Origin of the sequence: Alteromonas gracilis (genome assembly GCF_043642145.1) — a bacterium.
Taxonomy (GTDB): domain Bacteria; phylum Pseudomonadota; class Gammaproteobacteria; order Enterobacterales; family Alteromonadaceae; genus Alteromonas; species Alteromonas gracilis_B.
This window is the reverse complement of the sequence record NZ_JBHZRZ010000003.1, coordinates 444,777-502,447: the sequence shown is the minus strand read 5'-3', so window position 1 is coordinate 502,447 and position 57,671 is coordinate 444,777. Positions and strand designations below refer to the sequence as shown.

46 protein-coding genes, 1 tRNA gene, 1 other RNA gene, 1 pseudogene and 1 riboswitch (1 of these 50 only partly in view) are annotated in these 57,671 nt (G+C 43.5%); of the genes and pseudogenes, 11 read left to right on the top strand and 38 right to left on the bottom strand.

Annotated elements, in window-relative coordinates:
• The 6 genes from ACHUFN_RS09160 to prfC all read right to left on the bottom strand — a co-directional run.
• Positions 1-74 carry the 5' end (the start) of a hypothetical protein gene (locus ACHUFN_RS09160; protein WP_394222046.1) on the bottom strand. Its footprint begins 82 nt before the window's first position, so the window shows 74 of its 156 coding nt (coding positions 1-74); the start codon lies at positions 72-74; its stop codon lies off the left edge, out of view.
• Positions 75-85: 11 nt separating this feature from the next.
• Entirely contained in the window at positions 86-256 is a 171-nt protein-coding gene (locus ACHUFN_RS09155; RefSeq protein WP_394222045.1) for a hypothetical protein, read from the bottom strand.
• A gap of 318 nt (positions 257-574) precedes the next feature.
• Positions 575-5,116: an EAL domain-containing protein gene (locus ACHUFN_RS09150; RefSeq protein WP_394222043.1), complete on the bottom strand. Its 4,542-nt coding sequence runs from the start codon at positions 5,114-5,116 to the stop codon at positions 575-577.
• A gap of 288 nt (positions 5,117-5,404) precedes the next feature.
• The gene (locus tag ACHUFN_RS09145) at positions 5,405-5,971 is read right to left on the bottom strand and encodes an NADPH-dependent FMN reductase (RefSeq protein WP_394222042.1); all 567 of its coding nucleotides are present in this window, start codon (positions 5,969-5,971) and stop codon (positions 5,405-5,407) included.
• Positions 5,972-6,173: 202 nt separating this feature from the next.
• The gene (gene argS, locus ACHUFN_RS09140; RefSeq protein ID WP_394222041.1) at positions 6,174-7,904 is read right to left on the bottom strand and encodes an arginine--tRNA ligase; all 1,731 of its coding nucleotides are present in this window, start codon (positions 7,902-7,904) and stop codon (positions 6,174-6,176) included.
• Between the two features lie 65 nt (positions 7,905-7,969).
• Positions 7,970-9,559 carry a peptide chain release factor 3 gene (gene prfC / locus ACHUFN_RS09135; RefSeq protein ID WP_394222040.1) on the bottom strand — a complete coding sequence of 530 codons (1,590 nt, stop codon included), beginning with the start codon at positions 9,557-9,559 and terminating at the stop codon, positions 7,970-7,972.
• Positions 9,560-9,850: 291 nt separating this feature from the next.
• Between prfC and ACHUFN_RS09130 the strand changes: the two genes are divergently transcribed.
• On the top strand, positions 9,851-11,647 hold the full coding sequence (locus ACHUFN_RS09130) for a diguanylate cyclase (RefSeq protein WP_394222039.1): 1,797 nt from the start codon (positions 9,851-9,853) through the stop codon (positions 11,645-11,647).
• On the opposite strand, the pseudogene dkgB reads toward ACHUFN_RS09130, so the two are convergent.
• Positions 11,611-12,434 (bottom strand): annotated as a pseudogene (gene dkgB, locus ACHUFN_RS09125) (2,5-didehydrogluconate reductase DkgB). The gene ACHUFN_RS09130 and the pseudogene dkgB sit on opposite strands and share 37 nt — an antisense overlap.
• 224 nt (positions 12,435-12,658) lie before the next feature.
• Entirely contained in the window at positions 12,659-13,825 is a 1,167-nt protein-coding gene (locus tag ACHUFN_RS09120; RefSeq protein ID WP_394222038.1) for an MFS transporter, read from the bottom strand.
• Between the two features lie 186 nt (positions 13,826-14,011).
• On the opposite strand from ACHUFN_RS09120, the gene ACHUFN_RS09115 reads away from it, so the two are divergent.
• A complete protein-coding gene (locus ACHUFN_RS09115; protein WP_394222037.1) occupies positions 14,012-14,899 on the top strand; it encodes a LysR substrate-binding domain-containing protein in 888 nt (295 codons plus the stop codon).
• A gap of 45 nt (positions 14,900-14,944) precedes the next feature.
• On the opposite strand, the gene ACHUFN_RS09110 is transcribed toward ACHUFN_RS09115, so the two are convergent.
• From ACHUFN_RS09110 to ACHUFN_RS09070, 9 genes are all read right to left on the bottom strand, one after another.
• A complete protein-coding gene (locus tag ACHUFN_RS09110) occupies positions 14,945-15,880 on the bottom strand; it encodes a DMT family transporter (RefSeq protein ID WP_394222036.1) in 936 nt (311 codons plus the stop codon).
• Between the two features lie 362 nt (positions 15,881-16,242).
• Positions 16,243-16,737, bottom strand: coding sequence for a ribosomal protein S18-alanine N-acetyltransferase (gene rimI, locus ACHUFN_RS09105; protein ID WP_394222035.1), 495 nt, complete (start codon positions 16,735-16,737; stop codon positions 16,243-16,245).
• Positions 16,737-17,354, bottom strand: coding sequence for an alanine acetyltransferase (locus tag ACHUFN_RS09100; protein ID WP_394222034.1), 618 nt, complete (start codon positions 17,352-17,354; stop codon positions 16,737-16,739). The genes rimI and ACHUFN_RS09100 overlap by 1 nt, the downstream gene beginning before the upstream one ends.
• 255 nt (positions 17,355-17,609) lie before the next feature.
• Positions 17,610-17,686 (bottom strand) — tRNA-Trp (locus ACHUFN_RS09095).
• Positions 17,687-17,783: 97 nt separating this feature from the next.
• Positions 17,784-18,620, bottom strand: a complete 837-nt coding sequence (locus tag ACHUFN_RS09090; protein ID WP_394222033.1) for a phosphotransferase — start codon at positions 18,618-18,620, stop codon at positions 17,784-17,786.
• A complete protein-coding gene (pnuC, locus tag ACHUFN_RS09085) occupies positions 18,586-19,230 on the bottom strand; it encodes a nicotinamide riboside transporter PnuC (RefSeq protein ID WP_394222032.1) in 645 nt (214 codons plus the stop codon). Before pnuC ends, ACHUFN_RS09090 begins: the two co-directional genes overlap by 35 nt.
• Positions 19,230-19,493, bottom strand: coding sequence for a YkoF family thiamine/hydroxymethylpyrimidine-binding protein (locus ACHUFN_RS09080; RefSeq protein WP_394222031.1), 264 nt, complete (start codon positions 19,491-19,493; stop codon positions 19,230-19,232). Before ACHUFN_RS09080 ends, pnuC begins: the two co-directional genes overlap by 1 nt.
• 17 nt (positions 19,494-19,510) lie before the next feature.
• Positions 19,511-21,601 carry a TonB-dependent receptor gene (locus tag ACHUFN_RS09075; RefSeq protein ID WP_394222030.1) on the bottom strand — a complete coding sequence of 697 codons (2,091 nt, stop codon included), beginning with the start codon at positions 21,599-21,601 and terminating at the stop codon, positions 19,511-19,513.
• A 55-nt stretch (positions 21,602-21,656) separates the two neighbouring features.
• Positions 21,657-21,760: riboswitch (TPP riboswitch) on the bottom strand.
• Between the two features lie 125 nt (positions 21,761-21,885).
• A complete protein-coding gene (locus ACHUFN_RS09070) occupies positions 21,886-22,311 on the bottom strand; it encodes an acyl-CoA thioesterase (protein ID WP_394222028.1) in 426 nt (141 codons plus the stop codon).
• A gap of 59 nt (positions 22,312-22,370) precedes the next feature.
• On the opposite strand from ACHUFN_RS09070, the gene ACHUFN_RS09065 reads away from it, so the two are divergent.
• Positions 22,371-24,596 (top strand): tRNA(Met) cytidine acetyltransferase TmcA domain-containing protein, encoded by a 2,226-nt coding sequence (locus ACHUFN_RS09065; protein ID WP_394222027.1) that lies wholly within the window; start codon positions 22,371-22,373, stop codon positions 24,594-24,596.
• A gap of 131 nt (positions 24,597-24,727) precedes the next feature.
• On the opposite strand, the gene ACHUFN_RS09060 is transcribed toward ACHUFN_RS09065, so the two are convergent.
• The 9 genes from ACHUFN_RS09060 to ACHUFN_RS09020 all read right to left on the bottom strand — a co-directional run bounded on the left by ACHUFN_RS09060 (position 24,728) and on the right by ACHUFN_RS09020 (position 38,026).
• The gene (locus ACHUFN_RS09060) at positions 24,728-25,993 is read right to left on the bottom strand and encodes a hypothetical protein (protein ID WP_394222026.1); all 1,266 of its coding nucleotides are present in this window, start codon (positions 25,991-25,993) and stop codon (positions 24,728-24,730) included.
• A 2-nt stretch (positions 25,994-25,995) separates the two neighbouring features.
• Positions 25,996-26,607: an energy transducer TonB gene (locus ACHUFN_RS09055; RefSeq protein ID WP_014948704.1), complete on the bottom strand. Its 612-nt coding sequence runs from the start codon at positions 26,605-26,607 to the stop codon at positions 25,996-25,998.
• Between the two features lies 1 nt (position 26,608).
• Positions 26,609-27,007: an ExbD/TolR family protein gene (locus ACHUFN_RS09050; protein ID WP_394222025.1), complete on the bottom strand. Its 399-nt coding sequence runs from the start codon at positions 27,005-27,007 to the stop codon at positions 26,609-26,611.
• 11 nt (positions 27,008-27,018) lie between these two features.
• On the bottom strand, positions 27,019-27,543 hold the full coding sequence (locus ACHUFN_RS09045) for a MotA/TolQ/ExbB proton channel family protein (protein WP_394222024.1): 525 nt from the start codon (positions 27,541-27,543) through the stop codon (positions 27,019-27,021).
• A gap of 1 nt (position 27,544) precedes the next feature.
• A complete protein-coding gene (locus ACHUFN_RS09040) occupies positions 27,545-28,903 on the bottom strand; it encodes a MotA/TolQ/ExbB proton channel family protein (RefSeq protein WP_394222023.1) in 1,359 nt (452 codons plus the stop codon).
• Positions 28,904-28,909: 6 nt separating this feature from the next.
• Positions 28,910-29,671, bottom strand: coding sequence for a DUF3450 domain-containing protein (locus ACHUFN_RS09035; RefSeq protein WP_394222021.1), 762 nt, complete (start codon positions 29,669-29,671; stop codon positions 28,910-28,912).
• A gap of 632 nt (positions 29,672-30,303) precedes the next feature.
• A complete protein-coding gene (locus tag ACHUFN_RS09030; protein ID WP_394222020.1) occupies positions 30,304-33,321 on the bottom strand; it encodes a TonB-dependent receptor domain-containing protein in 3,018 nt (1,005 codons plus the stop codon).
• A gap of 385 nt (positions 33,322-33,706) precedes the next feature.
• Complete coding sequence (locus ACHUFN_RS09025) at positions 33,707-36,544, bottom strand: TonB-dependent receptor plug domain-containing protein (protein ID WP_394222018.1); 2,838 nt, start codon at positions 36,542-36,544, stop codon at positions 33,707-33,709.
• 393 nt (positions 36,545-36,937) lie between these two features.
• Positions 36,938-38,026 (bottom strand): tryptophan 2,3-dioxygenase family protein, encoded by a 1,089-nt coding sequence (locus ACHUFN_RS09020; protein WP_394222017.1) that lies wholly within the window; start codon positions 38,024-38,026, stop codon positions 36,938-36,940.
• A gap of 345 nt (positions 38,027-38,371) precedes the next feature.
• Here ACHUFN_RS09020 and ACHUFN_RS09015 point away from each other — a divergent pair, with 345 nt between their 5' ends.
• A complete protein-coding gene (locus tag ACHUFN_RS09015; RefSeq protein WP_394222016.1) occupies positions 38,372-38,650 on the top strand; it encodes a late competence development ComFB family protein in 279 nt (92 codons plus the stop codon).
• 18 nt (positions 38,651-38,668) lie between these two features.
• Here the strand turns inward: ACHUFN_RS09015 and ffs are convergent.
• Positions 38,669-38,765, bottom strand: an RNA gene (gene ffs / locus ACHUFN_RS09010) — signal recognition particle sRNA small type.
• An 86-nt stretch (positions 38,766-38,851) separates the two neighbouring features.
• A complete protein-coding gene (locus ACHUFN_RS09005) occupies positions 38,852-39,910 on the bottom strand; it encodes a Glu/Leu/Phe/Val dehydrogenase dimerization domain-containing protein (RefSeq protein ID WP_394222015.1) in 1,059 nt (352 codons plus the stop codon).
• Between the two features lie 309 nt (positions 39,911-40,219).
• On the opposite strand from ACHUFN_RS09005, the gene ACHUFN_RS09000 reads away from it, so the two are divergent.
• Positions 40,220-40,687, top strand: a complete 468-nt coding sequence (locus tag ACHUFN_RS09000; RefSeq protein WP_014948689.1) for an Lrp/AsnC family transcriptional regulator — start codon at positions 40,220-40,222, stop codon at positions 40,685-40,687.
• An 83-nt stretch (positions 40,688-40,770) separates the two neighbouring features.
• Here the strand turns inward: ACHUFN_RS09000 and maiA are convergent, their stop codons facing one another.
• The 7 genes from maiA to pspA form a co-directional block, all read right to left on the bottom strand.
• The gene (gene maiA / locus ACHUFN_RS08995; protein ID WP_394222014.1) at positions 40,771-41,424 is read right to left on the bottom strand and encodes a maleylacetoacetate isomerase; all 654 of its coding nucleotides are present in this window, start codon (positions 41,422-41,424) and stop codon (positions 40,771-40,773) included.
• A 43-nt stretch (positions 41,425-41,467) separates the two neighbouring features.
• Complete coding sequence (locus ACHUFN_RS08990; RefSeq protein WP_394222013.1) at positions 41,468-42,478, bottom strand: fumarylacetoacetate hydrolase family protein; 1,011 nt, start codon at positions 42,476-42,478, stop codon at positions 41,468-41,470.
• A gap of 376 nt (positions 42,479-42,854) precedes the next feature.
• Entirely contained in the window at positions 42,855-44,411 is a 1,557-nt protein-coding gene (tyrR, locus tag ACHUFN_RS08985; protein ID WP_394222011.1) for a transcriptional regulator TyrR, read from the bottom strand.
• Between the two features lie 214 nt (positions 44,412-44,625).
• Complete coding sequence (phhA, locus tag ACHUFN_RS08980) at positions 44,626-45,426, bottom strand: phenylalanine 4-monooxygenase (RefSeq protein ID WP_394222009.1); 801 nt, start codon at positions 45,424-45,426, stop codon at positions 44,626-44,628.
• Between the two features lie 201 nt (positions 45,427-45,627).
• Positions 45,628-46,074, bottom strand: a complete 447-nt coding sequence (gene pspC, locus ACHUFN_RS08975; RefSeq protein ID WP_394222008.1) for an envelope stress response membrane protein PspC — start codon at positions 46,072-46,074, stop codon at positions 45,628-45,630.
• Entirely contained in the window at positions 46,071-46,310 is a 240-nt protein-coding gene (gene pspB, locus ACHUFN_RS08970) for an envelope stress response membrane protein PspB (RefSeq protein ID WP_394222006.1), read from the bottom strand. Before pspB ends, pspC begins: the two co-directional genes overlap by 4 nt.
• Positions 46,311-46,385: 75 nt before the next feature.
• A complete protein-coding gene (gene pspA, locus ACHUFN_RS08965) occupies positions 46,386-47,069 on the bottom strand; it encodes a phage shock protein PspA (protein ID WP_394222005.1) in 684 nt (227 codons plus the stop codon).
• 221 nt (positions 47,070-47,290) lie between these two features.
• On the opposite strand from pspA, the gene pspF reads away from it, so the two are divergent.
• From pspF to ACHUFN_RS08935, 6 genes are read left to right on the top strand one after another with little or no spacing between them, the layout of a single operon-like run.
• Positions 47,291-48,412 carry a phage shock protein operon transcriptional activator gene (gene pspF, locus ACHUFN_RS08960; RefSeq protein ID WP_394222004.1) on the top strand — a complete coding sequence of 374 codons (1,122 nt, stop codon included), beginning with the start codon at positions 47,291-47,293 and terminating at the stop codon, positions 48,410-48,412.
• Positions 48,413-48,415: 3 nt separating this feature from the next.
• On the top strand, positions 48,416-50,116 hold the full coding sequence (locus ACHUFN_RS08955; RefSeq protein WP_394222003.1) for an ABC transporter substrate-binding protein: 1,701 nt from the start codon (positions 48,416-48,418) through the stop codon (positions 50,114-50,116).
• A complete protein-coding gene (locus ACHUFN_RS08950) occupies positions 50,113-51,144 on the top strand; it encodes an ABC transporter permease subunit (RefSeq protein WP_394222001.1) in 1,032 nt (343 codons plus the stop codon). Before ACHUFN_RS08955 ends, ACHUFN_RS08950 begins: the two co-directional genes overlap by 4 nt.
• Positions 51,131-52,024 carry an ABC transporter permease subunit gene (locus tag ACHUFN_RS08945; RefSeq protein WP_394222000.1) on the top strand — a complete coding sequence of 298 codons (894 nt, stop codon included), beginning with the start codon at positions 51,131-51,133 and terminating at the stop codon, positions 52,022-52,024. Before ACHUFN_RS08950 ends, ACHUFN_RS08945 begins: the two co-directional genes overlap by 14 nt.
• Position 52,025: 1 nt before the next feature.
• Positions 52,026-53,021: a peptide ABC transporter ATP-binding protein gene (locus ACHUFN_RS08940; RefSeq protein ID WP_394221999.1), complete on the top strand. Its 996-nt coding sequence runs from the start codon at positions 52,026-52,028 to the stop codon at positions 53,019-53,021.
• Complete coding sequence (locus ACHUFN_RS08935) at positions 53,021-53,824, top strand: ATP-binding cassette domain-containing protein (RefSeq protein ID WP_394221998.1); 804 nt, start codon at positions 53,021-53,023, stop codon at positions 53,822-53,824. The genes ACHUFN_RS08940 and ACHUFN_RS08935 overlap by 1 nt, the downstream gene beginning before the upstream one ends.
• A 249-nt stretch (positions 53,825-54,073) precedes the next feature.
• Here the strand turns inward: ACHUFN_RS08935 and ACHUFN_RS08930 are convergent, their stop codons facing one another.
• Genes ACHUFN_RS08930 through ACHUFN_RS08920 form a run of 3 tightly spaced genes read right to left on the bottom strand, consistent with a single transcriptional unit; the run spans position 54,074 to position 57,331 of the window.
• Positions 54,074-55,204: a sodium ion-translocating decarboxylase subunit beta gene (locus ACHUFN_RS08930; protein WP_394221996.1), complete on the bottom strand. Its 1,131-nt coding sequence runs from the start codon at positions 55,202-55,204 to the stop codon at positions 54,074-54,076.
• Between the two features lie 3 nt (positions 55,205-55,207).
• A complete protein-coding gene (gene oadA, locus ACHUFN_RS08925) occupies positions 55,208-57,046 on the bottom strand; it encodes a sodium-extruding oxaloacetate decarboxylase subunit alpha (protein WP_394221995.1) in 1,839 nt (612 codons plus the stop codon).
• Between the two features lie 18 nt (positions 57,047-57,064).
• Positions 57,065-57,331, bottom strand: a complete 267-nt coding sequence (locus tag ACHUFN_RS08920; RefSeq protein ID WP_394221993.1) for an OadG family protein — start codon at positions 57,329-57,331, stop codon at positions 57,065-57,067.
• Positions 57,332-57,671: the final 340 nt, after the last annotated feature.

Genomic DNA, 57,671 nt, shown 5'->3' with positions numbered 1-57,671 from the left:
GTCATGTAGGTAAATACGTGGTTCCAATAACCACCACTGCACTCGCTAAGTTCAGTCTGACTTAATACTGTCATCTTCGCTGTCCTTAATATGCTACGTGTCTCGCGACGTCATCAAGCCATCGGTTCGATGTCATCACATTGCTGTAGAAATAGCCGGCCGCATAGCCAGCTCCATAGCCGATGCTGGTCACGATATCGCCTACTACTCCGCCACCTGCAACTGCATCTAACTCTTTTGAACTAAGTACTTCCATAATCAAACTCCTTTTAAAATAAGACTGTGTGCAAATGCACATTGCTAGGTTATGCCATAACACTCTTTATCGCGACTGTACTTATGGTGTGTTTTAGAGCATTGCTATGATTGTTAAAAAGGCTCTCAGAAATCCACAGACATCGATAATTTGGAAAGGTAAACTGCTAATGCCTTAAAAGGTTGAAAACATGCAGAGTTTTTTTCACCAGAGGTGAAAATTTTACGAAATGAATTCAACAGATGGGCGAAAAAGTTTAGTGCCTAACATGTTCAGCATTTTAACTGTCGAATTTAGCCAACGTTCAAGAAGAAAGGTTTAGCATCTCAGTAAAGCCAGACAGTTATCTTCTGCCACTGGTTTAGAGAAATAGTAGCCCTGTAAATAACTACATCCATTCATTTGGAAAAACTTAACCTGTTCTATCGTTTCAATGCCTTCAGCGACACACTCAAGTCCTAAGCTCTCAGCCATACGCAACGTCGCAAGAATAATTGCTTCATTTCCACTATCTAGCCCAATTCCTTCAACAAAACTCTTGTCTATTTTAAGAACATCAATTGGAAAATCTTTCAAATATTTCAAAGAGGAATATCCAGTGCCAAAATCGTCCAGCGCTATCATGAACCCCATCGCTTTTAATTCACCAATGACGCTCATAGCGACATCGTAATTCGACATTAACGCGCTTTCCGTAATCTCAAACCGAATATTACTTGTCGAAACGTTGTTTACTTTTAAAAGTTCAACGACCTCCATTAAGGCTTCTTCATTGGTAAAATGTTTGGCACTCAAATTTATTGAAAGGTAAAGTTCGCTGTCGCGAATGCTAAACTCTTTGTACACGGGTAAAACGCGTTCAATGAGCTGAACCGTCATCTCAGCTATTAGGCCTATGTTTTCAGCCACCGGTATAAAAATATCGGGTGACACCATAAACTCACCATCTTCCCAACGCATCAAAACCTCAAAACCTTTAATAGCGCCCGTTGTGCAACAAACTATTGGTTGATAGTAGTTTAAGAAAGATTTCTCGATACAGGCTCGTTTTATTTTATTTTCAAGCTGAAGCTTTGAACGCGCTCGCTCATTCATATGTTCGGTGAAGTACTGAAAGTTGTCACTGCCAGCCTCTTTAGCATGATACATGGCAATATCAGCGTTCTTAAGTAAATCGACTGGGGCTTTCGCATCGTCTGGAAAAAGTGAGATACCGACACTCGCGGATACGCTTACCTCTTGATTCGAAAGTGTTATTGTTTGTCCTAACGCTTGTATCATAGTATGCGCAACGTGACCCAGTTCATCTATTTGTTCAACGCCTTCAAATAGCACCACAAATTCATCGCCGCCAAGCCTAGCTACCGTGTCAGTTTTGTTTACTAGCCTTTCCAGGCGTCTAGCTACTGTGATCAGAAGTTCATCGCCTGCCTCGTGACCAAGGCTATCATTGACTTGTTTGAAGCGATCAAGATCAATAAAGAATAAACCTACGCGACTGTCTTTCTGTGCGGCTAAGTGTAACGCATGCTGTAACCGATCGAGCAAGAGCGTCCGGTTAGGTAATCCGGTTAAATTGTCGTAATTAGCTAGCTGTACTAATGCATTTTGAGCATCTTTTTGTTCGGTAATGTCAGAAACAATGACTAAATAACGGTCTATATGTATGCTATTTCTTTCGCTAGTAACTGCGGTAACTCTGATGTTTACGACATACCGACGTTCATTAAAGCTATCAACAAAAGTTTCTCCACTCCAGTGTTCATTTGGCCCTAATTTACGCATAGCATGTAACACTTTTCTAAGTTGACGACTTTGTTCTAAATAAAGCCGAGTGAGGTCGTCAATTAAATTGGTATTTTTCGCGACACCTAATGCATCTTTGATCGATTGATTTGCCACTATGGCTTGGAAGTTAGAATCAAAGACTATTACCCAATCGCGAGTGTGCTGGAATGCTTCACCAAATAGCCTCGCTTTAAATTCGGCATTAACTGATTCGGTGATGTTTGAATACGTACCTACTAATCTTTGAGTATATTTACCGTCGTTAACAGCGATCATCGAGCCTACATCTCGATACCACTTATAATCACCGTCTTTAGCTTTTAGGCGGTAACTGATATCAATTCCTTTAACTAGCCCGTTTATTGCTCTGTTCCATTGCTCTAGAAACGAGGCCACGTCATGTTTATGAATGAGGGATACATGTTCATCGAACGACAATAATGTGCCTAAATCTGTATACCCTAAATCCTCTACAATTCGATTCTGTGAAATATTGTTCGAATCTTCATACCACTCCCAGACCCTTGAATTACTTGCCGTCAGCGCCATTGACAGCCTATTTTTGTGCCTTAAAGCTTCCGAGTGAGCAGCACGAAGTTTTTCATTGTTACTTTTACGACGCCTTAGAATGATTGAAGCGATAGAAACGAGAAAAAGGAGATAAATCAAGTAAGCTATCGGGGATGCGTATACTGGGTATTTCACATTTATTTTTAAATTCGCACTAGAGCCTGACATTTTGCTAACAGGATCAATTCTGGCAACACTAAACTCGTAATCACCTGGTTCTAATTGAGGAAATGTTACTTTTGTAGACTTTGTAGGTGGGTAAACAATCTCGACATCACCGTTCAATTCGTACTGATAGTAGGCAGTCGACGTTCTTCCAAACTTTAAATCTGAATAATGGATGGTGAGTCCAACATCATCATGCTCCAATTGCAGAAAGCTTCCGTTTTTAGTTCCTATACCTAATTCTAGTGTGTGGCTTAAAAGGTCAATATCTGTAATAAAGGTTGGAGCGTTAAAGTCGTCAAGTTTGCTAAATTTATCGGGAGAAAAAATCGTAAAGCCTTTTTGTGAGCCAAATACTAGTTTTCCATCCTTTAAGCCTAATTTTGATCCCCAAGTAAATTCATTCGAAGCTAAGCCTTCTCTTGTACTAAATTGCCATAGTTTATTTTTTTTGGGGTCAAACTTAAGCAATCCTTGATGACTTCCAATCCAAATATTTCCTTCTGGATCTTTGTCTAAGCTCACAATTAAATTTGTAGGTAGTAAATTGCTCGTATCGAAGAAGTATTTTTGTCGATAGGTCGCTGCGTCTATACCGTAAAGCCCGTGACCTGGATAGGCTATCCACAATACTCCATTATTGTCTAAAACTGTGTCGGTTGGATGAATTGCATATTCAGATTGAGATTTTCTTGCCTGATGCAGCTTTTCTACTACTCCAGTTTCAGTGTTGAAACGCCACAATTCTCCCATCATTGCCAGTAAAATAGTGCCGTCACGAGCCTCGTAATCGGGCAGAAAAGTGTATAGCTGGTCGTAATCAATATTTGAAGAAAGTGCCTCTGCGTTAGACAATAGTTCTTTCTTTTCATCAAGTAACCAAAATTTACCGTCAGCAGCAATCAAATATTTGTTTTGCGAAGTGCGAATTAAATCGTATGCTTTTGCTGAATTAAAAAGCTGCTCTAATTTGCTTCCGAATTCATAAGGTACTATGCGTTTGCTTGAAATATCGAATTTCCTAATTCCCTCGGCAGTGAGCAGCCAGACCATGTTATGTTCAGCGGGCCTAATCGTGTATATAGTACCTAAAGAAGCAACAGCTTTTTCATCCTGAGAGACCAAAAAATGTTCAACTTTATTTGTTTTTAAGTTGTAGAGATTAAGGCCATTGTTTGTCCCTATCCAAAGATTCTGATCGTCAGCCTCGTAAAAGCCATAAACAATGTTATCACTTAGTTTGTCATGACTTTTTCCATCCCCCATGACATTTTTGAATAATGCCGCCTCAGGTGACCAAAGGAGTGCACCTGATGTTCCGGTTGATAACCAAACTTGACCATCTGCTGTTAGTGCAACTTCGTATAAGTCATCATCAGTGATTTGTAAACGAGAATCTGATGGCCTAAATAAGTGATTTAACTCATGCGTCGTCACGTCGAATGTAAAAAGGCCTTGATCCGTCGACATGTAATAAAGAGAGCCTTCGTTCTGCTTCAAATCCCATATGTTCAAAGACTCAACTATTCTCCTCGCGTCAGGGTTAACTCCGCCTTTTTTAACAAATTGTACCAGTTCATTTAGTTCGAATTGATAAAGTCCTTCGACGGTTCCTAACCAAAATTTTTGTGCCTTATCAACAACAATTAGCTTAGCGTTACGATTATCAATATTGGATTCGTTTTCCCTCGTATGCTCGATTCGCTTGATTTCACCCGATGGCAAAAGGTTGGCATAAAGGCCTGCTGACGTTGCAATGAAGAGAATATCGTTGAAAAGATACATATGCCGTATAACGTCATCACTCGATAAACCTAGGTCAGAAGAGAGTAAATCAAAGACTGTTTCTTTTTTCTTTGTAACTAGATCAAACTTTATTACTAAGTGATCAAGTGCAATGTAAATTTTTTTATCTGGCGCAGATAGAAAGTGAGAAGCGTACTGATACCAAGAAGGCTGATCTTTATAAGTTTCATAAACTAGGCGTTCAGATTTGCCTGTATCTCGGTCAACCCTATAAACACCACCGCTGTATGTACTTACCCATAGATTTCCTCCTTGGTCTTCAAACAATGTGTAAATTCCATCGTCTGCAAATTCGTTATTTTTGCCAAGGTATTGAACGTTCTGATTTCCATCGAAACGGTTTAGTCCTGCTTCTGTCGCAATCCATAACATGCCGTCCTTATCAATTAGCATGTCGTTTACTGTATCTTGACTCAAACCGTTTTCAGTAGATAGCGACGTAAATGAAGGGGTAGACAACAATGGTTCTGCACTCACGCAGATATTAAAGACTGAGAAAATTGAAACGATAAAGATTAATTTAAATAACAAAACAATTCTTGATGAATAGGAAGGCCTACATTGTCGCGACAACATATATTAATAAAACCTTAGTTATAAATTACGTCAATAACTGTGTTTGAGCTTAACAGAATGATAGCCGCTAATATATGAATAACAATTCAATCTTTAGGATAGTTTTGCATGTTTAATACAACTGACTGGGGGACTCCTTATTACAATAACTGCGCTCTGCAAACAACACATGAGCGCATAATCCGCGCTACAAGCTTGTCAGCTAGAGAACCCATGGGGTTACTCTAGCAACTTTACTCATAACTAAGACAGTTTACCCGCCAACTCAACGGTTTCCTTACCTAAACTTTTTAGCTGCTTAATGGTTTTTTCGTCAGTAATGACGCCATCAGTCATTAGCGTATCTACCTTCGCGATAGCTTTCTGGTTTGGTTGCACCATAGTGCCAATGTTTTCAAGAAGCATTCTAAGTACAACCAGCACGCGCATACCGCCTAGCCCACCAGCCGAAGCTGCCATGATACCCGCCACTTTTCCGCGAAATGCTTGTAATGGCTTTTCGCCTTCACCCATGCGCGACGCCCAGTCTATGGCGTTTTTAAGCAGCGCTGGGTAGCTTGAGTTGTATTCTGGTGAAGCAATAAGAAATCCATCATGGCTCATCAATAGCTCTTTGAATGCTTGAGCCCTTTCAGGCATACCGAACTCTGCTTCTTCATCTTCATTAAATATCGGCATTTGATAGTCGGCTAGGTCAATAACGGTGACTTCTGCCCCCGCTTCACGCGCGCCTTCGACAGCTACTTTCATGATAGCTTGATTAAATGAGCCCTTTCGGGTGCTGCCTGCAAATGCAAGGATCTTAGTCATAGAGGTTTCCTGTCTTTACTTTGAAATGTGTTTGTAATGTCTGTTTTATAAGGCGCTACCAGCCTATTGGTTCTACTCTAATTACAAGTAGTAATAATTGGCTCTAACCGACAACATATCTTTGTTTTTATTTTGAGCATAAAAAAAGGCTGACAATTAATGTCAGCCTTTCGATATCACAATAGTAGTTGTACCGCGAACGCTACATTTTTTCTAGTGTTTCGATACCAAGTAGTGTTAATCCCTGCTCTAGCGTTTTGGCAACAAGCGCTGACAATGCCATACGGCTATCACGTACAGCTGGCTCAATACCGTCTTTCAACATTGGGCACGCCTCGTAAAATGTCATAAACGCTGACGCCACGTCGTATAGATAGGTACACAATACGTGAGGGGTAGCTTCACGAGACACCATGCCGATGACTTCTTCAAACTGCATAAGCAACACAGCTAGCGCGTGCTCTTGTTTCTCAGCAATATTGATGTCTACTGGCATGGTGGCCATATCAACACCGGCTTTTCTGAATAGGCTTTTCACACGGGTATACGCATATTGAAGGTAAGGAGCGGTATTCCCTTCAAAGCTTAGCATTGAATCCCAGTTGAACATGTAATCGGTTGTGCGGTTTTTAGAAAGGTCAGCGTATTTCACGGCGCCAATACCTACCTTGCGTGCAACTTCTTTAAGCTCACCTTCGCTTAAATCGTTATCACGCTCAGCAATTAATTTCCCTGCACGTTCTACGGCTTCATCTAGCAACTCAACCAGTTTAACCGTACCGCCAGTACGCGTTTTAAATGGCTTACCGTCACTGCCTAGCATCATACCAAACGGGCAATGCTCGTAAGACTGCTCTTCTTTCATGAAGCCCGCTTTACGGCCCACAATTTCAGTTTGCTTAAAGTGCAGTGCCTGACGAGCGTCAGTAAGAATTAGCGTACGGTCGGCGTTTAACTTACCGCTGCGATATCGCATTGCCGCAAGGTCTGTCGTAGCGTACAAATAGCCGCCACCCGATTTTTGAACAATGTAAACCGCAGGGTTACCTTCTTTGTCGGCTAGCTCAGGGATAAACACCACCTGCGCACCTTGGTCTTCTACCGCAATACCTTTCGCTTTAAGCTCGCTAATAACGTTGGCCAAGTCGTCGTTGTACGCCGATTCACCCATGATATCTTTACGGGTAAGGCTTACGTTTAGCTTGTCGTATACTTCTTCAGAGTGGGCAATAGACACGTCGATGAACTTTTCCCACAGCGCTAAACACTGCGCGTCGCCACCTTGCAGCTTAACTACGTATTCACGGGCGCGGTCGGCAAAACCTTCTTCTTCGTCAAAGCGTACTTTGGCTTCGCGGTAAAAGTCTTCAAGATCTGACAGCGCTGTTTCAGCCACTTCGTCTTGAAGCTTGTCTGAAAGGTGCGCTAGCAACATGCCGAACTGCGTACCCCAGTCGCCCATGTGATTTTGACGAATAACGTTGTGGCCCAAGAACTCAAGCACTTTAACTACGGCGTCGCCAATGATGGTAGTACGCAAGTGACCTACGTGCATTTCTTTGGCCAAATTAGGCGATGAGTAGTCTACAACAATGTTTTGTTCGTCTGACTTAGCAATGCCTAAACGCGGGTCGGTCAATGATAGTTCACACTGGTTAGATAGCCATTCGTCATTAAGGTGAACGTTAATAAAGCCGGGGCCAGCTACTTCTAGCTTGCTGGCAATATCGTCTAGTTTTACAGTCTCAACAATTTTCTCTGCAATATCGCGCGGCTTTTGCTTTAGCTGCTTGGCTAGCGCCATAGCGCCGTTAAACTGATATTCACCAAACTCAGGTCGAGCGCTGCGCGAAACAGGTACTGGCGCATTTTCTACGCCCATTTCTTGAAGTGCTTCAGTAAAACGGTTAACTAATAGTGCATGTATATTCATAATGTATTTTGTCTATCTTAATTTTTTACTAGCTTTGATCTTCACCAGCATTAATTTCTACTAGCTTAATTTTCGCGCGTGTTCTTGAACTGAATATCCGGATAACGCTCTTGCGCTAGCTGTAAATTCACCATAGTCGGAGCGATGTATGTCAGATTATCACCCCCATCAAGCGCAAGGTTTTGCTCGCCTTTACGGCGGAATTCATCAAGCTTTTTCTCGTTGTCAGAGTAAACCCAGCGAGCCGTACTTACGTTAATATGCTCATACAACGCGTCGACGTTGTATTCAGCTTTCAATCGGGCTACAACCACGTCAAACTGAAGTACACCAACCGCGCCCACGATTAGATCGTTATTCGCAAGAGGACGGAAAACCTGAACAGCCCCTTCCTCAGAAAGCTGAATAAGGCCTTTAAGCAGCTGCTTCTGCTTAAGCGGATCTTTCAAGCGAATACGCTTAAATAGCTCTGGCGCAAAGTTTGGAATGCCTGTAAAGCGATAGTTATCGCCTGACGTAAAGGTGTCGCCGATACGAATTGTGCCGTGGTTATGTAAGCCAATAATATCACCGGCATAAGCTTCTTCTAACAGTGAGCGGTCACCGGCTAAAAAGGTCAAGGCATCAGAAATACGCACGTCTTTACCTAAACGGCTGTTGCGCATTTTCATGCCTTTTTCGTATTTGCCCGATACGATGCGGCAGAACGCGATACGGTCACGGTGTTTCGGGTCCATGTTGGCCTGAATCTTAAATACGAAACCGCTGAACTTGCCATCGGTGCTCTCAATTGTGCCTTCTTCGGTGTCACGACCAAGAGGCTCAGGCGCCCACTCAACCAATCCATCAAGCATGTGGTCAACACCAAAATTACCTAGTGCTGTACCAAAGAATACTGGCGTTAACTGACCTTCTAAGAAAAGCTCTTGTTCAAATTCGTTTGATGCACCGCGCACAAGTTCAAGCTCGTCACGTAACGTTTCAGCAAGATCGCTGCCTACTGCGGTATCAAGTTCAGGGTTTTCTAACCCTTTAATAATACGTACATCTTGAATGGTGTGACCCTGACCGCTTTGGTACAAAATTGTTTCGTCGCGGTGCAAGTGATAAACACCTTTAAAGCTCTTACCACAGCCAATGGGCCAAGTGATTGGCGCACACAGAATATCAAGCTCGGTTTCTACTTCGTCAAGTAGCTCCATTGGATCGCGAATATCGCGGTCAAGCTTGTTCATGAAAGTTACAATTGGCGTATCGCGCAAACGGGTAACTTCCATAAGTTTACGAGTTCTGTCTTCTACACCTTTTGCGGCATCGATAACCATCAAGCATGAATCAACCGCAGTAAGCGTACGATAAGTATCTTCAGAAAAGTCTTCGTGCCCAGGGGTATCTAACAGGTTTACCAAATGATCACTGTACGGAAACTGCATAACAGACGTTGTAACCGAGATACCACGTTCTTTTTCCATTTCCATCCAGTCAGACTTAGCATGCTGCCCCGACTTTTTACCTTTTACGGTACCGGCAGTTTGCAGAGCGCGTCCGAACAACAATACTTTTTCCGTAATGGTGGTTTTACCCGCATCCGGGTGCGATATGATTGCGAACGTACGTCGCTTTTTAATCTCTTCTAGAAGCTTTTTATCTGACATCAATACTTATCTTCGTTATCTATTATCCCTGTAAACCAATTACTTACAGGCGCGTTTTATAACGGATAAGCAATGCCTTTCCGCGCAAATTTGGTATTGCGGTAAAACGCTTGATACGGCTTGGTAATTAATTGCGCGGATTTTAGCATTTTACGGCGCTTAACAGTAGAGTGAATTCGCGGTTTTGTTTTCTGTTTCGATTCAGCGCTTAAATCACTTTTGTACTTTATTTACAAAGTCCTGTGATATATTTTGGTCCTTGAAATGCGAAGATAAGAACAAGGAAGCAGTATGGGAAGAATTTTGATGACACTATTCATTTTTCTCATTTTCAATTACCCCGTCTTTGCCTCTGTAACGTTTAGCAACGTCAACTCTGAACTAGCGTTAAACCAAGCCGTTTTGTTTACTGTCAGTGACAACTCGAAGCTCGCTGGTGATGAATCATGGGTGAGCGACCCCAAACTGCTCAACAGAGCGCCTGAACAATACTTACACTTTAAAGTGACAGTAGACAATCAATTCAGTCGTCAAATACCGGTTTGGTTTTCTATTACTTTTCCAGCAATGAAGACCCTTTTAGTCTCTGATGGTACGACTTCATGGGAAACAGGTGACAGCTTTCCCTATAGCTCACGCCCTATAATGACACCCAATTATCACTTCCCGTCAATTTTACCCGCGTCTCGAACAACGGTTTTTAGCGGTTACATGACAGGTGAAATTCTTAGATATAATTTTTCCATCGCAACACCTGAGTATTTTAATAATGGTTATATGAAAGTGTTGCAACGGGACATGGCTTTCTTTGGTGCCATGGTCTTACTGACCGCGTTATGCCTTTTGGGATACTTCGCCAGTCGTAATTTGGTCTTTTTGAGTTTTGCCACCTTTATTTTTGCTACAACCTTTTGGTTTTTCCGCGTCTTCGGCTATGCGTTTGAAATACTGTGGCCAAATACACCAAATATGAACGATATCACCTATGCTATCAGCGTTTATGCGGTTTTGATCAGTGCCTTTTGGGTGATTTTTCAGACCTTGGCCCGAGAAAACCACAAAGTATTTGGCGCGACGACAATAAAAGTTTTTTGCGCGGCATTGCCTTTATTTGGCATTTTACTTTGGCAAACTCTAGGGTTAGACATTGCGTTAAAACTGCCACTTATTATCTTTTTCCCTTACATCCTGATTACGTGCACCGTGATTTATGTCGAGCATAAACGCGGTTCTGACAGAGCGAAGTGGCTGGCAGCCGCTATGTTACCAGTCACGTTTTGTGCACTTGTGCTTATTATTTCTGCACTTTTTACCGTCGATTTGTATCTTGACCCCATCACTACATTTATGACTGGCATAGTGATGACCTGCTTCTTTATGGTAGCTTTGACAGCAAAGTATGTTGTAAAAGTTATGCAACGAGAAAGGGATGCGCAAAAGCAAACGGCCTTTTTGAAAAGTGAACAAGCATCAAAGTTAGAAGCTCTAGTGAGGGAGCGTACACTAGCTCTTGAGGAAACTAACAAAACACTTGCTGAGTTGGCATCTAAAGACAGTTTGACCGCGCTTCCTAACCGTCGATTTCTCGACTTATTTATAGACAACTCCTTTGATAGCAACCTACATGACTTTGACACCCTTACTATCGCAATGTTTGACTTGGATCACTTTAAAAATATCAACGATACGCTTGGTCATGACGCAGGAGATGAGGTACTGAAAGCGGTTGGTTCAGTGCTTGCGCCACTCAACAGCAATAACCAAGTTGCTGCGCGCTACGGCGGTGAAGAATTTGCTGTGGTAAGGCGTATTAACGCGCTTGACGGCATTTTATCAAATAGCGTGGATGAATTTGCCCAGTTACTTAGGGAAGTTCACGCAGCCATAAACAGTCTTGCCATAGACGCTATGGGTAAGAGACAGCTCGGTGCCTGTATTGGTTGGACAGTATGTGAAGGCTCCGGCGATATTGCTGAAGCCTTCAGACGCGCTGATAAAGCACTTTACGAAGCCAAGCACAAAGGGCGTAACTTAATTGTTAGCGCCGTACCTCAGTCCCACGCAGGTGAAAAATCAGGGTTTGCTTGACGATCGCCGCAGTCTAGTGCATCAATTTTTGCAACGTCTTCAGCATCCAGTTTAAGCTCGAGCCTTTGAAATTAGTTTCAAGGTTTTTGCGCTTTGTTGACGAAGGAATGGTAACTAGGCCGTGTGCCAATTCCCATGCCACAACCACTTCGGCAGCACTTACGCCATGCTTTTCAGCAATAGCAATAATAGTATCGTCTTTTAATACCTTACCGACTGCAAATGGCATATAGCCAGTTACGGTAATACCGTGCTTGTCACACGCTTCACGTACTTTTTCATTAGTAAGGTAAGGATGCACTTCCACTTGGTTTGTGGCGATAACACCTTCACCTAGAATGCTTACCGCTTCTTCAATTTGCGCAACAGTAAAGTTTGAGATACCAATGTCTTTGGTTAGCCCCATTTCTTTAACGCGCAGTAGCTCGCCCAGATACTCTTCCATGCTTTCACCATTTTCTGGCGACGGCCAGTGGATGAGTAAAAGGTCAACATACGACAGCTGAAGCTTGGCTAAGCTCTCTTTTACACTATCTACAAAGCCCGCTTTGTTCAGCTTGTCGTTCCATACTTTAGTGGTTACGAACAACGCTTCGCGCTCAACTTCGCTATCTTTGATAGCGCGACCTACCGCTTCTTCGTTTCCATAGATTTGCGCTGTATCTATATGACGAAAACCTACCTCAAGTGCCATGGTCACACTGTTGTATGCTTCATCGTCTTGTAAACGAAATGTGCCTACACCTAATGAAGGTATTTTAGACGGTGACTGATTTACGTTTGGCATGTTGCCTCCTTGTCGATTTTCGTTAATCATGAAATTGCGGTAACACGTACTCTGCTATTCGTTGCATTGCAGTTTCAACAGATTGTGTATTACGCCTGAAATGCAGACCGATGTGATTTACACCCGCTTCTTTTATTGCAAATTTTTGTGTTAGCTTTCTTTGATAAGCCCGTTTACGCCAGTTTCAACCCAAAAACGGTGGCGTTTTATTGGCGCTTCGTCGCTTAAGCAGCCGCACGTTTATCAAGGTGACCACTGAAGCGCGTTACCAGTAATGCTGCAACAGAGATGAGTGCGCCAATCCAAGCAGTATCAGATAGCTGCATTCCGTCGACAATTGCCCCGCCTAAAATAGAGCCAACAGCAATACCTATGTTAAATGCCGCAATATTAAGACCAGAGGCAACATCGACCGCATTTGGCGTGAACTTTTCGGCAAGCTGGACCACATAAACTTGAAGCCCAGGCACGTTTCCAAAAGCAAAAGCGCCCCACACGAGTACTGTAATCACTGCGGCCACTTTACTTCCCATGGTAAATGTCAGCGCAAACAAAATAAGCGCTAATGCAGAGAAGATAATACTTAGTGCGCGAATAGGCCCTTTTTTGTCGGCCAGCTTTCCACCGTAGATATTTCCCACAGCCACAGAAACGCCATACACCAACATAATGAGGCTAATAGCCGAAGGTGCGAAGCCAGCTTCTTGCTGTAAAATTGGCGCAAGATACGTGAAGGCTGTGAAGGTGCCGCCATAGCCAAGAATGGTCATTAAATACACCAACACCAAACGAGGCTGAACTAGCATTTTCATTTGCTCACTTAACGTAGCTGGCTTACTTTGCTTTAAATTATTAGGCACCAACAGCGCGCTGCCAATTAAAGCTATAGTACCAAGCGCTGACACCACCAAGAATGTTGCTCGCCAGCCGAAGCTTTGACCAATCCAAGTGCCAAGCGGCACGCCAGTTACCAAAGCTACAGTCAGTCCAGTGAACATGATGGCAATAGCACTGGCTTCTTTCTCTTTCGCTACTAGGCCCGTAGCAATGGTAGAGCCAATAGAGAAGAATACACCGTGGGCCAAACCAGTAAGAATGCGAGCCACAATCAAACTCTCGTAGCTAGGCGCCTGCCATGCAAGCAAGTTGCCCGCTACAAACAGCGCCATAAGGCTTAACAGCACATGTTTTCTGTTCCACTTTCCGGTTAACGCTGTTAGCACGGGTGCCCCCACTGCCACCCCAACGGCGTAAAGACTTACTAGTAAGCCTGCGCTGGGCAGTGTTACGCCGAGATCAGCGGCGATGGTAGGTACCAAACCAACAATAACGAACTCGGTCGTGCCAATAGCGAACGCACTCAACGTTAGTGCAAATAATGCAATAGGCATTTTGTTTATCCTCACAAAAGTAACTTATGTTATGGGTGTCGTTAATGACCGCCCTTTAAGCCCAATGAAAAATACGGTTCATATGAGCCACGCTTAAAGTGCGCACAGTTTGACGATAAATTTATTTGCAAAAAACAGCACTAATGACAAAATACTTTTGTTAAATATGAAAATATTGGGTGCGACATGCCAGTTTCATCAAAAACAGAAGATTTAGAAGCATTTCTAACGGTTGTAGATACGGGGAGCTTCTCGAGCGCCGCCAATTTACTTAACCAACAAGTTGCAAAGATTAGCCGCGCGGTAACGCGACTTGAAGATACATTAAAAGTCACTTTGTTAAATCGAACCACCCGCAGACTTGAGCTAACCGAAGAGGGCGAGCTTTTCTTGCACTACGCAAGAGATGGCTTGAACGTGTTGGAAAAAGGTGAAGAGGCCCTGCGCTTGTTGCACCACTTACCATCAGGGAAGCTGAGAGTTGATGCCGCTAGTCCGTTTGTCTTTCATCAGCTAGCACCTTTGGTGGGTGAGTTTTGCCAAGCCTTTCCCGACATCACCTTAGATATTACGAGCCACGACAGTATTATTGATTTGTTAGAGCACAAAACCGACATTGCCATACGCATTGGTGATTTAAGCGATTCTAATTTGCACGCCAGGCGCTTAGGTAAAAGTAAACTGCACATTGTGGCTAGCCCACAGTATCTAGCGCAGTCTCCTATATCAGGCGATGCGAGTTCGCTAAACAACCACAGACTGATTGGTTTTAGTGACTCGCCAGCGTTGAACAAATGGCCAATTACGCAAGAGATCAATTTGCGCTACAGCCTTCGCGCGTCAAGCGGTGAAACGATTAGGCAGCTTTGCCTTGCGGGGCAAGGTATAGCATTACTTTCTAATTTTATGGTACATAAAGATATTAGCGATGGCGCATTAGTTCCCATATTTTGCGACGATATAATTAGCCCTAATCGCCGAGAATCAGTACAAGCGGTTTATTACAAAAACAGCGCGGTGTCGTCGCGAATATCGGCTTTTTTAGACTTCATACAGCCCAGGCTCACGCTTTAAGCCGAGTTTACCTGTAATGTAAAGTGCCGTTCGTTACGAAGTTGGTTAGGGCCGATTAGCGCGGCCTTTCCCTAGAATCTTTTTTAGCGTGCTGTCTGGCAGGCCATTAACGATAAGTGCAGCAATCATAAGAATTGCGCCGGCCATTACCATAGGAAGCAACGTTTCGTTTAATATCACCACTGAACTCACATAGCCAACAATAGGCGTAAGTGTACTTATTAATACAATTCTATCGGGCGGAAGTTTTGGACCCGCAGCCACCATTAAACCGAACCCAAGCCCAGTTGCAACGGGCCCAATGTATGCCAGTAACAACCAGTCACCGATGTCGTACGCGCCAAAGTTCGGTGTAGGCTCTACCATTAACGCAATGGCTAGCATGGCGAAACCTGCAATGGTGAATTGCCAGAACACAGCCTCAATCACGCTACCTTTCCACTTGTGAAAGGATACGCGTCTAATTGCCACTGCCCACAATGCCGATGCGAGCAACATACCAAATAAAGGTAACCAAGCGCCTGGCTGACCCGAGGCAAATAAAATCATCGCGCAACCAATGGTTGAAATGCCAGTAAGAATAAGTCGCTTCGAGGGTGGCTTTTGCTTATACCACAGCGTATCTATCAACAGCATCCACAGCGGCGTGGTGTAAATGAGTATACTGGCAGTCCCTGCGGGTATAAATTGAAGAGATACCGTTATTAGTCCCATCGACAAAATAAACTGAAAAAATGCGACGACGAAAACCACAGAGCGATCTTTGCGGTTTAGTACTGGCAAACGCTTTTTGGTGATAAGGACGAATAACGCAAGGACGGGAAGGCTCAAAAGAAAACGTAAACAGACCATCCAAACTGGACCAACGATTTCAAGCCCGACTTTCATGCCAGGCCAATTTAGCCCTAAGCACAGTACTGCAACTAAAAGCATTTTTATACCTTTAGACTGCTCTTTTCCTGCCACCAATGATGAAGACATGTGATAAAAAATCCAATTACAAGAAATGCGTTGAGGGAAAACTCCGCCGCCTGCTCTGATGAATGTAGACAGGGAAATTTACGGGCGCAAATATAAGTGAATTTACGTGGGATTGAAACCTCACCTACCCGTTTTCGAGTAAATTTATCGACCAAATGGTCAAGTTTTTCATTTAGCTTGGAAACAATAGTATACGGGGCAATCGTTACTATCAATGTGGGTGTGAGATACCGAATATAACTGTAGGTCTTCGAGGTATTAATGTGTTCTACAAGTAAAGGGCAACAGAGAGCAGTTTACGTTGGCCTTTCTCTATTTTGCTTACACTTTGCATGTACTTATCTAGACGGAAAAAGAAGAGTTTATAGAGCAGCGGACTTTGTCCACTTCATAATTTTTGCGTTTTCTTTCCCCGTACCGTTAGAGCCACCTTCTGTAGGCTGTGTAGTGTAATAATTTTTGCGCGTCTCTATATGTTCAAACCCTGAACTCTCGTACAGCTTTATAGCATTGTGGTTACTCTCGCGTACCTCTAACCACATTTCGTTCATACCATTTAGCGAGGACTGATTTTTTACGAACTCTACCAACGAGCGGCCTATTCCCTTTCCTCTACAACTGCCATCAACAGCAATATCCATTAGGGTTGCTTCATCTACCACTTCAAGCACAATGGCATAGCCAATAACTTCTTGCCCGTGAAACGCGAAAACACCGTAGTAAGGTTTGGTGAAACAGTCTGCAAATGTAGTTGGCTTCCAAGGTACTACTTGTGCCCGTTCGTGAATGCCATGCGCAAGCGCGATCTGCGCTTCAAAACCTTCTGAAGGTACAATTTTTAATTTTACAGTCACCACTATTGCTCGCTGCTGGTAATATCATCACTATTAACACGACGTCCAGCACTTATCAGCTGAGCCCATAGCTCACGCTTTTGTGTGGAAGTTAGTTTAAGCGGTGCTGCAGGCAATACAATAGCTGCCTCGCTTACCGATATAACTCGGCCGATCATAATCGTATTTGCCCAGCTTGACGGTATACCCAACTGCACGCAGGCAAGCTGCAAGTCTTTCAACCATTGTTGAGACTTCGCTTTTTGTTCGGCACTTAACACAATACCTTCTGGCGATGCTGGCAGTGAAGACGACGCACTGGCTGGGGCGGATGTTGATGCTTTATCAACCTTTGGCTTCTCATTAACTTTTGAACTGCTGCCCATATTTGCACGAAGTTGAGCGAGTCGAGACTGCTTTTCTTCTTTTGAAATAGGTGTAGACGTAGGTTGAGGGCTCGGTGCCTGCGAGAAACCGTTGCTCTGGTTATTTGCTCCACCAGTTTGTGACGACAAACTCTGAGATGAAGGCGTAGCTGAACCCGCATTTTCTTTTAACTTCGCGTCATACGCTTCTTTTGAAATCCAGACAGGTATTCCAATTTCTTGAAGCACAGCCTGCTGATAAGAAGTTAATGACATTTCATCTACCCTTTTCTTTTAAGGTTTATCGCAATCCCAACGTTGCTTGTGCGCAGTTTACTAGAACTACAAGCGCGATTGAATAGCCATAAACTATCTATTATCGCCGTGGTTTAGTGCGGCTACCGCAAAACTTAAAATTATGAGTAAACTCGTAGAATAATCATTAAGGCTTTTAAGCTAGGAGTAGGATAAAAAGCGATTAGGCTTTGTGTTTCTTAATTTTCGAACAAGAACGTTCGTTAGAAGAGAAAGTGGCAGGGGTGGAGGGACTCGAACCCCCAACCATCGGTTTTGGAGACCGCTGTTCTACCAATTCGAACTACACCCCTAGCGCGCTGTGCATTATACGGATGACATTAAAAAGGTAAAGCCTTTTTATTGCTCCTACACACTGCATGCTTAATTAACACGCAATGCGCTGTTTTTTCATTCGAAAACCGTACTTTTCAATTCGGTATCGTGCTTTTTACCTTTTTCAAGCGCGGCAAACCACAAGTCATTGGTTACCTCTACTATATCAACATGCAGCTCAAAGTTTTTTACTGCATAGTTTTCATCTATGTTCATCACACTGGCATAGTGCTTCACTAGGTCAAGGCTTGACGCCTTGCTTAACTTATTTATCAAACCACAACTTGCTAAGTCGAAATAGCGGTTCCCCATGGCCGCATATTCCCAATCAATAACCTTTAGTTCATTGTTGGGAGTAAGCATCAAATGGTTAATAAGCAAGTCGTTATGGCAAAGCACGTAATCTTGGTCATTTTGCTCGCTTTGGATAACATTACTTCTAAGCGCTTGAGCTTTTTTAAAAAGAAAACTGTCTTCATCTAGCGCTGCTGCTTTTATGTAGTGTTGCCACCTAGCTGCTAACTCAAGTGGTCGCGCAGTTACTGGCAACTGATGAATAAGGGCAAGGGCTGTAGCTAACTGCTTAGGCGTTAGCTCAGGATTAGACGTGTTTTCCAGCCATTGTTCAACCCAAATGGTTTCGTCATCGCTTAGCCATAAAGGCTGTGGTGCTATACCTAACTTAAATAGCTGTTGCTGTAGGGCAAATTGATGAGCTCGATTTACGCCACTAAAGTCATCGTTCCCCATCCACTTTACCGCGAAGTCGCGAGAAAATTCATCACTTAGTTGCTTGTTTACAACGTTATCTTGTACGCGATAAACATGATTTACCGCGCCAGAAGGATGCTGTGAAACTTGAATATTGTCGCTTAATCTAAGCGCTTTTTGCACCCTGGCGATGATATCCAACTTGTTCACCTTGTTTTTTGTACTGCATTAGCCACTGGTAATAACCAAAAACAGCAAAGCCTACGTAACCTAAGAACAAACAAGCAGACAGTGCATAGCCAACTTGTAAATACAAATATGCAGAAGCTAAATTGATAAAAAACCAATATACCCAATTTTGCAGAATTTTGTGTGCCACCATAAAAGTGGTAACTACACTCAATAAATTAATGCTTGCATCTAATAGTAGGTACTCACTATTAAACTGTGAGCCTGCCACTTCAGACAAACCCCATGCAAGAAGTAGCATACTGGGAACTATGACCGCATGTAGCCACAAAGGCCAGTGGCGAACAGGTTTAACATCGCCGTTCTCAGCGCCTTTCGACCACTGATAATACCCATAGCCAGCCATAACCATATAAAAAAAGTTAAGGGCAGACTGGAAAGGTAATGTCACTTGCCAAAACAACCACGTGTAAATGGCCGTACTGACAAATGCGCATAGCCAACACCAGCTATTTTGCTTAGCGGCTAACAGTACATAGGCAATGGCAAGCACTACCGCCACCCACTCTAACAGCGAGGTGGCGGCTATTTGTGACGTAAATTCAGAAAAGAAACTAGCCATTAAGACGACTTTCTAGCTTGCATGGCATCAAAGTTGAGAAATTTAGCGACAAAAATAGCCTGCCCTACTTCCTCGTGCGTTCTTTGCATTTCTTCTCCAAGCACTTTCATTACCTCAGCGTACTCGCCGGTAACTTGCGTGCTAGTTGAACTTGTTGACACCGACAGTTCACTATAGCTGTTTAGCCTATCAATAAACGTTTGAATAGGCGGAATATACTCGTTCACCAAAGGGTACAACGACAGTTCAACCATAACTTGCATGCTAGTTTCCTCTTAAATTAAAACGCGTATTTCACGGTAACGCCGAACTGGCGACCATTACCCAATTGGTAGTAAGGTTCATCAAATGCATACTCATCACGAGGGTCGTTGCTAAAACCACCAAATCCACGGGTGTAGTACTCACGATCAAACGCATTTTGAACCCAAAGCGACGTTTGCCAATCACCGTGTGAAACAACAATTTCAGAATTTACCAATGTTGTACTTGGTGACGTTACATCGTGACCGTCAGAGAAGCGATATTCACTTTTGTAATCGACATCCACACGCCACATTACCGTATCTGTAAGTGCGTACTCACTATAAAAATTAGCAGTCCATTTAGGTGACTGAGCCTGCCTTTGCTCTGAAACTTCTGTACCGTCAGCAAGCGTATATCCCTCGAAGGTCGCACTTAAGTAACCTACACTGGCATCTAATGTCCAAGCATCACTTGCGAACCAACGTAGCTCAAGTTCTGCACCTTTGTTTGTGCCTAAATCAGCATTATCAATAATGTCTATAAAACTCGAAGAGCCATCTTCACGTGTAACTACATCGAAATCACTAACTTGGGTGTCTTTTCGATCCATGTAAAAAAGGGCAGCACGTGCTATAAGCTCAGGCGTGAACAACGGGCCTTTAACCCCTATTTCGTAGTTCCAGTTGTATTCTTCATCGAAGAAACGTTGCTCGTCGTTCACACGGCTATCGGGGTTGAAGCCTGCCCCTTTAAAGCCCCGAGAAATACTGCCGTAATAGAAATGTTCACCTTGAGTGTATTGAAGTGCGACTTTCCCACCTACCATAGTCGTGTCGAATGAACGCGTTAGCAGATTGTTGTCAGCATAGTCAAAATCGTAGTTTTCTAACCTTAAGCCTGCTACTAGCACAAGGTTGTTGCTTAAGCGACTTTCAGTTTGCGTGTAAAGCGCTGTGGTCGTTGGCGCATATTCACTAGCAAAATCATTATCTAAGTAGGTGTACTGACGTAGTAGTTTTTCTTCCGTGCTTTTATAAAACACACCTACTGTCCAATCTGTCATGCCATTAAATAATGCTGCATCGTCAGATGATACAAAACGAACTTCGCCAGTTTGCGTTTCTACATCTCGATAATACGCATCGAAAGAGGTATAGCCTGAGGGATGAAAACCAGTGAATGTCCAATCTTCATCATATCCATAACCAATGTTATGAGATGCATGTGTTGCAATAACAATAAGATCGCCCGCCGATGTAGTGGTTGTAGAACGAGCGCTTACTGCGTGGGTTTGGTGCTCATCAAAACCAGGTTCATCAGATAGCGTTCTATTATTGTTATCTAATGAAAATGCATCATAACCGTTATCGATATCAAACCAACGGTAAGCTAGGGCTAATGTTGTTCTATCATCTACCCTGCCTTCTACAGCAACTCGTAACGCCGTTTCATCAATGTTGTTGGTGTCGTCTCTGCCTAAGAACGTGTTTTCAACAAAACCATCACTTCTATTGTGTACCAGCGCAACGCGGTACCCCCAGTCTGAATTAATGTCGTCTCCCGTTGCGCCTTCAACGCGGTAGCTATCTTTATTTCCAACACGGGCTTCAACATATTTAGGAGCATCGCTGCCAACATCGTTACTAGAGAGTTTTACTGCACCAGCAAGCGCCCCTGTGCCGTACAAAGTCACTTGTGGACCACGATAGACTTCCAACTGCTTTGTATCAAAGATAATACCCGCAGCAGCCAAACCAGAGAAATCAAATTCATCAACGATAAAGCTAACTGAAGGGTTAATCGGTTCTGCAAATTGACTGCGTTCACCGATACCACGAATTTGGACAAATCTGCCGCGAGAAGCGCCTGCTGCAAAGTTTACGTTGGGAATACTGTTAAGTACGCTATCGATATGACTTGGTTGGCGACTGCGAAGACGTTCTTGATCTAATATCGTTGCGCTTGCGCTTAGCTGATCAAGGGTGGTTTGTCTGAAGTCTCCCGTTACGATAACACGCTCTATATTTGAAGATACGTTATTCGAATCATTGCTTGTGTTTGACTGTTGAGCGTAAGCCGCAACTGAACTTGCTAGCAGGGAAAGCGTGAAAAGTGTTTTATACATGGGATCTCTTGTTCTTATTGAAGAAAAAAGATCCGGGTCTAACGGCAGGTGATAAGGCTATATTGTGAACCATCCCTACGCCGGTATTATCCGGATCAGGTTTAAGGGTTCCCACGAATGTGGATCTCAGACCGAAAACGGACACCCCTTGGTATTGTCGAGACTTTAACTTAAGGCCCCAACATCTGCGACGGAGTCTACCAGTTCGATACACGCCGTCAAGCAGATAACACCTTAAGCTAACTTCATATTTTTATATGCTATATAACGCTAAGCGCTTACTGCTACGCTTCGTTAGTGTTCATATTTAAACGACGCACTTCATCGTCAGTTTGTGCCTTTAGCCCTTCTAGCGTTTTACCGTGAGCGGTTGGCTGACGTGAGTCTGGGTCAACCTTTACAAATACTATATCGTCGGCGAAACAAATGGTCTTTTTAGTTGCCTTGTTGCGCACTAAACAACTCACAGTAATCGAAGTGCGGCCAACGGCCTTGGTTTCTAAACCGAACTCAACTATATCGCCCTGCATCGCTGGTGATTCAAAACTGATTTCACCAATGTGCTTAGTGACCAAGCAGTTTGTCTCTAGCTGACAAATAGCCCAAATTGCGGCTTCTTCGTCTATCCATTCTAACGCGCGGCCACCAAATAAAGAGTTGGCATAATTAAGGTCATTTGGCATTACTAAACGCCGAGAAAGAAAGCGCATTCGAATTCCTCATAATAAATCGCTACTATAGCGTTAGATTATACCGAAAAAACTGATTCATGGCGCTACCTCAATTACGTGATTGGCTTTTAGCCCCTTACAGTGAACACCACTCGCATTCAACTATCCATTTTCATCGAAGAATGCTTATTGTTTCTGGGAAAGATAAATTTTGTGACACCACTGTCATTGATATACACAAGTATGCAGCTGAGTCCTCAGATTTAACTGTTACGCTTTTCACCGGCGATAAACTAAAGGGCAAGAACAGAAAAAAGGTGCTTGGCAGCGAGAGTGATATTGCGATTCTAGACTGCCGCGGCTTGTTTAAACCCGGTGATGTAATGGCGGTTTCGGGTACCGTGAAACAAGGTGGTTGTTTAGTATTAATTTGCCCTACGCTTGATACGTGGCCACAAAACGTACCCGTATCGTTCGTTTCTCACGGGTTTACACTAGACTATAGCCGCTATCTTAATCGGTTTATCAAGCGTTTACGTAACGACACAAACGTTGCATTTCTCTCTGAAATGTTAAATCGGCTACCCAGCATACAACACTATAAAGTTGACAATAAATCACAAGAAACGTATCGAGGCTCGCTATTCCAATCACAAGAGCAGGAACACGCATACAGTCAGCTATGCCAAGCTTACTCTCTTCAAAAACTTAATGCGGTAGTCACAGCACCTCGAGGTCGCGGCAAATCTTCTTTATTAGGCTTGTTTATTCAAAAACTTTTAAGGGACGGTAAACGGGTTCTATTAACAAGCGAGCTGTTTGAAAATGTGAAGAATGTTATGGCACGTATTGACGAGCATGGCTACGCAGACGGTTTGGCAACAGAAAGCTCGGGCAAGTCAAACAAGCTAAGCCACCAAGCCAGAAGCCCTCAAGAGGGCTTTGTCAAATGGGTACCACCCGATAGCGAGCTGCTTTATAACGCAGGTTCAGATGAGAAAAAATACGACATTATTATCGTGGATGAAGCCGCGTCCATTCCGCTACCCGTTGTATCAAACATTATTACTCACAATAGTCAGTGGATTTTGAGTACCACTATGCTGGGTTACGAAGGCTCCGGAAGCGGTTTTTTGCACAAACTAATGCCGAGGTTACACAATGTATCGCTTTTTCTTGAACTTACGACGCCATTAAGATGGTTTGAAAACGACCCTATCGAAACATTTTTCAACCAAACATGCTTATTTGAAACGGAAAATTCTGATAATGAAACAAGCTTACCTGCACTAAACAATGCGTTTTCTGAAAATGCAAAACCATCTAAACAATACACAAATGCGCTTGCTGAAGACTGGAGTTTTACAATTTCATCGTTTGAAGACATTAGTGAAAGCGCTCTAGTGCAAGTTATGTCACTGTTATCTCTTGCCCATTACCAAACTACCCCTGACGATTTTATGCGCTTAATGGACAGTGCTGACATTTTAATCGCTACGCTTATGAGTAACGACCGTGTAGTTTGTGCCGCGGTTATTAATATTGAAGGTGCTAAGCAACTTGAAGGCATTGCCGTCGCCATAGCGGCAGGCAAACGTCGACCAAAGGGCCATTTAGGTGCGCAAAGGCTAACATTACTCTCTGCCAACCCAAATGCTGCTACACACCAATATTGGCGAATTAATCGTATCGCGGTAAATACTGCAATTCAAAGCAGGGGCATAGGTAGCAAGCTCATTGAAAAAATAGTGTTTGAAGCCTACAAACATAACATAGACGGGCTTTGCACATCTTATGGAACGACGAGAGCGCTTGATAATTTTTGGGCGCGCAATAAATTTGAAATTGTCGACTATGGCCGTAAACCTAATAAAGCTAGCGGCGAAACAAGCGCGCTAGCCGTACTACCTCTTAAAAGCAAGGTGAAGTCACTGGTGGCTGACCTAATAGCCCTTAGAGATAGCTTTACGAGTACAATGACGATTACTCACTTACCTAACATAGTAATTGATGTCTACGACAAGAAGTTATTGGAGTTTACCAGCGCGACGCGCCCCTTAGATGATGTGTTACCCATTCTAAATAAAATAGCCTGTCAGGCTGGGTCAACTAAAATTAAAAGTAATGTCCCCAGTGCTTCAAGAGAGGCTAGAAAGAGACTATTACTCGTGGCTGAGCTATTTAATCAGCAGCTGGAACTAAAAGAAGCACTAAAATGTTCAAATAAAACTATTGAACCGCTATTTGAAGTGTTAAAGGCAAACGGCATAAAAGACGCTACGCAATTGTTACGAAACGATCTGAAGTCTGTATACAGTAATTAGGAAAGAAACACCGTTGGCATTAGGGGCGAACACATTCTCAAAATCAATATGAAAAGTGTCAACGCTGTTTAGGATGGGTCAAATGCATAAAAAAAGCCTCCTAGTGGAGGCTTTTTAGCAAAATCCGGATATTAAATGCTAATACCGCGGTTTTTCGCTTTTTCCTTAATATAAGGTTCCCACGCTGCAGCGTTGCGGCGTAGTGAGCGATCTTTCTTAGCTTCTTGTACGTGTCTGTAGGCAGACTTAAAGTTACCTGCATAGAAGTTCGCTTCCATAAGAGTGAAGTGAATCTTCTCTGGGTCTTCAGCGCCACGTTCTAGAGCATTTTCTAGAGCTTTAATTGCGCCTTTATAGTCTTCAGCTACTAGCAGAAGTGTACCTTGCTTACGATAGTGCTCAGGGTCTGAACTTTTAGCAGCAGCTTGTGCATACATATTAGCTGCAGTTTTGAAGTTCTTCGCCTGGTGATAGGCATTAGCAATACTCGCTAGCATATCAGCATCATTCTTCAACAAACCCTCTTTCATGTGCTTTTCAAGCATTTTAGCTGCTTTGTAAGGCATGCCATTGCTTTGATAAAGCTGTGCAAGGGTTTTAATCTCAGAATCTTTCTCAAGATAGCCTTGGATGTAAGCCATCTCTAGCGTAGAAAGTGCTTTCTTATAGTCTTCCACTAAGATGTAGAAAAAGCCCAAACGTGACCACCACGTTTTCTCTTGCGGGAAAGTTCTTACAAGATTTTCCGCAACAGCAACCGTTTCTGGGTACATCTTACGCTCGTAATAAGAAGTAAGCTTCAGTACATACGGGTTTTTGTTTGGCTCTTCAAACAAAGCAATAGCTCTGTCTGCTGGCTCAACCATCTTATCTAATTGCTTAGACTCATAGTAGGCCTGAGACAAACGTGTATATACGTCCGGATCTTCTTTACACGTGAAGTCCATCCACTGATTATACCATTTTACGGCATCAGTGTACTTTTCTTCCTGCATGCTCAAATCACCTAGAAGTTTAAGTGTTTGAGAGTGCTCAAGGTCGTTTAACACTTTTGGCTGTACAGATTCAACCAAGTAATTATACGCTTTACCGCCTTGACCTTCTTGCGCAGCAAGTAAGTTACCGATGAAACGACTTACGTATGCTTTATCGAAATCGTCAGATGCGTCGATTTCGTAAAGAATATTAAGTGCTTCATCAACTTGATCTTCATTGTAGAATTCAAACGCTTTTTGAACTTTCTTACCGGTACGCTCACCTACTAGCGTTGTCTTTCCCTTTTCATATCCAGGACAAACAACAGGTGATGACTGCGCTAGGGCAGCCGGTGCTGAAAGCACCGCACTTGCACCTAGCACCAAAGCAACGGCTGACATTTTGAATGAACGTTTCATCATGATCATTGCTCCAGTTTAAAGTCAAGCTGGACGAACATGCCAGGCTGTTTTACTGGCTTGCCATCTACAATCTTAGGCTTGTATTTCCACTTACGTAGAGCACGACGTGCTTCACGGTCGAATACGCGCTTAGGTTCAGCTTCAATAACTTCGATATCTTCAACACCACCAACTTCGTTGATAGTGAAAGACAGTCTAACCCAACCTTCGCGGCCGTCGCGGGCTGCATCAGGTGGATATTTCGGATCGATACGAACGATAGGTGTTGCTTCACCGTCACGTTGCATTGCACCAACACCACCAATGTTTACACCCACACCACCTGTGTCGATAGCAGGAATAGCTAAGCTAAAGCCATCTGCATCAGGTTCCGCAGTTTCCGGCTCTACTTGCTCCATTTTCGGAGGCTGTGGAGGCGGAGGCGGCGGTGGTGGTGGAACACGAGTACGCGTCTGCGTCTGGTCGTCTGGTTCCTGCATTACAATATCGATAACCGGTGCAGGCGGTACTTCGTCTGCTGGTCTAGATGAGTTTTCAATCAACTTAGCCATTAGAACGAAAAGGGCAAATGCAACACCAGCACCTAAAAGTATAGATACAATTATACGTAACATCTTATCCCCTTGCCGCTACCGAGACTCGGTTAACGCCAGCGGCTTTAACCTGATCCATAATCTCAACTACCAAACCATGCTTCGCTTTAACATCAGCTTGAATGATTACGTAGTCAGTAGGCTGCTCGGTAAGCAGTCTTTCAATATTCGCTCTTACGCTGTCCGGCGAAACTTCACGCTTGTCTAGCCATACATTTCCGTCTTCAGTTACAGCGATGAAAATGTTTGCGTTTTTGTGAAGAATTGCCTGGCTCGCATCTGGCTTGTTGACTTCGATCCCTGCTTCTTTAACGAAAACAGTGGTAACGATAAAGAAGATCAGCATGATAAACACGATATCCAACATGGGCGTCATGTCGATCTGTGCATCTTCTTCCTCGGTTCTGACTTTTCGAGCCATAATCTCTCTCTCTAATGATGTGGCAGGCTATCAACTAGCCCTTCTCTTGCCAGCTTCACTTTCGCTTCAAGACGTGAACTGATAAACAGTCCAGATAGCGCGGCTACCATTCCCGCCATTGTCGGGATAGTTGCCATAGAGATACCAGCCGCCATTAGACGAGCGTTGCTGGTGCCCTGTGTTGCCATTGTCTCGAAAACACTGATCATACCGGTTACTGTTCCAAGTAGACCGATTAGTGGACACATTGCAATAATGGTTCTAATAATCAGCATTCTAGCGTTTAGGTCGTCTGACGCTTGAGAAATCCACGCGTCACGGATTCTATGCGCATACCATGATGTGGTATCTGCTCGGGCATCCCATTTAGCGATGATGTTTTTCTTCACTTTTGGGAAGACCGAGGTTAAATACCAGTAACGCTCAATCATTAATACCCACATGAGAAAGAGCGCGGCAGCAACGAAGTAAAGTACGTCACCGCCGGTAGCGATAAAGTCCCTGACCGATTCGAATAATCCAATCAGGTAATTCATATTACGCTTTCTCCGACTCTGAGTGAGCAGCTACGATACCCGCAGTTTGCTCATCAAGAATGTGGATGATTGACTTGCTACGAGAAGCTACGATGCTGTGAGTAAGGATTAGAGGCAGTGCCGCAATAATACCCTGAGCTGTAGTTACAAGAGCCATTGAGATACTTCCTGCCATCATACGTGGGTCACCAGTACCGAATAGTGTGATGGTTTGGAACGTCTCAATCATACCAAGTACTGTACCAAGTAGACCTAGTAGAGGAGCAATCGCTGCGAAGATCTTGATTACATTGATGCCGCTTTCAATTCTTGGAAGCTCGCGAAGAATCGCTTCATCAAGTTTAAGTTCAAGGTTTTCTGCGTCAGCAGTTTTGTTCTCTTGGTAAACTTTAAGGATACGACCAAGAGGGTTACCTTCAGATGGGTTGCTCACGTTCTTAAGCTGTGAACGCATTTTTCCACCAACGATTGTTAGCGTAATCATTTTGTAGATACCAATTAGAAGGCCAACAGCAAGCATTAGCGTAATTGTGTAACCTACTGGACCACCAGCGTGGTAACGCTCAGACATAGTCGCTTTCTGCTTCAATAGACCAAGGATTGCACCTTGAGACGGGTCAGCATAGAAAGGAACGATACCTGAAGACGTGTCGATTAGTTCGTCAGCAGAAGCTACGAAGTGACCATCTGGTTGACGACCAAGAGGCTGAACAACTTCAGCTTCAGCGTCATACGCTAGGTAACCTGCTTCACCAACAAGGTTGAATGTACCAACACGAACAACTTCTTGCTGTGAAGAGCCACCGTCAAGATTTACAACTTCTGTTGTAAACTTAACTACTTCACCGCCTTCAGTCATTTCTTTTTGAAGTGCAAACCATAGGTCTTCTAGTTCTTTAATGTTTGGAAGACCTTTTGAGTCTTCAGACATTTCAGCTAGGAACTGACCACGGCCAGGGAATTGAGCACTAACGATTGACGTAGAGATACGACCGTAAGCTTCTGATGACGCTTGACGTACCACACCGAACATCTCACCAAGAGTACCAGTTGCCTGGTCTAGCTCAGCGGCTTTCTCGTTTAGCGTAACTTCGTTGTCTGAGAATTGCTTCTGTAGACGGTCACCACGAGCTTGTTCAGCTTTAAGGTCTGCTTGTGCTTTGCGAAGAAGTGCTTGTTTGTCAGCACGTGCTGATTGGAACTCAGCTTCGCGTTGCTTATCTAGGCGAGCTTCAGAAACACGGTTCTGTTGAACCTGATCTAGAAGGTCTTTCAGGCTCTTTGCTTCCTGAGCCTGCGCTCCGGTTGCTGCAACTGCAACTGTCGCAGCGGCTAAAAGAGATTTGAATACTGGTTTCATTAACAATTACTCCGCTGCGCTAATTGGTAGTTTAATCAGATCCGCAGGAATGACGTTGTTAGCCATTTTAACTGCGTCAACAACTGAAGACAGATACTCGTCACCCAGTTTTTCCCATGCGCGGCTTTCGTTGTTCCATACCCAAGCGTGAGTTTGGTCTAGAGAAAGTGCAACTAGCGCCGTACGACCTAGGTTAAAGAAGTCAACAGTAACTTCTGTACCTGCGTCGTCGATAGTACCTTGGTAAGAATTGATCTTAGTACCATACTCAACTTCTACTAGGTAAGCTTCTAGTACCTGACGAAACTGCTCAGAAACAGTAACGTTAGAGTTAGCCATAAGGTCGCGTAGACGCTCAACACGAGCTAGACGCTCATCTAAGTGAATTGGACGGTCTAGCTTGATGAACTGCTCTAGGCTGTCAATCATGCGGAACATAAGAGGAACGATGCCCTGCTTAGTTTGTTCGATGCTGTCGATTTGACGCTGCAACGAGTCGATACCGCGTTGCTGGTCAGCAACAAGGCTAGCGATGTAATCGTTGTAGATTTTAAGGTTTTCTGTCTCATCTACTGTTTGACGATACTCAACAAGTAGTTCTTGAGACTGTTCAAACAACGTATTGATTTTTTCTTGAGATTTCGCTGCAGCCGCGTGGATTTTCGCTTCTTCTTTATGAAGATCTTCAAGCGTATCTGCAGAGACTGCGCTACCTGTTAGTGCGAATGCACCCATAACAGTAGAAGCAATAAGAGTTCTCTTGCTCATTTTGGACATAGTTCCCAACCAAATTTCTTATTTGAATCCTCGCCGATAGGAAAATATTCGGGCAAGGGGCGTATAAAACTTTCACAATTTTGTTTCAGGAATGTAGTACAGACGTCAATTGCCAGTACTACGAACCTATTATAGTCACATGGAATGTTACGTTTAGTCAAGTAACACACTGTTTACACCTAATAGATTTCATACTTCCTGCTTGTTTTGTGCGCATTTTTTGTGTGCTGGCTAATTTAAATTAGAAGCAGTTAACAACAATTGTCTTCATGTTATGCCTTAATCGATTAACTTCTATTCAAGAAGGCAATTAACCAACATCAATCACTTCTTTTCGTAAAACACTTCGTTACGGCCACGCTTACTTTATTCACTACCTTAATTTAACGAATTACAAACCAAATACTAAAAAAAGTAGAGTTTCAGTAATGAATAGAAGGTAGTGTTTAGATTCATGTTAATTACCTCACCTCAATCAATGATAAAGGCTACATAAGTAAACGCGTTTAATTGGAACGTTTGTTTTTAGTGATTTTGCCTATCGCTTAGGTAGAAAAAAGCCCCTGCAACAATGTTGCAGGGGCTTTAAAGCTACACGTTTTTAGCTATGGATATCTTCGTTTTTAGAAAGCCATCGTTAGCGTGAAGCGATATGTACGACCTAATACATCATAGTGAGCAGGAAGCGTGTTACCCGCATTGTAATCAGTAGCCGCAGCCTGACCGCCTACTACTGGCGGCGCTTTGTCAAACAGGTTGTCTACACCAAACGCCAAACGCGCATAATCAGTCACCTGATAATTAGCGAATAGGTCGAAGTAGCTGTAAGAACCAATTTGTCTAAACGGTTCGAACGTAGTAGCAACAAGACTCTCTTCACGCTCGATATCGCTTAGGTAACGCCACATAAGTGACACCGAGTAGTCGTCGTAGCTCCATGTTGCACGATTAACCGAGCGAGTTTTATGTTGCGGGTTACAGTTAGGACCATAAAAGCCATTGCAATCTATGATATCTGAGGTTGGTGCACTTAGCCTTTCAGCCTCTAAATAATGGTTTACATTACCATTTAGGCTTAAGTTGCCGTATTCACCGATATCGAAGTTAAAGTTATAAGTTGCTTCAATACCACGCGTGCGCAACCAAGAAAGGTTGGTGGTAAACGTTGAAATACCCGAACCATCTAATAGCAGGCCACCACCAACACGTGTGATTTGGGCACATTGATCAAGGTTACCTAGTACATAACAGCCGTCTAAGATCTCTTGCGGGCTGTTTTCACTGATGTATCCGTCTACGTCAATGTCGTAATAATCTACAGACAATAGCGCAGAGGTTGCCCAGCTAACTTCAGGTGTAAACACGAAACCAGCAGTAAAGGTTTTCGCAGTTTCTTCATCAGGAAGTGCGGCAGGGTTAGAACCAGAGAAGGTGTTAATTTGGCCCTCGATGATGTCTTCAACCTGACCAACTTGGCTCTCAGTCATGCCTGTAGCCACACAAAGAGCACGTAAATCAGCATCACCTGCTAGTGCAGTTGCATTTGCTACCGAACAAGGGTCTAAGTCTGCGTTATCAAGTGACGTTGTTGTAGGTGCGAAAAGCTCACCTACGTTTGGAGCACGTGTTGCTTGCTGGTTCATTACACGAACAAGCAGTTCGCTGCTTGGACGCCACGCAAGACCTAGTTTCCATGCACCAACATCACCAACCGTATCAAAGTTTGAGTGACGGTAACCGAATTCTAGCTCAAGTATTTCAGCAAATGCCGCGTCTTCTACAAGCGCAAATCGACCTTCACCGTAAAGTTCGTTAACTTTGAAACTACCGCCTACTGGCAGCGAGTTACCACCTGCACCACCTAGACAGCTAGAAGGCGCCAATTTCAAACACTCGTCAGGCGTAAAGCGTGAAAGGTCTTCGCGGTACTCGTAACCGAAGCTCATTGAAAGAGGCGTGTCAGCAAATGGAGAAACGAAGTTCTCGATTGGACCGTCGATGTTCGCCATAAACACGCGCTGTTGGTACTCGGTACGAGAAAGCGCAGTCGCTGACGCATAGCCAGCCATTTCTGGCGTAATTGTGCCAAAGCCACCAAAGATGTTAAGCGGAACACAGCCGTCGCCACCTGTCAAACAACGCTCTGTATCTACTGCATTAAGTGCGTTAGCGATGTTGTCAACGTTGGTGTAGCCTGCAAAGGTATTTACACGGTTAGTCTCACCGTGCTGGAACGACACATCGTATGCCCACTCATCGGTAATAAAACCTTCCATACCTACCAAAATCTGGAATTGGTCAGTATTAAACTCTGTTGAACGTGGACCTAACTCCAGCGTACGACGGAAGAATGTGGTACGCATACGGTCTTCAGCATCTACAACGCCGTTGCCGTTCACGTCTGTCCAAGTAAGTGGAAGACCTGATTCAGCTGCAATTGCGTTTTGCTCATTAAGACCATCGATATTTTCGTTTGCCGCTGTAATAAATGCCGAACGCGCCGCGTCACTCATAAAAGGATTAGCTAGCGGAATATCAAATACGCTACCGAAAATACCAGAAGGCGCTACTTGTTGACGAACGCTGGTGTTCGTGAACGTAATGGTTGAGTAGGCTGTATGCTCGTCGCTAATATCATAGTGACCCATTGCTGTTGCAGACCAACGCTTTGCCGGCGTTTGGTAGTAGTTGAATGGGTTAAAGTTAAACGCACTACATGTATCGCCGTTCACCCATGTTCCGTCATCACGGAACTGACCGTTTGCACCTGGCACACCAGGAATTTGCATACGAGTTGGCATTGTTGTACCTGAACCACCACCTGGAGCAACAACGTTAGGCGTTTGGTCACCACAGTTAGCTGGTGGAGCCACAGGTGGAGTGCCATCTAAAAACTGCTGAAAGTTTGCACCTGAAGCTGTTGAAATACCGTAATTACCTAGGTCACGCTGGCCGAGTAGTAGCGGGTCACGGTCAAGCCAGCTAGCGGAAACAACGGCATTACCACGATCGCCGTCAAAATTACCACCTACAGTGAGTGAAATATTTTTCGTTTGCGCATCAGCTTGATCAGTACGCGAGTGTGAAATTTCTAACTCGGCACCTTCAAAGTCATCTTTAAGTATAACGTTGATTGCACCTGAGATTGCATCAGACCCGTACACCGCTGACGCACCACCAGTCACAATATCGACATTTTTAATAAGGGCTGTTGGAATAATTGAAGTATCAACTTCACCTTCATTATTGTAAGGCACAAGACGCTTACCGTTCATCAAAACAAGGTTACGGTTTTCGCCTAAACCGCGCAAGTTAACTGTTGCCGCACCGCCCGAACCGTTGTTAACGCTACTGTTATCACCTGGAATAACACCAGGTAATAAACGTAAAACACGTTCTAGTTCAGGTTGCTGCAACTGCTCAATCTGTATTTCGCCTACGGTTTGAATTGGGCTGGTTGAAACTGCATTTGGGCTACGGATACGAGAACCCGTGACTTGGATTTTTTCGACTGACTCTTCTGCTGCACTATCTGGTTCTTGGTTTTGCTGTGCCATCACAGGTGTTGCAAGTGCAAATGATGTTGCACCGACTACACCCGCTAACTTTACTGCTAAAGCCAACTTAGATGTTGTAAACATGTGTTGTCTCCCTGTGCCATTGAATTTTTCAGTGGCCCTTTTTGTCGTTATTGTCACTTTATTATGTCTGAAGTAGAAACTTCAAAAATGATAATAACCACATCCTTGTAAACTGGTCAACAAACAAACGATTTCGATTTTTCAGAGTTCAATTACTTTGAATATTTTCCTCAATATAACGTAAACATAAATTTACAAAAATTAATTAAAGGAGTTCAAATGCTGAAAAATCGTCATTTTGAAAAAGTCTCAAACTGGCCGCGAACCTGTAGCTATATTGCCAAACTGAGACTAATAGTGGCGCTAAAACTTCTGTTTACATATGCACATAATAAAAAACCCCTCTAAGTAGAAGGGTTTTTTTAAACATTCAAAGAATGGAGGCTTAGAAGGTAGCTTCGAAACCTACATACCAGTACGTTCTGATTGCATCGTAAACGTCTGCAGCAGTGTTTGTACCTGTTACATCTCCAGGAATACCTTGGCCTAGTAGTGGAGGCTCTTTGTCGAACACGTTATCCACACCAACAAACACTTCATATTGACCATCGTTAAACGCATAACGCGCTTGGATATCGTGATAGAAATATGAACCAATTGTACCAAAGTCTAGCTGATCATTTTCGATATTAACGCCATCAATATATCGAGTAGACCAGTTAACTGTTAGATCATTCCAAGCGTAAGTGATGTTTGCATTCGCTTTCCACTCAGGAGAACCAATTTCACCAAGAGAGTCAACAACTTCACCACCTTCAAATGGAGTAAACTGGTCTTTATCTACATAAGTACCTACTAAGCTAGTTACTAATGTACCAGGACCAACGTCAGTTGTGTAATCTACCGCGAAATCTACACCTGAAGTTTCTTCGATCGCAACGTTGATGTCTTGAGCGTTAATACGACGAACTAAGCCAGTGTCAGGATCACGCTGAATTAGACTACAGAATGGGTTGTTAGGGAAGCTAGCTTGTCTAACACACTGATCAACTGTAGTTTGCGCAGTGAAACTGTTAATCGCATCAGTAATCTCGATATCCCAGTAATCGATGGCAATATTCAAACCTTCGATTTGTGATGGAGAGTAAACGAAGCCAACAGTAAATGTTTCACCTTCTTCTTCTTTCAGGTCAGGATTACCCGCTGCAATACCACCTGCACTTCGAATGTTAGTTGCGAATGGATCAAGTGTTGCAGTACCTGGGATTGTGGCACAGTTAGCTTGTACCTGTGCAGATTGCTCTGTGTATACATCCTGTTCTTCACCAGAAGCACTTTGTCCACCACGGCCACCAAATGCGCACGGATCAACAAAGTTACGGAATGTTTCAGTACCTGGATCAAATAGTTCGATAATCCAAGGAGCACGCACCGCGGTCGATAGACTACTACGTACTTTCAAGTCTTCAGTAGGCTGCCAATCAAGTGCCACTGTATAGGCATCTGTACTACCAATAGTTGAGTAGTCAGACGTTCTATATGCAAGCTCTAAACCTAAATAATCAGCAAATTGCATGTCAGCTAACAATGGTACACGCGATTCAATAAAGAATTCTGATACGTCGTAGTCCCCAGCAATGTTAGGAACAGTATTACCAGTAGTTAGGCCTGATTGGGCAAGTGCATCAGAATTGAATTGAGCAACCTCTTTACGCTGCTCATAACCCAATGCAACACCAAGGTCCCCTGCAGGTAGCTCATAAGCAAATCCGTCGACAGTAACACCGAATACTTGCTGTTCTGCACGTGAAGTTGTTTGAGGGTTAACAGTAACAAAATCTAACGCTTCACCGGTCATCGCACCAGCACCGAAAACGTTTACTGGAACACAGCCTAAAGACCTAAATAGTGGGTCAGCACATTGAACAGTACCGTCTTCCAATGTTTCTGTATCTAGCGCGTTAATAAAGTTAAGTGTTTGGATTACACCACTATTAACTTGGTCACGAGAAACACTACCCCATTGATAGTAAACTTCATAGTTCCAATCATCATTGATGATACCATCAACACCAATTACGCTTCTGAACGTACGACGTTGTGCATCTAATGAACGGTTTTGAACTTCTGCAGAACGACGACGGAAAGTTACGCCGTAATTATCAGGGTCGAAATCATCATTATCTGCATTAGCCGCAATTATGGCATTTCTTAGCTCTGTTGGGAAAAACGCATTTGATAACGGCATAGTTACATCAGGGATGTTACCAACTGAAATGAACTGACCCATAATGGTTGGTTCAAGGCTAGTCGATGAACTTACGTCAGCATAAGCAGATTCACTAAATACGCGGAAATGTTCGTTGATTTCGTAGCTTAAGTTAGCGTTGAATTGAGTACGATCTGTAGGAACGCGAACCATACGGCGAGCGTTACGGTTAAATCCGTCTTCTGCATTAACAAAAGGCTTATTCCATAACCCTGTAGATTCATCCTGCGTAATAAAGCCGCCATCGTCTCCAGGAACAAAGAACGAGCCTTTAGGACCGAAAGAGCTGTTCACAACATCAGCTGCAGAGATATCTCGATCAGTTGCTCGAACGGTATCAGTTGTGCTGTAACCGCCATAAACCAAGGCATGACCTTTGTCCTCAGCAAATGCACTACCAATTGTGAAGTTGATGTCACGCTCAGCACCACCACCTTCAACTGAATCACCATAACGAGCGTTTACTTCAACTCCTTCAAAGTCATCTTTCATAATGAAGTTGATTACACCAGCCATTGCCTCTGAACCGTATACCGCAGACGCACCACCAGTTACAACTTCAACACGCTCGACCATGTTGAATGGGATCATGCCGGTGTCTACGCTTTGCTCACGAGCAGACGCACCGATGTGACGACGACCATTCACTAGAACCAAAGTACGGTTTGAACCCAAGTTTCTCAAGTTAACCGTGTTGATACCAGCATTGAACAAGCTAAAGTTTGTATTTGTATCGACTGACTCTGATACACCCATTGCAGGAAGTTCATTTAGGAACGATGCAATGTCGTTAAAACCAGAAACTTCAAGGTTTTCTTCATCGAAAACGTTAACAGGTGAAGTTGCAACTAAGTCGGTTCTCGCGATACGTGAACCTGTAACCTGAATTTTTTCAACAGCTTCTTCTGCTGATTGTTGCTCTTGAGCATATACATTGGTTGCAAATGAACCTGAGACCAAGCCAGCAGCTAGCGCTAACTTGACGCACTTGGTCAATTTTGTATTTGTAAACATTCTTTGTGTCTCCCTGGACCACTAAAAACTTTTTTAGTGTGTTTCTAAATCGTCTTTATGACGAATTGTTATTAGTAAGGTCATAGCCTCACTTTGATAATAACCACATCGCTAGCTAAGGGTCAATTGCGATCTGGCAGGTGTTTCGCAAAAGTTCAATTTTTTTTTGTCTTTTTCTGAACTTTTGTAAATTTTAACTTACATTTTACAATTAAATTACGTTTCCGATCGTTAAGCGTCTGTTTTTTAGACAATCATTTTAAAAACTTATTTTCAGTATTTCATTCTACTTTGTGAAAAAACTACGTTGTTCAATATGTTGTTGTGAATAGAAACCGTTCTCAATTTCAAAGACAGGTTTGGGGATTTTTCCCTGTAAAATTAATGCTATTGTTATTGTAAATAAAAACCTAGCTGCCTTCTTATCGCCTCTGGTAATTCAGGTAGCGCACTTTTCGGTAACAAGAACGTAGCCATGTTGAAAAAGTCTAGATATATGCGATTAGACTCAGTGGTTTTTTTAAGATAATGGTGGCCTGAAGAGCCGCCTGTACCTATCTTTGTCCCCAACATACGCTGCACCATCATTGCATGACGATAGCGCCAAATCGTCAACTGCTCATCTATTTCAGTTAATGCCGTGATAAGTTGAAATGGAAGGTTGAAGATGGGCTCTTCAGAGTACTGCTTTATAAATAGCGCAGACAGCAAGGCTTTATGACTTAAGCGGAACTTCCCTTCTTGTTTTAATTTTTCAAATTGAGATTCGTCGAACAATGCATCAAAGTTTTCCACTGTTGCTTGCAAATCTTTTAATTCTTGGCGCTTTTGAGTTTCTGACAGCATATCGCTGGTTGAAATAGTGTGACGGTCATCGTTTAACATTTCATCGGCTGCGCTTTTGTAATATTGCCAAAAATCAAATCCATCTGTTTTTAGAAGCGGCATTCGAGACAACCACTTGTCAACTAACTCAAATAAGCTAGGTTTACTCTCAAGGTTCTCAAGCAATGTCCTATCTTTATCTGTTAGACGGTTATAAAAACTTTGTTTATCAAAATCTATCCTAAACTCTCGCTTTAAGCCTAAAGAAATCTCTAATCGCTTAAATTGAATGCTTTGAAACCCCGAGGCAGGTACAAGGTAGTCTCTGAACGATAAAAATTGCTGAGGTGTCATGGTTTCCATAATCGCGATTTGATCGTTCATTAACTTTTGAATTTGAATGACGCGATGAAGCCTGTGTACAACTTGCGTCAGCTGTTGATCTTTAACCCTCTCTTGGTTGAAGGTATCAATAACCGCGTTTAATTCGTGGAGTACCTGCTTAAACCATAATTCATATACCTGGTGCACAATAATGAAAAGCATTTCTTCATGCGCAGCATCACCATATTTTTCACTTTGTAAGTCTTGTGCCCCTAATACTTTGTCTAATTGCAGGTAATCGCCGTAATAGCAGGGCTCAATATTCTTTTTCATGCTGTTCTTGCCTTGTTGGTTTTATACGGATGGCTAAGCCAATCTTGCGCTTGAATCATCTACACTATTTCAGTGAACAGTGCGGGCTTGGGTGGTTGTTCGCGATAACCGGCCCTTAATTTGAGATTTTTCGCGGATTTACTAATTCTGTTTAAGCCACCTCGACTTCCACAGAATACAAGCTATACATTATAAGGGCATATAGCCAGGGAACGAGCTGTCGCTTCCTGTATGTATAAAAATGTGTCCACTACCTAAATAGTTACTGAATTTGCAACGTATCGCTGTAGTTTGATTCAACATATCTTGGCGCGGCGCTAACTAAAAATTATAAGAGGAAGAAACATGAAACTTGATGACGATATTCATAACTACTATGAGCACTTAGTATTAGAGCGCATCAGCAAGCTAGGGCTGGATACGGTGAAAAGCCCAGATTATCTAGCCGATTTATGTTGCCTTGCGCTTAACCAGGTGCCGCCAAGATATATTCGATTTGAAGTAGACATGGCGTTTTATTTGCCACAAAGCGAGAGAAAACAAATGGAAATGAACGTCGAGCACGCTATAAGCAAAGCGCTAAAATACCTGGATGAAACCGAAAAAAACAAAGAAGCGAGTTAATAGAGGGATTGGGTGGCAGGCCTCCAGCCACATCCCGGCACATGAGTCGTCTGCTGCGGCTGCTCCCTTCCAGGCCTGACCGGGTTCACAGAGTATCATTGCGGGAGGACCAAAAGCCTACCATAGAAAAATGCAATCAAGACAAAGTCATTAGCCCCTGCTTGAGTGCGGGGCGCATTATGACTATTTGGCTACGAGTTTTCAACCCTTTAAAGAAAATCTCTCTTCAGCAATAAGATTTGCGACACGATTTGTCGCTGCTCCCTCTTGCTCTGCTCGGGTATAAATTTCTTTTAGCGTATCGCCTATTTGCTCAATGTGCTCACGCAAGGCTTCATTTGAACTCGATTCCATTCGCTGATGGAAAATATCAATGACACCACCTGCGTTAATAACATAATCAGGGGCGTACAAAATACCGCGCTGTTGAAGCAGCTCGCCAATATCTTCGCGAGCTAATTGATTATTTGCAGCGCCAGCAATGATTTTTGCTGTTATACCTGGCAACGTTTGATCGTTAATAGATGCCCCTAGTGCGCAAGGGGCAAGCACATCAACATCCAAGCTAAGTATTTCTTCAGCAGCCACCGCTGTCGCACCAAATTCTTGTACCGCTTTTTCCACACCTTCTGGGTAGATATCAGCAACATAAAGTTTTGCACCTTGTTCATGCAAGTGCTTAGCTAAACGATAGCCAACATGCCCCATTCCCTGAATGGCAACACTTACCCCATCCAAGCTGCGCTTTAATCCATACTCAACGGTCGCTTTAAGTCCAACAAAAACGCCGTAAGCAGTCGATGGTGCAGGGTTTCCATCAGGCACTTCGCCTGCGTAGTGATATTGAGCTTTTACACCTGCAATATAATCAGACTCGGTCGCCATTGTTTGTAGGTCAGTGACAGAAATTCCTGAATCTTCAGCAGTGAAATACTTTCCACCTAACGACTCAACAAACTTACCCATTGCTTTCATCATTTCTGGCGTCTTGGCTTTGCGAGGGTCTCCGATAATCACTGATTTACCGCCACCAAGTTCAAGGTTTGCCATTGCCGCTTTATACGTCATGCCCTTAGAAAGCCTTAAAACATCAGTTAACGCTTCACCACTATTTACATAAGGCCACATACGACAACCACCAAGTGCTGGCCCCAGATTAGTATTGTGTACAGCTATAATGGCACTCAGGCCCGCTTTTTCATCGTGATAAAACGCAACGTGCTCATGATTGTTGAACTCTGGGTGATCAAAAACTGACATATTTTCCCTATTATAACTGTGGTGAGTTGAAGCCTCCCCAAACACTACGCTGTTACGAAAACGAAACGCCTTTCATTTGGGATGATGTGAGAGTCTGTTAATGTTTTGCGTTACACTTATTGGCCTTGCAAAGATCAACGACATACTATCAAGTGTATCCGATTGTTTTGAGGACAGGCCTTGCAAAGTTTGTTAATGAAATTTACAAACTGAAACGCAATGGAATTGAATACAATTTTTCTAGGACAGCTATCCTAGGATTTTTTTTGATATATAATAAACATCATAAAAACGACGGAATTAGTGTTAATGAAATTGGATAAATTTGACCGTGAAATTTTGCGCGTGCTTCAGCAAGACGCTACTGTATCGATGGCAGATTTGAGCCAGCGAGTTGGTTTGTCTCATACTCCATGTTGGAGACGGGTTAAACGAATGGAAGCCGACGGCATTATTCTTGGTAAAGTAACCTTGCTAAATAGCAAGAAACTGAACTTAGGCGTATCGGTGTTTATTTACGTTACGTTGAAGAATCACGACGGAGACTCGTTGACCGATTTTGAAAACGCCGTACAAAATATCGATGAGATTGTAGAGTGCCACACCACCAGCGGTGAAAAAGACTATCTGCTTAAAGTTATTGTAGAGAGTATTGAAGAGTATGAGTTTCTGCTTAAAACAAAATTAACCCACCTTCCCTTGGTAGACCACTTAAGCTCAACCTTCGCTTTGAAACAGGTAAAAAACACCACCGAGCTTCCAATAAAACGCCAATGATGAGGTCAGAGTAAATACTCCGCCCCTTTTTATGCTTTACTGACTAGTGGGTCAAAGAATGAAGAATGTACTCTGACCCCAATTTACGTAGCATCAATTTGATTTTCAGGCTTTGCCTTTTCAAATTCGCTAAGCTCGTTACAGTTTTTCGCTATTTTATCGATGAGGGGATAACGGCTCATATCAACACCGAAACGCTTGGCATTATACACTTGAGGCACAAGGCAAATATCAGCGAGTGTGACATCAAAATCGAAGCAATATTTACCTGCCTGAGTTTGCAGTCGTTTCTCAATTCCGTCAAACCCAAGCGTTATCCAGCGTGATGCCCATCTAGCGACATCATCTTGAGTCGCATCAAAGTTGCCTTTTAACGCATTTAGAACGCGAAGATTTCCCAAAGGCTGAATATCGCAAGCGATATCTTGTGCTAACGCCCTAACACGCGCACGCTCAGTGCGATGCTCTGGAACAAGTCTACGCTCACTTTCATACCTCTCATCAAGGTACTCAATTATAGATAAAGATTGATTTAAAATAATATCCGCATCTTCATCAACAAACGTGGGAACTAGGTGCGCAGGGTTTAAACGCGTATATTCACTGCTATGCTGTTCTCCCCCATTCTTAACCAAGTGTACGGGCACGTATTCGTACTCTACACCTTTAAGATTAAGTGCAATGCGCACACGATATGAGGCGGTTGAACGCCAATAGCCGTAAAGTTTTATGCTCATGGTATTACCACCCCAATCATACGTTAAAAGTAATGTCCTTAGGCTAGCTAAGAGGTTTAACCTGCTGTTCGATGGCTCCAAATACTGAGTTACCGTCATTGTCCAGCATTTCAATGCGAATTCGATCGCCAAACTGCATGAACGGCGTTGACGGTTTTCCGTCTCTAATTGTTTCAATCATGCGAACTTCAGCAATACATGAGTAACCCACACCACCTTCGGCAATGGCAGAGCCATGGTCAGTGCCCTGTTTATTCGACACGGTTCCAGATCCAATTATTGCGCCTGCGCCAAGGTTTCTACTTTTCGCTGCATGCGCAACCAGCTGGCCAAAGTCAAAGGTCATGTCTTGACCTGCCTCTGGCTTACCGAATAGTTCACCGTTATAGGTCGAGCGCAGAGGCAAATGAACTTTATTGTCTTTCCATGCGTCGCCTAGCTCATCTGGCGTCACTGCAACCGGAGAAAAACTTGACGCTGGCTTAGATTGAAAAAAGCCAAATCCTTTAGCTAGTTCACCAGGAATAAGCCCTCGTAGTGATACATCATTTACTAACATAACCAAGCGAATACGTTCAGCACCTTGCGCTGGCGAACAAGCCATTGGAACATCGTCAGTCACTACGGCCACTTCCCCCTCAAAATCAATGCCCCAGTCGTCGCTTGGAAGAATAATGTCATCATTTGGACCAATGAAATCGTCAGACCCACCTTGATACATAAGTGGATCGGTCCAGAAGCTTTCAGGCATTTCTGCGTTACGCGCTTTTCGCACTAGCTCTACGTGATTCACATATGCGCTGCCATCTGCCCATTGATAAGCTCGTGGCAGTGGAGATTCACAACGCGTCGCATCAAATGATACGCTTTCACATGCATTGTCGTTTAGCTCTTGGTATCTCATCTGTAGCTGAGGCGCAATCTCATTCCAGTTGTCTAATGCAACCTGCATTGTTTTTGCGATGTCCTGTGCACTGCATGCTCGAGAAAGATCTTTCGACACTACCATTAAACAGCCATCACGAGTTTCATTTTTATAAGTTGCTAGCTTCATTATTCTTTCCTCGAAAATTTTAAATACGCTCAGCTTCTCAATTGTGATTTACCGTACTTGCCTCCTAAAAGTGGCAAGTAACGGGCGAGAAACCAACGCTAAAAACAGTTTGCTAACTATAGTTATGCCACTAGTTGGTATAGATTGAGAAGCGTTTGACTGATGAAGTTTTATTTCGCTGTAAGAAACGATGTACGCCACTTACGTTAAATTAGGTGCGAATGGCCTTGCACGGCTTGCTCGGCGGATGATGTAAATTTTTCGTAACAGGGTTATTAGTAAGGGCATACTCACAGTATTCGCCGCAGTGCGCCAACCCTACTAGCAGTGACAACCGTCCACTTCTTAAACTAGGGCTAACGCGCAACTAAGATTACTAAAGTTTAACCGTGGCTTTGTTTATGCCGTATTCACGCAGCTTGTTAGCAATTGCCGTGTGACTTAAACCAAGCTTTTTAGCGAGTTGTCGAGTACTTGGATATGAAGGGTACAGGCGTTTCAACAAGTCCTTCTCAAACTTTTTCACTTCTTCATCTAACGTTCCATCGAAATTTTCGTCAATGTAAGTAACGCTAGGCGCACAGCTAGGAAGCTGAATATCCTCTTTGGTAATTTCTTTCCCATCAAGCAGTGACAAAGCGCGATATAACGCGTTTTGTAGCTGCCTCACATTACCAGGCCACGGATACTGCTGCAGAAAATCAACACAAGACTTACTTAGCTTTGCCGGGCGACGACCTAACTTGGTGCTGTGCTGAACAATGAAAGACTCTGCAAGAGGAACAATATCTTGTCGTCTATCTTTCAAAGAAGGCATTACTAGACTAAGTACATTCAAGCGGTAGTACAGTTCTTTTCTGAAGCGACCTTCTTCAACAAGCTGCCCCAAGTCACGACAAGTGGTGCAGATAAACCGCACGTCTACTTTTACAGGTTCTGAATCGCCCACTCTTCTGAATTCGCCATCTTCTAAAACGCGCAGCAGTTTTGCCTGCAGCTGCGATGACATATCCGCAATTTCATCAAGCAACAGCGTACCGCCTTTTGCTTGCTCTAAAAGACCCACTTTTGCATTGGGTTGATTGAATGCACCAGCGGCATAACCAAACAACTCGGTTTCTGCTACGCTGTCGGGCAATGATGCGCAATTAAGCGCTAAAAACGCACCTTCACTGCGACGGCTCGACTGATGACACGCGCGGGCGATCATCTCTTTCCCCGTACCTGTTTCGCCAAAAATCAATATAGGCGCATCTAAATCGGCGATACGCTTCGCTTCATGCACCACTCGCTTCATAAACGGAGATTGAGTAATAAAACGGTCGAAGCTATCAGTGGGCGACTGGTGGAATGCAGTAAACTGTTGGCCAAGTCTCATTTCAGATTTAAGTATGACAACAGCGCCAGCCATGATCATATTATTATCACCATCGGGCACTGTAATGGGTAACATATCGGCTAGGTAATCTTGCTGAATAAACTTCACTTTTGACGACTGTGGGCCAGGCGACTTTCCGTCCATCCATTTGTTGAAGTTAAAGCCCTTCACTACCTCGCTGATTTCGATGCCTTCAATCTCGCTACTGGGGATTTCAAGTCCTGCACACACGGCTTCATTACACAACAGAATGTTGCCTTTTGCGTCTATGGAAAAAACAGGATCAGGTAAGGTTCTTAGAATGGCCGAAAGCTGGTTTTTCTCACGCTCACCCGGCATGAATAGCGTAGTTTTAACGTCATCAATACCGTCGATACGACGAATTTGAGGCATTAAATGCTGAAAATCAGCAAATTCAATATTGGGAAAATTAAGGAAAATTTTTCCCGCAGGATCTATTTCAATACCGCGTAAATCTATCTCTTTCGTAACGAGAATATCTAAAACATCTTGTGTGATACCAAGACGGTCCTGACAACTTATTTCTAGGCGCATAGGGTGTTATAGCTTTATTGTAAACATATATGTACAGATTATCATACTTTTACAAAAAGATAACAAGATAAATGTTACATAAGTTTAAATTCGCTTTAAGCCGCAAAGAAGGGAGCGCTGAAGCCACGCAGATATGGGCGTTAAGACTTGATAAATAAGAAAGCCGCTACTAAGAGCGGCATCCTATATAAAATACATTTATTTAACAATACTATTAACTTGCTTTTTTCTCTTTCGGAGGGAAAAGTGGGGAAAACAGCCCTAGCGATTTTGCTTCCTGTACTAGCGCCATAATATCCATTTCCGCTAATTCGAACAAATGATCGAATTCAGGAAGGATATAATAAAGCGGCTGCATAATATCGATGCGATAAGGCGTGCGTAGCGCGTCAATAGCCGTAAGAGGGTTACGCAAAGGCGCATCGCTGTCTAGGGCGTATATTGTTTCTCCAGGCGACGATAAAATGCCGCCACCGTATATTTTGAGGTCGCCCTTAGCTCTTACCAACCCAAATTCCACGGTAAACCAATAAAGACGAGCAAGATAAACGCGGTCTTCTTTACTTGCAGCTAATCCGAGCTTGCCATAAGTATGCGTAAAGTGAGCAAATGCTGGGTTTGTCAGTAACGGGCAGTGACCAAAGACTTCATGGAAAATATCTGGCTCTTGCAGGTAGTCAAACTCTTCTCTGGTGCGAATAAAGGTAGCAACTGGAAATTGTTTATTTGCAAGCAGCCTAAAAAATTCACCAAAATTGATTAGCGCTGGAACTTCAGCTGTTTGCCAACCTGTTTTTTCCATCAATACCTTATTGATATCAGGTAGCTGTGGAATTTCTTTTTCATTGAGCTTCAACAAATCAAGACCGTCTAAATATTCTTGGCACGCTCTCTCTTTCACTAGCGGGATTTGTCTGGCATAGAGTTCTGACCAAATTTGGTTTTCTTCTTCTGACCAATGAATGATGCCATTTTCATCAGATTGTCTTGACTGGTATTGCGTTGATTTTGGCATAACTTCCGTAACCAATAGGTATTAAAAAACTTGGTTATCAGTCTAATGAAATTCGTAATTTACAAAAGTGGGACACCTCATGAGCCGCTCACACCACATGTAAAGTTAATTTCACACCTACAACACAACACACTGTATTTAAAATAAAAACCGCTCTAAATGAGCGGTTCCACCAAGTCGTACCTTACGCTATTAAGTCTATCATAGACGACTTATTTCTTTGTTTAGTTGATACTCTCTCGACGTGACATATGTCTCCATCTTGCGCAATCTTGCTTCCGCTTTTTCAAAGCGATTTCGAATATCATGAAACGCTTGCTTAGGTGGTTCACCTGCTTGCCAAACTTTAGTTTTCACTTCAACTTTTGAACTCTTAACTTGGCCACCGTTAGGGTTTGTCCATCCTTTTCCTTTAGAAAATACAGGAGGAGTAGATGCGTCTTTCAGTCCCGCAGGCTTTTTATCTAGAATAAACCAAGCTGCAATGTAGGCGACGAAGATAAAAGGGCCTGCTAATAAAAAGAACCCTGTCACTACCAAAATTCTTACTAACCACGTTTCTAAGCCGAAGTATTCTGCTACACCAGAACACACTCCTGCAATTCGTGCATTTTCTGGGTTGCGATAGAGCTGTTTTCCATTTCTCATGCTCTATTCCTCCACTCAGGCGCCTCACTATCCAAAATTGCTTCTAGCGTTTCGATACGCTCGCTCATTTTCTCAGCTTTTTCGGCTAAATCTTGCAAAGACGCATGCTCTTCAGCACTTAGCCCTTGGTTCACCTGCTTTTTGCTTCGATAGTGTAAAATTAGCCAAATTGGAGCAACAAATATTGTGAATACCACAAGGGGCATGACCAACATTGCAATTATACCTTCATCCATCTCAATCTCTCCTACAAACCCTGATGTAACTACCCTCCTCACTGTTAAGTGTGTGGAGGGTGCCCCTTATTATTCTTATTCTGATTTTTCGGTGCTTTTATTTGCACCTTTCACTTTTGCTTTAAGCGCAGCAAGTTCGTCTTCAACTTTGTCACTTGCTTCTAATTCAGCAAATTCATCTTGCAGCGTCTTCTTGCCAAGATCATAGGCTTCTACCTGTGACTCTAGGTCATCGATTTTGCGCTCGTATTGCTCGAAGCGCCCCATCGCATTGTCTACTTTAGTGCTGTCTAGCGACTTTTTCACCTCAAGACGAGAACTCGCGGTTTTCTGACGCATAATAATCGCTTTTTGACGGCTCTTAGCATCAGCAAGCTTTTCTTGAAGCTGACCGATTTCATCCTGAAGTTTACTGATTTGTTCTTCAACAATAGCCAGCTCTTTGCTTAACGCTTCAGCCGCTTCAGCAGACTTTTTCTTTTCTTGTAGCGCTGCACGCGCTAAGTCTTCCCTGTCTTTACTAAGCGCAAGCTCCGCCTTCGCTTCCCAATCATTGGCATCGCTTTCGTACTTTGCAATTTGGTTTGCGATTTCCTTTTTATTAGCCAAAGTCTTCGCAGATGCAGAGCGCACCTCAACCAATGTGTCTTCCATTTCCTGAATGATTAATCTAACCATTTTCTCAGGATCTTCCGCTTTATCTAAAAGCGCATTAATATTCGAATTCACAATATCTGTAAAACGCGAGAAGATACCCATAATAATTACCTCTTGCTAAAAATGGTAAGTGTTAAAAAACACCACACTTGAAAAATAGATTACTCTTGGTATTACTCGTATTCAATATACTTGCCAACTTTACCCCAACGATAACCTGCTATTTTTTATACACTTTTTATTAAGTCAAATAATACTCGTTTCTCAATATGTTTTGCTCTACACTATTAATTGGTCGAAATGACTAACTTTTGAGGGATTTAATGAGTAGGTATCGACAGCAAGACAATTTGCTTGGTCAAGCGAATAGTTTTCTTGAAGTTTTAGAGCAAATTTCACAAATTGCACCGTTAGATAAACCCGTGCTTGTCATTGGTGAACGTGGCACCGGTAAAGAGCTGATTGCAGCGCGACTTCACTTTCTATCGAAGCGCTGGGATCAAAACTATATAAAGCTAAACTGTGCAGCCTTAAGCGAAAGTCTCCTAGAAAGCGAGTTATTTGGCTATGAAGCGGGGGCGTTCACTGGCGCCTCGAAACGCCGAGAAGGTCGCTTTGAAGTTGCCCATAACGGTACGCTGTTTCTCGATGAGCTGGCTAATACGTCTGGACTTATTCAAGAAAAGCTTCTACGCGTTGTTGAATATGGTGAATTTGAGCGCGTGGGTGGCAGTAAATCGGTAAAAACCGATGTGCGCTTAATTGCGGCAACCAACGAAGACTTACCCACACTTGCCGATGCCGGGGAATTTCGTGCTGACCTACTCGACAGGCTTGCTTTTGACGTTATTACTATCCCTCCCCTTCGCGAGCGTCGTGAAGACATTATGATGCTAGCAGAGAATTTCGCCATCAATATGGCTCGTGAAATGGAAATGGAGTTATTCAGCGGTTTCACAGAAAAAGCCAAACGCACACTGCTGGAATACGATTGGCCTGGTAACATTCGAGAACTAAAGAACGTGGTCGAGCGAGCGGTATACCGCACCAACAACCCGCACTTACCAGTGCATGAAATTATTCTTGACCCTTTTGAGTCTGCTTTTCGCCCTCAAGGCAGGGTTAAGACAAACGATAGAGTAAACGGTTCTGATTCAACGATTAAACAAGCACAACCTGATACGTTCATTTCAAAAGAAATAATAGAGAGTGCTGACGTCACGCCTCTTACACCAAGTACAAAGCAAGAATCTGTGGAATATCCCATAGATTTGAAAGAACGATCTCAACAATACGAGATAGATATGATAAAACAGGCACTTGCTGACAGTCAGTTTAATCAAAAGAAAACTGCTGAAAAATTAAGCCTGACATATCATCAGCTACGAGGTTACCTCAAAAAATATAACTTACTAGATTCTTCCGCTGAAAGCGTCGAGGCGTAAAGCATGTCCCATGGTTTGGTAGAGCGTTTGTCATTGTGTTTATGCACAGCGCTTCTTGTTGCATCCTGCGCAAAGCAGAATAAACAAGCGTTTTACAATACGGGTATCATCTACTGCTCCGAAAGTAACCCTGTTACTTTTAATCCTCAGCTGGACACATCAAGTACTACCTCAGATGCATCGTCTCACCAACTTTACGACAGGCTTTTAGACTTCGATCCGGAATCTGGACGTATTGTCCCAAGTTTGGCAAGCAGCTGGCTAGTAAGTAATGACGGGCTCACCTACGCATTCCAGCTAAGAAAAGACGTGTGGTTTCATACCACCCGCTACTTTGAGCCGACACGTAATTTCAATGCCGACGATGTTATTTTTAGCATAGACAGATGGCGACTTCGTTCACATTCTTACCATTACGTGTCGGGCGGGCGTTACCCTTATTTCGAAAGTATTGGTCTTGCACAAAACATTGCTTCTGTAGAGCGAATTAATGGTTATCGTGTGGAAATCACGCTCAAACGTCGCGACAGTTCATTCTTGGCTAACTTAGCTACCGACTTTGCTGTCATTTTGTCAGAAGAATACGCAAACCAACTTTCTCGTTTGGGGTCACCGAGTAAAATTGATGAACTTCCGATTGGCACAGGCCCTTTTAAGTTTGATAGCTATCGAAAGGACCACTTTATAAAGTATTTACGCCACGACAATTATTGGCGTGAACAAATTGAAGACGAAACAGCGAATGCTCTCAATGGTGCTGAAAATACGCAAACTAATGCTCAACTAGATAATAACGAGCAGACTGTTGTGGAACAGCTTATATTCGATATTACACCGCGTAGCTCATTGCGCTTAGCAAAGTTAATGACGGGGGAATGTGATGCAACAGCATTCCCAGCACAAACAGAGCTTGAAGTAATCCGTACAAGAGAAGATCTAACGCTTGCAGAAAAACCGGGGCTCAACATTGGATTTTGGGCCTTTAATACTCAACGTCCCCCTTTTGATAACCCAGATGTTAGACGTGCTCTTGCGGCAGCTATCGATAAAAACACGCTGTTAGAAGCCGTTTATTTTGACAGCGCAACACGAGCGAGAACATTGCTGCCCGCGGCAAGTTGGGCGTTTCAAAACGATGCCGACGATACCGCCTACAACCCAGTTTTAGCCAGAAAACTACTGGCTGATGCAGGGGTTGAGGAAGGCTTTTCAATGACCATTTGGGCGATGCCGGTAGAGCGTGCCTACAACCCTAATGCCACTAAAATGGCAGAGCTAATACAACGCTATTTAAAAGATGTGGGTATAGACGCGACAATTGTTAGCTATGATTGGACAACCTTTCGACGCCACCTGTTAGAGGGCTTACACGACTCGGTCTTAATTGGATGGTCTGCGGACAATGGTGATCCAGACAACTTTTATCGTCCTTTGTTAAGCTGCGATGCGATACCGTCTGGAACAAACCGCGCCATGTGGTGTAATGAAGATTATGATAAGTTACTTAGCGACGCCCTACAGACAGAGGATATCGAGGCAAGAAGGGCCATTTACAGACAGGTTAACCGCTTGCTGTATGAGCGACTTCCACTGGTTCCAATTGCACATGCCTATCGCTATCAGGCATATAGAAATGAGTTAAAAGGTATGACAATTAACCCATTTGGCGGTGTACGCTTTGGTGGAGTTGAAAAAGCATTGTGATTCAGATTCTTATTAGATACAGCACACTGTTTGTACTGACCCTGTTGGTGTTGGCCATTATCTCGTTTTCACTGGCCTATCTCTTTCCTGGTGATACATTAGAAAATCTGACCGGTTTAATACCTCAAAATGAAATACAGCGCGCGGCGCTGGAGCGGCAATTTAAGTTAGATCAGTCTTATTTCGTTCAATTCTTCCATTATGCAGGGAATTTGCTTACGGGAGATTGGGGGTATAGCTTTACATCGGGGCTGCCACTTAGAGAAGAAGTAGGTATTGCCATGCCTGCTACTATAGAGTTAGCGACCTATGCCATGCTAATGGCACTATTTATTGGTATTCCTCTTGGCTATTACGCTGGAATTCGCTGCTACTCTACATCTGATCACTTAATCAACAGTGCAAGCATTACCACCTATTCGTTTCCTGTTTTTTGGTTTGCTCTGCTGCTCATTTTGATATTCAGTTTACAGCTGGATGCTGCACCGCTTTCTGGTCGCATTAGTTTGCTATACAGCATTGAGCCAATAACAGGCTTCATTCTTGTTGATATTTTACTGTCTGATGTCGAGAACAAAACATTAGCCTTTAAAGATGCGCTTTCGCACATTGCCCTGCCCACGTTTGCTATCGGTGCCATTGCAACAGCTTCTATGATTCGCATAACAAGACGTTCTGTTATTGACGTAAGGCACCGCCCCTATATTGCCGCCGCTATGTCGCGTGGTCTTTCAAGCTGGCAAATATTTTTTCGCCATATTTTGCGCAATGCGCTTTTGCCTATTCTCCCTCTTATGGCAATCCAGATCACCACACTCATTACCAACGCGATGATTGTAGAGACCTTATTTTCTTGGCCTGGAATTGGGAATTGGCTGATTCAAGCTATTTACCAGCGGGATTACCCTGCCCTTCGCATTGGAATGATGGCTGTATCCACCGTTGTTATTACACTAACCATACTGGTTGATTTATTTAATCGAATGATTGACCCAAGCAGAGAGAAATACGAACGTGCCACAGTTTAGTTTGTACGACGAAGAGTTCCATCCGTCGCCGTGGCAGCGGACGTGGGCATCGTTTACAGCAAGCCACATTGCTATGCTTGGCTTGATCATGCTTGCGCTATTTGTGGTTTGCGCCCTATTTGCTCCTATTATCACGCCCTACGACGCGGTTGAGCAAAATATTGATGGTTTGCTTATCCCCCCAAGTTGGGTAGCCAATGGCTCAATTTCACACTTGTTTGGCACCGATGCGCTAGGTCGAGACTTATTTACTCGTATAATTTACGGCTGCCGCATAACCTTGGGCTCTGCATTTATCACCGTTGTTCTTGCTATGCTGGTTGGCGTAAGTTTGGGCACGTTTGCGGGTATGCTACGGGGCGTACGCTCCAGTATTGCAAATCACTTGCTTGACGCGCTTATGGCAATTCCTACCCTGCTCATAGCCATAATTATTGTGGCAATTTTGGGTACCGGGTTAGTCAATAGCATGTGGGCAATCACTCTGGCACTCATTCCCCAGTTTGTGCACCATACACGAAGCTTTGTGCGCGCAGAGATGAAGAAAGATTACATTCTGGCGTCACAACTAGACGGCGCTAGTCGTTGGCAACTCTTTGTGCACTCTATACTACCTAACATGACTGAAATGCTGGTTGTTCAAGGTACATTGGCCCTCTCTATCGCCGTTATTGATATCTCTGCACTGGGCTTTTTAAATTTAGGCGCGCAGTCGCCACTTCCTGAGCTAGGCGTAATATTAGCCGACGGACTAGATGTTGCATACTTAGCTCCTTGGAACGTTGCGGTGCCTGGCATGGCCATATTTTTTATGGTGCTGTCTATTAATATTGTGGGTGACGGCCTGCGTTCTGCGCTTAGAAAAAGAGTGAGTTATTAATATGCCAATGCTTGATATTAAAAATCTCACCTTGGAAATGCAAAGCAGTGATGGCGCAATTAAGGCGTTAGACAAAGTTAACCTTTCTGTAAGTAGCGGCGAAATCCGCGCACTGGTTGGCGAGTCTGGCTCGGGTAAAAGTTTAATTGTTTCGGCCATCTGCGGCGCGCTTCCCAATCAGTGGAACTTAACCGCCGATAGAATGAGTTGGAACGGCGAAAACCTCTTAGGAATGTCTGTCCAGCAGCGTCGTGAAGTTATGCGTCGTGAAATAGCGGTGGTATTTCAAAATCCGCAGGCAAGCTTAGATCCTTCGGCAACCCTTGGCGAACAGTTAGAAGAAAGTATTCCCGATGAATTTGTTGAAGGAAGCTGGTTTTGGCAACGTGCACAACATCGCAAGAAAATAGCAATTAGTACCGTTCATAAGGTCGGAATAAAGCATCATAAACACTATTTAAGTGCATTTCCTCACCAAATTCCGGCTGATATCGGGCAAAAATTCATGATAGCCATGGCGTTGGTTTCACAGCCTAAATTACTGATTGCTGATGATCCGACGCGAGGTATGGAGCCCACTACCAAAACACAAATTCTTAAGCTTTTTACGCGACTTAATCAAACACGCTCGCTTTCAATTTTATTTGTAAGTCACGATTTGCTTGCTATCGCCAGTATGTCTCACTCAATGACGGTACTCTATGCTGGGCAAACTGTTGAGTCGGGCAAGATGAAACACATTAAAAAGCGGCCACTACACCCTTACACTAAAGCGCTGTTAGATAGCGCCCCTAGCTTCAGAAAAGACTTGCCGCCCAAATCGCTGTTACCAACGTTAGGTGGCTCAATACCTACACTGCAGCATTTGCCCATTGGATGCCGACTAGGGCCTAGATGTCCTCGCGCACAGCGTGCCTGCGTGCAAACACCGGGCGTGCGTAAAATTCACGATCACAGCTACAGTTGCCATTATCCACTTCACATGGAGAAGCTGTAATGGACATTATGCAGGTAAAAGACCTCACTTTTATTCACAATGAAACAAAAAGTTGGTTAAAGCGACCTGAAATTTTTCAGCTTGGTCCGGTGAACCTTAGCGTAAAACGCGGAGAAACCATTGCCATTATTGGTGAAAACCGTTCTGGTAAGTCTTTGCTGGCTAAACTGCTTGTTGGCGCACTGCCCGCAGATGCTGGCGAAATTGAAATAAACACCCACAAATACTTGGCAAAGTATCAGTCTAAAGATAGCCAGCAAAAGCGTACTCACGATATTCGAATGATATTACAACACAGTGCAGAGTCGATGAACCCGTCTGTGCCTGTAGGTAAGATTCTAGATGAACCTTTGCGTTTAAATACTGGCCTCTCTGAAGCCGAGCGCAAGCCTATTATCGAAGATATGTTAGTGAAGGTTGGATTGCTTCGAGAGCACTATTATTTTTACCGCCATATGCTGTCAGACGGTCAACAACAGCGCATTGCATTGGCAAGAGCAATTGTATTAAAACCCAAAGTATTAGTTGCTGACGAACCTTTTGCAGCACTAGACCCGTCAATTCGCTCCCAAACAGTAAACCTCATTTTAAAGCTTCAGCAAGAGCTAGGCTTGGCGTTTATCTTCATCAGCCACAACTTAGGTATTGTTAGGCATATTGCTGATAGGATAATTGTAATGGAAGCGGGAGAAATTGTAGAAGAAGGTAAGACCGAAACAATTTTTCGTTGGCCCCAACACACGCGGACTAAAAAGCTTATCACGGCATACCATTCACTAGTACCGCAAAATACTATACGTTAACCATTCAGAACGCATGGTAACACCGCCATTCCACTTACCAAACGCACTTCTTTGAAGGCCTTCTTACGCTTTCATTGTCAGATTATTGACTGCTGACCTTTTGGGGTAGATAAATTAATCAAGAGGTAAGCGTGTTAATCAAAGACAGCGCTTTTAGACCTTACTTTTACACTGCCAAAAGGGGCGAATAACACGCCCCTTCCAACACTAAAGTTTTTGGGTGAGAAAGTGAGCGTGCCTGATATGCCATTACCCAACCAGCGCTAACAAAATACCAGCCGCAACAGCACTACCCAATACGCCAGCTACATTAGGGCCCATTGCATGCATTAATAAGAAGTTATGAGGGTTTGCCTCTAACCCCACCTTATTGACTACCCTTGCAGCCATCGGTACCGCAGATACACCTGCAGCGCCAATAAGAGGGTTGATGCTTCCGCCTGATAATTTACTCATCAGTTTCGCCATAAGCACGCCAGTCGCCGTTCCAATACCGAAAGCAACGGCGCCAAGCCCTAAAATGCCTAGGGTTTCAACGGTAAGAAATTTATCCGCCGAGAGCTTAGACCCCACGGCTAAGCCAAGAAATATCGTGACCGTGTTTATCAGCTCATTTTGTGCAGTTTTACTAAGTCGGTCTACCGCACCGCACTCTTTCATTAAGTTGCCAAAGCAGAACATTCCAACTAGCGGAGTGGCCGCAGGTAAAAACAAAATAGTCATCATTAGCACGGCAAGGGGGAAGAGTATTTTCTCACGGTTAGAAACGGGGCGCATCTGACCCATTTTGATTTTGCGCTCTTCTTTGCTGGTGAGTGCTTTCATAATTGGCGGTTGAATAATGGGAACTAACGCCATGTACGAATACGCTGCCACAGCAATGGCTCCAAGCAAGTCTGGCGCAAGCCGTGAGGCCAGAAAAATGGCCGTAGGCCCATCAGCACCACCAATAATGGCAATTGCACTGGCATCTTTAAGTGTAAACTCAAACCCTGGGACAAAGTTTAATGCTATAGCGCCAAACAAGGTTGCAAAAATACCAAATTGCGCCGCTGCACCCAGTAGCAACATTTTAGGGTTTGCAATAAGCGCGCTGAAATCTGTCATCGCCCCTACGCCCATAAATATGAGCAGGGGAAACACGCCGGTATCAATGCCTATTTTATAAATATAATGAAGTAGACCACCCGCTTCTGAAAAGCCAGCAATAGGAATATTGGTTAGCAGTGCTCCGAAACCGATAGGCAGTAACAATAAGGGTTCAAACTTTTTAACAATGGCCAAATATAATAAACCAAAGCCGACGGCCATCATCACCAGCTGACCCGCTTCAAAATGCGCAAGCGCGGTACTGTCCCAAAGTACCATTAACTTATCCATGAACTACCCCAATAAGATCAACGGTTGGCCATTGGAGACGGAATCCCCTTCAGCCACAGAAACTTCAGTTACCTTACCGGTAAAAGCGGAACGGATTTCCGTTTCCATTTTCATGGCTTCCAGTATTATCACTACATCGCCTTCAGCCACGCTGTCGCCATTTCTAACCATCACTTTAAATACGTTACCGGCTAAAGGTGAATCAATAGACTGAGTTGTACCTGCAGTCGGCTGAGCGGTTTCTGTTGACTGCACGGTTGTGCCAGATGCAGGCGTTGAGTTCGCACCTGCTGGAGTAACACTAGTTAATGTTCCAGACGGTGCCACTTCAACACGATAAACCTTCCCATCCACATTCACATCGTACATTTCAGATGTGGCAGTTTCCTGAGAGTTGGCAGATTGTTGTTGTGTCTGTGAAGATTGTGGCTGTTGCTCTATCGTTGCATCTTGTGCATTAGGCGCTGGCTCAAAGGCACTTGGGTTACCGCGATTTTCGATAAATTTCAGACCAATCTGAGGGAACAGCGCATACGTCAGCACATCGTCAATTCTGTTTGACGATAGCGTTAGCTGCTTTTTCTTCGATAAAGCGACAAGTTCATCTGTGAGCGTTTCTAGCTCAGGAGAAATCTTATCTGCCGGGCGACATGTGATTGGTTCAGCACCGTCAAGCACTCTCTCTTGCAGCGCTTTATTTACTGGCGCTGCTGTAGCGCCGTATTCACCTTTAAGAACACCCGCAGTTTCTTTGGTAATGCTCTTATAGCGTTCGCCCGTCAGCACATTCAATACCGATTGCGTACCCACGATTTGTGAAGTGGGGGTAACCAGAGGGATAAAGCCCAGATCCTCACGCACACGCGGAATCTCTTTTAAAACTTCGTCGAACTTATCTTCTGCGCCTTGCTCTTTTAACTGGCTCTCCATGTTCGTTAACATGCCTCCAGGCACCTGCGCTAGAAGGATTCGAGCATCAACACCTTTTAAGCTTCCTTCAAATTTACTGTATTTTTTCCTTACTTCTCTAAAGTAGCTGGCAATTCCTTCAAGTTCCGTTAAGGCTATGCCGGTATCGCGCTCTGTACCTTCAACAATAGATACTATAGTTTCCGTTGCCGTATGCCCGTACGTCATACTCATTGAAGAAATAGCGCCATCTAGCATGTCTATTCCCGCATCAACTGCTTTTTGATAAGTTGCAGTACTCAGCCCCGTAGTTGCATGGCAATGTAACGCAATTGGCACACTAACCGTTTCTTTTAAACCCGTAACGAGCGCCTCACATTCATAAGGCTTTAAAAGTCCAGCCATATCTTTAATACAAATAGAGTGCACGCCTAAATCTTCAAGCTGCTTCGCCATGTCTAGCCAAAGATTCAAATTGTGTACTGGGCTTACAGTGTAAGAAATGGTGCCTTGTGCGTGAGCACCGCTGTCTATGGTTGCTTTAATCGCTGTTTTTAGATTTCTGATGTCATTCATGGCATCAAATATTCTAAATACATCTACACCACTTTCGTGCGCTCGCTCAACGAAGCGGGTAACAACATCATCTGCATAGTGTCGGTATCCCAACAAGTTCTGCCCACGAAGTAACATTTGCTGCTTGGTATTAGGCATTGCTGACTTTAATTTACGAATGCGCTCCCAAGGATCTTCTCCCAAGTAACGAATGCACGCATCAAAGGTTGCACCGCCCCACGACTCTACCGACCAAAAGCCGACTTTATCTAATTTTTCAGCGATGGGGAGCATGTCTTCAATACGCATTCTTGTAGCCAGAAGGGATTGATGTGCATCTCGCAAGACCAGTTCGGTAAGAGCCAGAGGCTTAGGCATGGTAACTCCTGATTAGGCTTATCTTTTTGAATGTTGGCGATGAGTGTGAACTGCAGCCGATATTGCGGCGATAACATTCCCGTCGATACCAGGTTGCACCGCTTGATTATTTTTCTTCACATTAATTGGAGCTTCTTGCATTTCACCAGGAAACGCCTCGCAAAAGCGAGCAATTAAATGAACACCTATTATGAGTAGCCCCAGGAATGAAAAGACAAATACCATCCCAACAAGCATTAAGGAGGCGGCTTCAAGGAGCAAATGAGTAACAGATTCAGAATTCATATTCGATCCTGTTGTTATTTTGTACCTCATTTAGTATCACGCAGAATTTGAAAACACAATAAAGCAGCATAAAAAACCATTTAAAATTACATTGAGCTTAAAAAACTGAAAGTTAATGCACAATTGCGTAATAAAATCGCAATAAATTACCACTGCTTCGTTTAGCGCAATGAGAGCGAATGTTTTTTAAAAGAGTAACGATGAGCGTAGACCGATGCTATATGACAACATAAATTCGTCATCAACGCTTCGTGCTGCTTTACAAAAAGGAATGAGGAAAGGTAAAAAAACAATCTGCTTAAAATGAAAAAGCCCACCTAGAAGGTGGGCTTTTCAATGT

Coding starts and splice junctions, on each gene's coding strand:
- ACHUFN_RS09030 (WP_394222020.1), bottom strand. CDS start 33,321: ATGTTTACAACATCTAAGTTGGCTTTAGCAGTAAAGTTAGCGGGTGTA.
- ACHUFN_RS09070 (WP_394222028.1), bottom strand. CDS start 22,311: ATGCGCTTTCTTTCTCGGCGTTTAGTAATGCCAAATGACCTTAATTAT.
- pspB (WP_394222006.1), bottom strand. CDS start 46,310: ATGGATGAAGGTATAATTGCAATGTTGGTCATGCCCCTTGTGGTATTC.
- ACHUFN_RS09130 (WP_394222039.1), top strand. CDS start 9,851: ATGGGAAGAATTTTGATGACACTATTCATTTTTCTCATTTTCAATTAC.
- ACHUFN_RS08940 (WP_394221999.1), top strand. CDS start 52,026: ATGCCAATGCTTGATATTAAAAATCTCACCTTGGAAATGCAAAGCAGT.
- ACHUFN_RS09075 (WP_394222030.1), bottom strand. CDS start 21,601: ATGTATAAAACACTTTTCACGCTTTCCCTGCTAGCAAGTTCAGTTGCG.
- pnuC (WP_394222032.1), bottom strand. CDS start 19,230: ATGGCTAGTTTCTTTTCTGAATTTACGTCACAAATAGCCGCCACCTCG.
- ACHUFN_RS08935 (WP_394221998.1), top strand. CDS start 53,021: ATGGACATTATGCAGGTAAAAGACCTCACTTTTATTCACAATGAAACA.
- pspF (WP_394222004.1), top strand. CDS start 47,291: ATGAGTAGGTATCGACAGCAAGACAATTTGCTTGGTCAAGCGAATAGT.
- ACHUFN_RS08955 (WP_394222003.1), top strand. CDS start 48,416: ATGTCCCATGGTTTGGTAGAGCGTTTGTCATTGTGTTTATGCACAGCG.
- ACHUFN_RS09110 (WP_394222036.1), bottom strand. CDS start 15,880: ATGTCTTCATCATTGGTGGCAGGAAAAGAGCAGTCTAAAGGTATAAAA.
- ACHUFN_RS09060 (WP_394222026.1), bottom strand. CDS start 25,993: ATGATGAAACGTTCATTCAAAATGTCAGCCGTTGCTTTGGTGCTAGGT.
- ACHUFN_RS09120 (WP_394222038.1), bottom strand. CDS start 13,825: ATGCCTATTGCATTATTTGCACTAACGTTGAGTGCGTTCGCTATTGGC.
- phhA (WP_394222009.1), bottom strand. CDS start 45,426: ATGCCAAAATCAACGCAATACCAGTCAAGACAATCTGATGAAAATGGC.
- ACHUFN_RS09000 (WP_014948689.1), top strand. CDS start 40,220: ATGAAATTGGATAAATTTGACCGTGAAATTTTGCGCGTGCTTCAGCAA.
- ACHUFN_RS08920 (WP_394221993.1), bottom strand. CDS start 57,331: ATGAATTCTGAATCTGTTACTCATTTGCTCCTTGAAGCCGCCTCCTTA.
- ACHUFN_RS08990 (WP_394222013.1), bottom strand. CDS start 42,478: ATGAAGCTAGCAACTTATAAAAATGAAACTCGTGATGGCTGTTTAATG.
- tyrR (WP_394222011.1), bottom strand. CDS start 44,411: ATGCGCCTAGAAATAAGTTGTCAGGACCGTCTTGGTATCACACAAGAT.
- ACHUFN_RS09005 (WP_394222015.1), bottom strand. CDS start 39,910: ATGTCAGTTTTTGATCACCCAGAGTTCAACAATCATGAGCACGTTGCG.
- maiA (WP_394222014.1), bottom strand. CDS start 41,424: ATGAGCATAAAACTTTACGGCTATTGGCGTTCAACCGCCTCATATCGT.
- ACHUFN_RS09040 (WP_394222023.1), bottom strand. CDS start 28,903: ATGAAACCAGTATTCAAATCTCTTTTAGCCGCTGCGACAGTTGCAGTT.
- pspA (WP_394222005.1), bottom strand. CDS start 47,069: ATGGGTATCTTCTCGCGTTTTACAGATATTGTGAATTCGAATATTAAT.
- ACHUFN_RS09080 (WP_394222031.1), bottom strand. CDS start 19,493: ATGCAAGTTATGGTTGAACTGTCGTTGTACCCTTTGGTGAACGAGTAT.
- ACHUFN_RS09115 (WP_394222037.1), top strand. CDS start 14,012: ATGCCAGTTTCATCAAAAACAGAAGATTTAGAAGCATTTCTAACGGTT.
- ACHUFN_RS09050 (WP_394222025.1), bottom strand. CDS start 27,007: ATGGCTCGAAAAGTCAGAACCGAGGAAGAAGATGCACAGATCGACATG.
- ACHUFN_RS09025 (WP_394222018.1), bottom strand. CDS start 36,544: ATGTTTACAAATACAAAATTGACCAAGTGCGTCAAGTTAGCGCTAGCT.
- ACHUFN_RS09055 (WP_014948704.1), bottom strand. CDS start 26,607: ATGTTACGTATAATTGTATCTATACTTTTAGGTGCTGGTGTTGCATTT.
- ACHUFN_RS09145 (WP_394222042.1), bottom strand. CDS start 5,971: ATGACTAAGATCCTTGCATTTGCAGGCAGCACCCGAAAGGGCTCATTT.
- ACHUFN_RS08930 (WP_394221996.1), bottom strand. CDS start 55,204: ATGGATAAGTTAATGGTACTTTGGGACAGTACCGCGCTTGCGCATTTT.
- ACHUFN_RS09155 (WP_394222045.1), bottom strand. CDS start 256: ATGGAAGTACTTAGTTCAAAAGAGTTAGATGCAGTTGCAGGTGGCGGA.
- ACHUFN_RS09100 (WP_394222034.1), bottom strand. CDS start 17,354: ATGTCATTAACTTCTTATCAGCAGGCTGTGCTTCAAGAAATTGGAATA.
- ACHUFN_RS09045 (WP_394222024.1), bottom strand. CDS start 27,543: ATGAATTACCTGATTGGATTATTCGAATCGGTCAGGGACTTTATCGCT.
- ACHUFN_RS09015 (WP_394222016.1), top strand. CDS start 38,372: ATGAAACTTGATGACGATATTCATAACTACTATGAGCACTTAGTATTA.
- pspC (WP_394222008.1), bottom strand. CDS start 46,074: ATGAGAAATGGAAAACAGCTCTATCGCAACCCAGAAAATGCACGAATT.
- argS (WP_394222041.1), bottom strand. CDS start 7,904: ATGAATATACATGCACTATTAGTTAACCGTTTTACTGAAGCACTTCAA.
- ACHUFN_RS09035 (WP_394222021.1), bottom strand. CDS start 29,671: ATGAGCAAGAGAACTCTTATTGCTTCTACTGTTATGGGTGCATTCGCA.
- ACHUFN_RS09065 (WP_394222027.1), top strand. CDS start 22,371: ATGGCGCTACCTCAATTACGTGATTGGCTTTTAGCCCCTTACAGTGAA.
- oadA (WP_394221995.1), bottom strand. CDS start 57,046: ATGCCTAAGCCTCTGGCTCTTACCGAACTGGTCTTGCGAGATGCACAT.
- prfC (WP_394222040.1), bottom strand. CDS start 9,559: ATGTCAGATAAAAAGCTTCTAGAAGAGATTAAAAAGCGACGTACGTTC.
- ACHUFN_RS09020 (WP_394222017.1), bottom strand. CDS start 38,026: ATGAAAAAGAATATTGAGCCCTGCTATTACGGCGATTACCTGCAATTA.